Origin of the sequence: Halorubrum rutilum (genome assembly GCF_042665015.1) — an archaeon.
In the GTDB taxonomy this organism is placed as follows: Archaea; Halobacteriota; Halobacteria; order Halobacteriales; family Haloferacaceae; genus Halorubrum; species Halorubrum rutilum.
The window spans coordinates 1-46685 of the sequence record NZ_JBHTBL010000004.1 but is presented as its reverse complement, the minus strand read 5'-3'; the positions used below and the strand labels follow the sequence as shown (position 1 = coordinate 46685).

Here is a 46685-nt window from a genome sequence, read left to right as displayed (position 1 = left end):
GAGGTCGGCGGCGACGGCTGGGGGACCGCCGACCGCGGCGGGATCGCGGTCGGCGCGGTCGACGAGGCGAGCGAGAACGGACGCGGGAACGAGACCGACGGCGACGTCACGGGCGCGCTCGCCGCGCTCAGGGAGGCGCTATGAGCGGGGACGAGCCGCGGACCGACGCCGGCGAGTCCGCCGGCGGAGCCCGAGGCGACGAGACGCGGGGCGACGGGGCGACCCGGACGGCGACCGTCCGGACGACCCACGCCGACGCCGCCCTCGTCGCCGCCGCGCTCGCGCCGGACGAGACCGACTCGATGGCCACCCGCGTCGACGGCGACGCGATCGAGTGCGCGATCGAGCGGCCCACCACCGGCGGGCTGCGGGCGACCGCGGACGACCACGTCGTGAACCTGCGCGTCGCGGACAGACTCGTCGAGCGCGCGAGGGCGCACCTCGCGGCCGACGGCGGAGCGCGCCGCTCCGACACCAACGGCGACACAGACACTAACACATGAGCGAACGATCCGTATCCAAGAGCAGAGAACAGAAGCGCTGGTACACCGTGCTGGCGCCCGAACAGTTCGACCGGCAGGAGCTCGGCGAGACGCTCGCCGAGGAGCCCGACCAGGTCGTCGGCCGCACGATCACGACGACGCTGGGCGAGCTGACCGGCGACTCCGGCGCGAACAACACGAAGCTGACCTTCAAGATCACCGACGTCGGCAGCGACACGGCGTACACCGAGTTCATCACGTACGAGCTCACGCGGGACTACCTGCGCTCGCTCGTCCGCCGCGGCGCCTCGAAGGTCGAGGCGTCGATCACGGTGCTGACGACGGACGACTACCGCATCCGCGTTCAGCCCGTCGCGCTGACGACGAAGAAGGCCGACCGCTCCCAGGAGAAGGCGATCCGCCGCGTCATGATCGACAAGGTCCACGCGGCCGCCGAGGAGCGCACCTTCGAGGCGTTCGTCGACGCCATCGTCGAGGGGAACCTCTCCTCGGCGATCTACGGCGAGGCGAAGCTGATCTACCCGCTGCGCCGCGTCGAGGTCCAGAAGCTGACCCTCGAAGCGCGGCCGCGCGAGGTCGCCGCCGAGGAGGAGGCCGCCGTCGACGTCGACGCCGACGAAGTGGCCGTCGACGACGAGTAACGTCTCGCGACGCGCCGACGCGACTTCTCCGTTTATCAGCCGCGGAGCGGCGGCGCCGACGTGAACGCCCGTGAGCGAGAGCGGCGGCGACGATCTCGCTCATAAATAGAGATCGTGATAAGACGGTTCGTAATGCAGTGGCGCGTGCCTGCGAGGCCGTATCGCGGCCGAGCAGCACGCGCGAGGGACGCGGTGAGCGCTCGCAGAGCGCGAACCGCGAGGCTGGGGAGGTGTGAGGCTGCGGTTGCGGTGCGGTCGGGTGGGACTCAAAGGGGCAGTCGCGAGGACGCCGCAGGCGACGCAAGCACCGAAACGAGGGACCGAACGAAGTGAGCGACCGAGTGAGGCGCGCAGCGGGCGTGCGGCGTCCTCGCGACTGGGGCTTTGGAGGTGTTCACCGCCGATCCGCCGTGGACCAGTTATAAACGGCCACTCACTCCATCGATCGCGTCAACTGCTTTCGATACGGCTCGAACCCCTGTGTCTCGTAGAACGCCATCGCTCGCTCGTTGTTGACGCCGAGTCGAATCTCCGTACACTCGGCTGCGCCCGCGCTATTTAAAAAGGATCCCGTGGCGTGCGGGTCGTCCGCATCCCCCGATATCCGGGAGACGAAAGCTTGAAACGCCGCTCGCCCGACCGCACGAGTATGGAACTGCGGGTCATCGAGAAGACCGACACGGAACTCCGCATCGAGATCGCCGGCGAGGACCACACGTTCATGAACGTGCTGAAGGGCGTCCTCCTGGAGACCGACGGCGTCGCGGCCGCGACCTACGACATGAATCCCGAGCAGTCCGGCGGCCAGACGGAGCCGGTGCTGACGGTGAAGTCGGAGTCCGACGACCCGCTCGACCTGCTCGCCGACGCCGCCGGGGCGATCACCGACCGGACCGACGCGCTGCGCGACGCCGTGCGGGCGGCCTGAGGGGACGCCGCGACGCCGTTCCATGCTCTTTCGGCTCGTCTGTTCCGCTCCGCGAGCCGCTACCCCGCCGATCGAGGGGCATACCTAAGTGTCGACTCCAGAAACGAGGAGGCATGCCACCGAGCGTACTCATGCTGGGATGGGGGTACCCGCCGAACATCACCGGCGGGCTCGACGTCCACGTCGGCGAACTGTTCTCCGGGCTCCGCGACGACCTCGGGGTGGAGGCCACCCTCGTGTTGCCCGCGGAGTTCGCCCCGGACGACGAGCCGGGCCTCGAACCGGTCGAGACCGGCGACGGCGACATCGCCGCCCGCATCGAGCGCCTCAGCGACCGGTTCGCGGAGCTGGCGCCCGACCACGACGTGATCCACACGCACGACTGGTTCGGCTACGCTCCGGGGCGGCAGGCCGCGCGCGCCTCGGACGCGACGTGGGTCTCGTCGTTCCACTCGCTCGCGAGCGACCGCAACATCGACCCGCCGAGCCGCGAGGTCGAGACCGAACGCCGGCTCGCGAACGCCGCCGACACGAACATCGCCGTCAGCGAGATCGTCCGCGGCGACATCAGGGAGCTGTACGACGCCGACTCCCGCGTCGTCTACAACGGGTTCTCGACGCCGACGTTCTCCGGCAAGGACGTCCGCGAGGACCTCGGCATCGACGGCGAGATGCTGTTCTTCGTCGGGAGACACACGGACCAGAAGGGAATCTCGCACCTGCTGTACGCGGTGAAGAAGCTCCGCGGGCGCGACGTGACGCTCGTCGTCGGCGGGTCGGGCCACCAGACCGAGCAGCTGAAGCGGTTCACCGAGCTGCTCGGCATCGAGGACCGGGTCGAGTTCGTCGGCTACGTCCCCGAGGCGGAGCTCGGCGACTACTACGCCGCGTCGGACGCGTTCGTCTCCCCCTCGTACGCGGAGCCGTTCGGGATCACGATCACGGAGGCGCTGGAGGCGGGGACGCAGGTCGTCGCGACGCCCTCGGGCGTCGCCGAGGTGCTGCCCGACGGCTGTCTCGTGGAGGTCGAGACGGACTCGGAGTCGATCGTCGACGGGCTCATCGAGGCGCTCGACCGCGAGGAGCCGCCGCAGTACGAGCGCCGCGAGTGGCTGGACGTGGCGGAGGACACGCTGGCGGTGTACGAGGAGGTCGCGTAGGGCGCGCCGGCGGTGTCCGAGAACTCAGCGGGAGACGCGCCGGCGGTGTCCGAGGACGTGAGGGAGGGCGGGCGCTCGGACCGGTTCGATCGCTATTCCGCCGCCTCCTCGTCGCCGCGGTACACGTCGAACTCGGTCGCCGTCTCCGGGTGGGTGATCCGGAACCCCTCGGCCGTCTCGATCACGCCGCGCGTGCTCCCGGTCTCCCCGCCGTACGGGCTCTCCTCGCCGTCGATCCCGCCCCCGCCCTGATACGGCGAGGTGTACGGCGACCCCGAGACGGGCTCGTCGAACCCCTCCGGCGGGAGGTAGATCCGCTCGCCGCCCGCGGAGCGGACGACGACCGCGACGTCGCGGGTGCCGGTCACGTCGATGACGGTTCGCTCCCCCGTGACGCGCGCGTCGATATCGATCTCGTCCATGCCCCACGTTGCGGACGGGGGCGATTTAGCAGTACCGGCGTCGACGCCCGGTCGCCGTCCCGAGCGGCCGGCCCTCGCGTCGGGGTCGCGCCGGGGTCGCGCCGGGACCGCTCCCCGGGTGGTGAATCCTTTTGTGCGGTCGCGTCGAAGTCGACTCCGATGGACGTCAACAGCCATGCCGAGGAGCTCGCCTCCGACCTCGGCGTCGACAAAGAGGAGGTCAAAGCCGACTTGGAGAACCTACTGGAGTACAGCGTCCCGATCGACGAGGCGAAACAGAGCGTCCGCCGGAAGCACGGCGGCGGTGGCGGCGGCTCGACGCCGACGCCGGACGCCGTCGACGTCGGCGAGATCACCACCGACCACGACGGCGTGACGGTGACGGTCAAAGTCCTCACGCAGGGAACGCGGACGATCCGGTACCAGGGCGACGACCTCACGATCCGCGAGGGGGAGGTCGCCGACGAGACGGGCGTCATCTCCTACACCGCCTGGCAGGACTTCGGGTTCGAGCCCGGCGACTCGCTGACGATCGGCAACGCCGGCGTCCGCGAGTGGGAGGGCGCGCCGGAGCTCAACCTCAACGACTCCACCACCGTCGCCATCGCGGACGATCCGGTCGAAGTCGATCGCGAGGTCGGCGGCGACCGCGACCTCGTCGACATCGCGGCCGGCGACCGCGGACGCAACGTCGAGGTCCGCGTGCTGGAGGTCGACGAGAAGACGATCTCCGGGCGCGACGGCGAGACGGAGATCCTGGAGGGGGTCGTCGGCGACGCGACCGCGAAGCTCCCGTTCACCGACTGGCAGCCCCGCCCGGAGCTGGAGCCGGGCGCCGACCTCCGGATCGAGGACGTGTACGTCCGCGAGTTCCGCGGCGTCCCCTCGATCAACCTCACCGAGTTCTCGGCGGTCACCCCCCTCCCCGACCCCGTCGAGGTCGCCGAGGACGCCCCCCGCCTCTCGGTCGGCGAGGCGGTCGCCTCCGGCGGCATGTTCGACGTCGAGGTCGTCGGCAACGTCCTCGAAATTCGGGACGGCTCCGGGCTCATCGAGCGCTGTCCCGACTGCGGCCGCGTCGTCCAGAACGGGCAGTGCCGGAGCCACGGCGACGTCGACGGCGAGGACGACCTGCGGGTGAAGGCGATCCTGGACGACGGCACCGACACCGTCACCGTCGTCCTCGACGACGAGCTCACCGCCGAGGTGTACGGCGGCGGGCTCGACGACGCGCTCGCCGCGGCGAAAGAGGCGATGGACAAGGAGGTCGTCGCCGAGTCGATCGCCGACTCGCTGGTCGGGCGCGCCTACCGCGTCCGCGGGAGCCTCTCGGTCGACGACTACGGGGCCAACCTCGACGCGAGCGAGTTCGAGCTCGCGGACGACGACCCGGCCGAGCGCGCCCGCGTCGCGCTCGCGGAGGTGGGCGAATGAGCGACGACGGGCCGGGCGCCCGCGAGGTCGCCCACCGGGTGTTCGCCGCCGAGTTCGACGGCGCCACCCTCTCGTACTCCGAGAGCGACGAGGAGCGCGCGCCGAACTACGTCGTCACGCCGACCGGCGCGCGCGTGAACCGGCTGTTCGTCGCGGGCGTGCTCACCGAGGTCGAGCGCGTCAACGACGAGACGCGCCGCGGGCGGGTCGTCGACCCCTCCGGCGCGTTCGTCACATACGCCGGCCAGTACCAGCCCGAGGCGCAGGCGTTCCTCGAACGCGCCGACCCGCCGGCGTTCGTCGCGCTCACGGGGAAGGCGCGCACCTTCGAGCCGGAGGACTCCGACCGGGTGTTCACCTCGGTCCGCCCCGAGAGCCTCAACGAGGTCGACGCCGACACCCGGGACCGCTGGGTCGTCTCCGCCGCGGAAGCGACGCTCGACCGCCTCGCCGTCTTCGCGGCGGCGCTCGATTCGGACCTCCGCGGCGACGAGCTCCGCGCGGCCCTCGAATCCGGCGGCGCGCCCGCGTCGCTCGCGGCGGGGATCCCGAAGGCGATCGAGCACTACGACACCTCGACCGCGTACGTCGAGGCGGTCCGGCGGCTCGCCGTCGACGCGCTGGAGCTGATCGCCGGCGACCGCGACGAGGTCCGTCCGCTCGACCTCGCGCCGGACGCCGGGGGCGACGCGACCGTCGGCGCGCTCCCGGGGACCGACGTGACGATCGAGGCGCCGACGGGGGCCGCGGCGCCGTCGGGAGCCGGCGGACCGGCGACCGAGGTCGGAGCGGGTGACGAGACCGGGACGGCCGACGAAATCGGGACGGCCGACGAGACCGAAACGATCGACGAGACCGGGACGGCCGCCGACGAGGGGGAGGTCGAATCGACCGCGACGGTCGGCGCGGGCGGCGACTCCGAGTCGGCCGAGTCGAGCGGGACGACGGGCGTCGGCGAGGGCGACCCCGACGAGGTCGGGACCGAGGCGGCCGGCGGCGCGGCCGACGCGACGGCGGGCGACACGGTCGAGGACGCGGCCGACGCCGCCGATAGCGACGACGCCGCGGAGCCCGCGACCGACGCGGGAGGCGGCGGCCTCGGTGACTTCGAGACCGGCGACGACCTCGACGCGGGAGGGTCGGTCGGCGGCGGGACCGACGCCGAGGCCTCGGCCGATCCGGACGCCGCCGACCCCGCGGGCGACGAGATGTACGAGCTCGACGAGGCGGAGCGCGAGGAGATCGAGTCCGAGTTCGGCACCGACTTCGCCACCGGCTCCGAGGTCGGCGAGCCCGGGGAGGCCGACATCGACGTGCCGGATCCGGAGGAGCTGCAGGAGACGCCCGAGGACGCCGCGGCGACCGACGTCGACGCCGAGCCGGTCGGAGCGACCGACGACGACGCGACCGGCGACGCGGCCGGAGGCGACGAGGCGGTCGCGACCGCCGAGTCGGACGCCGGGGGCGAGGCCGCCGAGTCGGAGGAAGGCGACGGGGCCGCCGAAGCGGTCGACCTCGAAGACGCGGTCGTCGACGCCATGGACGCGCTCGACGACGGCGACGGGGCCGACCGCGAGGCGGTCGTCGAGCGCGTGGTCGACGAGCACGGCGCCGCCGCCGACGCGGTCGAGGACGCGATCCGAGACGCGCTGATGAGCGGGAAGTGCTACGAGCCCGGCGACGGCGTGCTCAAGCCGATCTGATGGCGCGCGCGGAGTCGGCCGCGGTCGAGCCGGTCGTCGGCGAGCCGGCCGCCGTCGCGGATCTCGGCCGGGAGCGCGCGCTGCTCGTCGCCGACGTCCACGCCGGCGTCGAGGTCGGGCTGCGCTACGAGCGCGGCGTCGAGCTCGACGACCGGGCCGACGAGCGCCGCGAGCGGCTCTGCGCCCTGATCGCCGAGACCGACGCCGACCGGCTCGTCGTCCTCGGCGACCTCGCGCACCGGATCGCGGCGCCGGAGGGCGAGGAGCGCGAGGAACTGGAGGCGCTCGTCCGCGCGGTGACCGACCGCGTCCCGATGACGCTCGTCGAGGGCAACCACGACGCGGGCGTCGCCGAGGCGTTCGCCGACGACCTGGACGTGATCGGGGCCGGCGGCGGGCTCCTCGACGGGGCTGCCGACGGCGGCGACGAACCGGCTCGGAGCCGGACCGGTCGCGTCGCGGTCCTCCACGGCCACACGTGGCCGGACCCGGCGCTCCTCGACGCCGACGTGGTGTGCATGGGCCACGAGCACCCCCAGGTCCGGCTGGAGGACGCGGTCGGCGGCTCGCGCGTCGAGCGCGCGTGGCTCCGCGGCGAACTCGACCCGGACGCGTTCGTTGAGGGCGGTCTCGGCGCGGACGGGGATGTCTCCGCAGATCCCCCCGAACTCGTCGTCTTCCCGGCGTTCAACGAGCGTTCCGGGGGAACGTGGGCGAACGTCGACGGGCAGTCGTTCCTCGCGCCGTTCCTCCCCGACGCGCTCCCGGCGGGCGACGCGTACCTCCTGGACGGGACGCGGCTCGGCGACTTCCGGCGGATCTGAGGGCGGTTCGGATCGGGTGGCTCCCGCTCCCTCGGCGCCGGGAGCGTTTTCTCTCGGGAGACGGAACGGGGGCCATGGTCACCGAGCGCTCGCCCACCGAGATCGACGAGGCGGGGCGGCACTGGCTCCGAGTGAAGGACGTGACGGGGTTCCCGCGGGAGGCCCGCGACGGCTACTTCCCGAGGCACGGCGTGACGCGGCCCGCGGCGACGACGGAGGCGGACCTCCCGGCGGTCGAGCGGGACGGGGAGGGATCGCTCCCGGCCGACGCCGAGCGGGTCGCCGACGTCGACCGGTTCGCCCTCGAAACGACGTACCTGAGCGGGAAGTGGCTCGTCGAGCGCCCCTCAGAAGCGGTCGACGAGCTCTGGGACGCGGTGGTCGACGACGTCGCGGCCGAGCGGTTCTGGGACGCGACGGTCACGACCCGGGCCGGGTGCAAGGCGTTCGGCGAGGCGGACCACGCCGTGCTCGTGTTCACGCCGAACTACTTCGACCGAGCGGACGTCGACCGGGTTCGGCGTCGGCTCAGGGAGGTCCACGGCGTGACCGAGGCGATCCGGTACCGGCCGGACGCCTACACGCTCGACGGAGTCCACGAGGAGCGGCTCGGCGGGCTCACCGACTCGTCGGCGGCGCGGTTCCGGGCCTGAGACCGACCGAGGCGGTCACCGGATTACCCGTCGAGGGAGCGATCGGGCTACTCGACCGGCCGGAACCGGAAGCCGTCCCACTCCTGGCTCTCCGGCTCGCGGATCCCCGCGCCCGGCTCGCGGAGCTCGTCGGCGTAGACGGGTTCGACGCGGTCGCCGATGGCGACGTCGATGTCGCCCGCGTCGTCGGCGCCCTCGCCGTCGGCGTTCGCCTCGCGCGGCGCGACCTGCCCGAGCGCGCGGACCGGCGGCCCGTCGTACTCCTCGCCCATGTCGAACTCGACGATCGCGAGCGTGTTCGGCTCGCGGACGCCGGGCGGCGTCGCCGTCGACGTCGTCCACGTGACTACCCGGGCCTCGTGCTCGCTGAGGTCGACCGTCCCGACGCGTTCGGCGCCGTTCGGGCCCACGGTGTGGGGCGGGTAGGTGACCGTTCCGTCCGCGTACTCCGCCGCCTCGAAGGTCGGTCCGTCGCCCGCTTCCGCCTCGTCGCTTCCGGCCGCGCCGTCGCCGTCGGTCGCTTCGTTGTCGCTCATTGGCTTCCCTCCAGAATCGTCGTGGTCACGCAGTTCCCGAACCCGCCGACGTTGCAGGCGAGGCCAGTTTCGGCCTCGACCTGTCGCGGGCCGGCGTCGCCGGTGACCTGCTCGAATATCTCGTACACCTGCGCGACGCCGCTGGCGCCGAGCGGGTGGCCCTTCGACTTGAGCCCGCCGGAGGTGTTGATCGGGAGGTCGCCGTCGCGGTCGGTGACGCCCTCCTCGACCGCCTTCCACCCCTCGCCCTTCTCGAAGAAGCCGAGGTCCTCGCTCTGGAGGAACTCCAGGATGGTGAACATGTCGTGGAGCTCCGCGACATCGACGTCGTCCGGGCCGATCCCGGCCATCTCGTAGGCGATATCGGAGGAGTCGACGACGCCGCCCATCGTCGTCGGGTCCGCGCGCTCGTGGACGACGTGGGTGTCGGTCGCGCCGCCGATTCCGGATATCACCGCGTACTCGCCCTCGGGGACGTACTCCTCGGCGACGGACTCGGGGCAGAACACGAGCGCCGCGGAGCCGTCCGTGATCGGACAGAAGTCGTACAGTCGGAGGGGGTCGGCGACGATCGGCGAGTCGAGCACCGTGTCGAGGTCGACCTCCTTCCGGAACTGCGCGTGGGGGTTGTCGACGCCGTTCCGGTGGTTCTTCACCGCGACCTTCCCGAGGCTCTCGCGCGGCGCGTCGTACTCGTCGAGGTAGAGCCGGGCGGTGAGCCCCGCGAAGGAGGGGAGCGTGACGCCGTGCTTGTACTCGACCGGATGCGTGAGCGACGCGATCACGTCGGTCGCCTCCGACGTCGTCCGGTGGGTCATCTTCTCGCCGCCGACGAGCATCGTCAGGTCGCTCGCGCCGGAGGCGACCGACTGCCACGCGGCGTACACGCCCGCGCCGCCGGAGGAGGAGGTCTGGTCGATCCGAGCGGTGTACGCCGGGGTGGCCGCCAGGTCGTGGGCGAGCGCGTTCGGGACGCCGGTCTGGCCCTCGAACTCGCCGCTCGCCATGTTCGAGACGTACAGGTGGTCGAGGTCGTCGCCGTCGACGCCGGCGTCGTCGAGCGCGGCCGCGCCCGCCTCCGCCAGCAGCTCCCGCACCCAGGCGTCGCGCTGCCCGAACCGGGTCATCGACGCGCCGACGATCGCTACGCGTTCCATACGCGTCGGTCCGCGGCGTCGGCCTAAAACGTACCTCTCCGCGGTCGGGGCGATGGCCGGGCGAGGCGACGGCGGGTCGAGTCGACGGCGGGACGGGCGCCCGCCGTCAGTCGGCCGCGGCGGGGGCGTCGTCGGCGGCCGCGGCGGGCGCGTCGTCGCGGCTCGCGGACGCGGCCGACACCACGTCGGTGAACGCCTGTCGACGTGCGTAGAAGAAGTAGACGTACGGCACCTTCGCCAGCACGTCGAGGAAGGCGTACGTCAGCGCCGCGCCGACCGCGCCGGTGAAGCCGATGCCCGACGGGGCCATCAGCCAGACGAACGGGTACGCCAGCCACAACAGCCCGACGTGGTTTTTGAGCAGGCTGAACAGTCCCCGCTGCATCGGGTCGTCCGGGACCGACCGCGGGAACACCACGTACAGGTACCCGAACAGCGAGAGGTGGAAGCCCGCGGAGACGGCGAACAACGCCCACTTGAGCGACTCGTCGGCCACGACGGCCCCGGCACCGAACGCGATCATCAGCGCGTCGGCGACCATCACCCCGGCGATGGCGCGCCGGGAAGCCCCGGCGACGTAGCCGATGAAGCCGACCAGAAGCGGCGTGGTGACGAGCCAATCGGCGTAGCGCAGCCCGACCAGTTCGGTCCCGTTGATCGTCACCGTGCCGACCCCGAGCGCCATACCGGCGTAGGCGACCCCGGCGAACCCCGGGATGACCGCCAGCGCGGCCAGTCTGGCGCGGTCCCGCGAATCGGTCAGCGTCGCGTACAGCACCGCGGTGATCCCGACACCGACGAGGAATCCGAGCGCCGCGAGCCAGTAGGCGGCGGTGACGGCGGCCGTCATCGCGCACCCCCGTCAGTCGTCGCCCGCGAGCGCGGGGTCCCGGAGTCGACGGGCAGAGCGTCCGACGCCGGCCCGTCCCCCTCGACGGTGAACGCCGCGACCCGGTCTTGGAGCGTCGTCACGGCGTCGGTCTGGAACTCGCGCAGCGAGTCGGACACGTCCTCGACGACCGACTGTCCCTCCCGTACCTCCGCCGCGGCCTCCTCCGCGGTCTCCGCGGTCTCGGTGCTGAGCTCGGTGATCTCGTCGACCGAGCCGGCGGTGTCCTGTACCGTGTCGGCCTGGTCGGCGGTCGTCCGCCGGATCTCGGCCAGCGAGCTGCTGATCTCGTCGACCGAGTCGGCGATCGCCTCGATGTCGGAGAGTGTCGACTCGACGGTGTCGGTCCCGCTCTGAACGCGCTCCTGGGTCGACCGGATCGACACCGTCACCGCCTCGGTCTGGTCGGCGATGTCGTCTATCATCTGGTCGATCTCGTTCGCGCGTGATTGCGTCTCCTCCGCGAGGCCCTTCACCTCCTCGGCGACCACGCTGAACCCGTCGCCGGAGCCGTCCGCCCGGGCCGCCTCGATGGAGGCGTTAAGCGCGAGCATGTTCGTCTGTTCCGCGATCTCGCCGATGATGTCGACGATCTCCGTGATCTCGTCCATCCCCTCTTCGAGCCGTTCGACCCGGTCAACGGCGCGTTCAGCCTCGGATTCGACCTCGGCCATCTCCTCTAACGCGCGCTGCGAGGAGTCGCGGGCGTCGTCGCTCGTCTCCGCCACCGTCTCGCTCCGGTCCGACAGGTCGTCGACGGTCGCCGCGATCTCCTCGGCGGACGCGCTGACGGTCTCGATGTCGGCCGCGATCGACTCGAGCTCCGCGCGCTGGTCCTTCGCCTGGCCGCGGATCGTCGCCGCGCTCCCCGTCGCGCCGGCGACGCGCTGTTCGACCTCGTTACTCATCTCGGCCATCTCGCCCGCGTCCGTCTCGATCCGGTCGGCCACCGCGGCCACCGTCTCGACGGTGTCCTGCAGGTCGTCCATCATCCGGTTAAACGACTCGCCGACGGTCGCCATCGCCTCGTTCTCGTCGTCGACGTCGACGCGCTGCGTGAGGTCGCCGGTGGCCGCCCGCTCCATCACGTCGCCGTATCGCTCCGCGGTGGTGCGGTACCGCTCGGCCATCTCCGTCGCCTCGGTCCGCGCGGCCTCGGCCTCCTCCTGCGCGCGTTCCGTCTCCACCAGCCGCGACTTCAGCGAGACCCGCATCTCCTCGATCGACTCCGCGAGCCGACCGAACTCGTCGGTCCGGGTGGAGCGCACCTCGCTGTCGATGTCGCCCTCGGCGACGCGACGCGTCTGGACACCGATCTCGGTGACGCTGGCGATCGTCTCGGCCGCGTTGATCGACCCCAGCGTCAGGAGGCCGGCGACGGCCGCGACGATGGTCGCGTTCACCTCGCCGGTCACCAGCCCGACGGCGACGACGAACCCGCCCGTCGCCACGTATCCGAGGCCCAGCTTGAGACCGTAACTGCGTTTGACTCCTGTCACGCCCATACCCCGCGCTTCCACGGACCGGTAAATAAGTCACGTACCCAAACGAATCAATTCTGATAACTGAACGCGGACCGTCGCCGAACTCGGGCCTCGGAGAGGCCGGCGATCGACCCCGTCACTCCGCGCGCCGGCCGGCGTGGCCGGGGTAGTCGCGCTCGAAGCGCGACCCGATCTCGTCGCGGTCGAGCCGGATCACGACCGGGCGGCCGTGCGGGCAGGCGTAGGGGTTCTCGCAGGCGTCGAGCCGGTCGAGCAGGTCGACGACCCGGCCCTCAGTCAGCGAGGTGTTCCCCGTTATCGAGGGGTAACACGCGAGGTCCGCGAGCAGCTCGTCGACGACGTCCGTCACCGGCTCGTCGCCCGCGGCCGCGTCGCCCGCGAACGCCGAGAGGGCGTCGCGGAGGAGGTCCGGGTCGAGCGCGGCGTCGAAGACGGCCGGCACCGACTCGACGGCCACCTCGCGCTCGCCCGCGCGCTCGGCGCGGAACCCGATCGCGGCGAGGTCGTCGTCGAAGTCGTCGAACAGCGCCGCCTCCCGCGCGGTGAGCTCGACCCGGACCGGCTCCGCGAGCGCCTGCGCGTCGGCGCCGTCGGCGAAGGCGTCCCGCAGCCGCTCGTAGTTCACCCGCTCGTCGGCCGCGTGCTGGTCGATCAGCACGAGCCCGTCCGGCGCCTCCGCGACGACGTACGTCTCGTGAAGCTGGCCGAGCACCCGAAGCGGCGGGAGCGACTCGTAGGCCCGCTCCGCGGCGTCGGTGGTGTCGCCGGCGAGAGTCCGCTGGGCGGTCGGGGCCGAGCGCGGCTCGGTCGGCGGGTCCCGTCGGTCGTCCGGCGCGTCGGAGGCGTCGTCCGTCCCGGAGGCGGCGTCGTCGCCGCCAGCGAACCGGTCGAGTCCGTCAGCCTCCCCGGCGACCGCCTCGGTGGCGTCAACGCCACCGTCCCTCCCGTTCTCCCCTCCGTCGTCCGGATCCGACTGCCAGCTCCGCGGCGAGGGGCGGTCGGCGGAGTCGGCGGAATCGGTCGGCCCGCTGAACCCGTCCGAGTCGGGAGCGGAGTCGCCGGCGTCGATATCGCCCGCCGAGCCCGCGTCGCCGACCGCCCACGCGTCGTCGTCGGTCGGGTCCAGTTCGGCGGCGCCGGTCGGGGTCTCGTCTGGAGTCTCCGCGCCGCCGCCGTCGGCGCCGCCGCTCTCGCCGTCGCGGTCGCCGAGCGCCGCGCGCTCGTGGTCGGTCCCGGCGCCGCCGACGGCCTCGGTCTCGCGGCTCTCGGGGTCGATCTCGGTCTGGTCCGGCGCCGACTGCCCGCGCGGCGCGGTCGAGCGGATCAGCCCGTGGTCGAGCAGCGCCGCCTCGACCGCCTCCTCGATCGCGGCGCGCACGGCCGGCTCCTCGTCGAACCGGACCTCCAGCTTGCGCGGGTGGACGTTCACGTCGACGTCGCCCGGCGGGACCTCGACGAACAGCACCGCGAAGGGGTAGCGGTCGGGGGCGAGCTGGCCGCCGTACGCCTCCAGCACCGCCTCGCGGAGCGCGCTCGCGGTGACGTACCGGTCGTTGACGTAGGTGGCGAGATACTCGCGGGTCGAGCGCGTCGTCTCCGGGTGCGAGACGAGGCCGGTGACGCGGCGGACGGGCGGGTCGACGTCCGAGTCGCTCGGCTCCCACTCCACGTCCACCATCGCCTCCGCGACCTCGCGGCCGTAGACGGCGAGGACCGCGGACCGGAGGTCGCCGTTCCCCTCGGTCGCGAACGTCTCGCGGCCGTCGTGCTCCAGCGACACCGCGACGTCGGGGTTCGCGAGCGCGTAGCCCGTGACGACCGTGTTGATCCGGTCGAACTCGGTCGCAGTCCGTTTGAGGAACTTCTTGCGAGCGGGGGTGTTGTAGAAGAGGTCCTCGACCTCGACGGTCGTCCCCGCGGGACAGCCCGCGGGTCGGACCTCGCCGACCTCGCCGCCCTCGACCGTGATCTCGGCGCCCGCGTCGGCGCCGGGGGGACGAGATCGGACGGTGAGCCGCGAGACCGCGCCGACGGTGTACAGCGCCTCGCCGCGGAAGCCGAGGGTGCCGACGCCGTGATCGAGGTCCTCGATGTCGCCGATCTTCGAGGTGGCGTGCTCGGCGACCGCCGCCTCCAGTTGGTCGGCCGGGATCCCCACGCCGTCGTCGCGGACGCGGACCCCCTCGGTGCCGCCGGCCTCGACCGAGACGGCGACGCGGCTCGCGCCGGCGTCGAGGCTGTTCTCGATCAGCTCCTTGACGACGCTCGCCGGGCGCTCGACGACCTCGCCGGCCGCGATGCGCTGGACGGTGCGCTCGTCCAACCGCTCGATGTTCGGCGGCTCCATTGCTTACATCCGGTCGGACGAGCGCGCACTTGAAGCCGTTGTCGCCGAGGGCGACCTAGGACGGACGATGTATGAGAGTGACTGTTTATAAACCGAACTGCGGTGGCGCGTGCCTCCGAGGCCGCCTCGCGGCCGAGGAGCACGCGCGAGGTCGCCGGCGCTACGCGCCGGCTGCCAGAGGGACCTCCCGTCCCTCGCTGGACGCGGTGAGCGCTCGGAGAGCGCGAACCGCGAGGCTGGGGAGGTGTGAGGTGCGGTCGCGGTGCGGGGCGGGGTGGGGTTCAAAGGGGCAGTCGCGAGGACGAAGCACGGCGCGGTAAGCACTGCAGGGAGCGAGCGGAGCGAGCGACCGAAGCGCGCAGCGAGCCGCGCGAGTCCTCGCGACTGGGGCTTTGGAGGAGTCCACGGTCGATCTGCCGTCATTCGTTTATAAACGATCAGCGTGGTACAATGTGACCGAGTATCGGTCTACTCGGTCCGAGTCGGGTCGTGCATGTCCGGTCCGGACGACCGAACGGCGTCGAGGAGCTTCGTGACGGTCATGACCGCGAACAGGCTCGCCGCGGCGAGGAAGAACGTCGGGACGGCGACCCTGACGAGAAGCGTAATGTCGAGGAGGTCGCCCGCGGGCGCGGCGAGCAGCGCGACCACCGTGAGTCCGAGCAGCCAGTTCCGTAAGCGCGTGGTCATGCGATGAACTGATGGAGGGAAGCCGGAGAGATGTCCGGCAGTCGGCGTCGTCTCCGACGGGTTCGGTCGAGGCGTACGTCCGATCAGGTAATTCGGGGAATAATAAGGCTGTGGTGACCGGGTCGCCGGACGCTCAGTCGTCGGCGGTCGGCGTCGGCGCCTCGCCGCCGAGCCGCTCGCGGTCGTGCGGCGCCTCCCAGTCGAGGTCCGGGCCGCGCGCGATGATCCCGGAGGGGGTCACGTCCGGATGCGTCGTGTAGTAGTGCTCCTTGATGTGGTCCATGTTCACCGTCTCGGCGACGCCCTCCGTCTGGTAGAGGTCGCGGAGGTACGGCCAGAGGTGCTCGTACTGGTGGATGTACTGCCGGTTGCACATGAAGTGGGTGTGGTACACCTGGTCGAACCGGATCAGCGTGGTGAACATGCAGATGTCGGCCTCGGTGAGGGAGTCGCCCACGAGGTAGCGCCGGTCGGCGAGGTGGTCGTTCCAGCGGTCGAGGGCGTCGAACAGGTCGTCGATCGCCTCGTCGTACGCTTCCTGGGACTTCGCGAAGCCGGCGCGATAGACGCCGTTGTTGACCGGCTCGTAGATCTCGGTGATGACCTCGTCCACGTCCGCGACGGTCGCCTCGTCGTCGACGTCGGGCAGGAGCGAGACGCCGTTGCCGAGGTCGTCGAACGCGGTCGAGAGCATCCGGAGGACCTCGCGCGACTCGTTGTTGACGATCGTCTCCTCCTCGGTGTCCCACAGCACGGGGACGGTCACCCGACAGGTGGCGTCGGGGTCGGCCGCGACGTACAGCTCGCGGAGGTAGTCGCTGCCGTGGAGGTGGTCCGGGGTACAGCCGTCCTTCTCCGGCGTGAACTGCCAGCCGTCCTCGGCGCGGTACGGGTCCACGACCGAGACGCCGATGGCGTCCTCTAAGCCGAGCAGCGACCGCGCGAGCAGGGTGCGGTGCGCCCACGGACAGGCGTAGGAGACGTAGAGGTGGTACCGGCCGGCCTCGGGCTGGAACCGCTCGTCCGGCTCGGCGTCGACATGGTCGGGCACGTCGCTGCCGGCGATCCAGTTCCGGAACGTCGTCTCGCCGCGCTGGAACGAGCCGTCCTCGTCCGTCGCCTCGTACGCGTCGGTCCGCCACTCGCCGTCGACGAGTTGGTTCATACCCGATCCACGGGCTCGACGCCCATAACGTGGGCGGGGACGTGCGTGTCACCCGGCCGGACGAGGCGTGGAGTCGGTACGGAGCGAACGATTGGTTTGTCGGTCGTAGCCACGGGAACGGCATTGACTAGACAGACAGCTTCGAAGTCCCGGCCGCTCGCTCATGATCGGTTGACGCTTGCTCGACGGCAGACCCCTCCAAAGCCCCAGCCGGCGAGGACGGCACACGCTCGCTGCGCTCCTCGGTCGCTCGCCTTGCTCGCTCCCTGCGGTGCTTGCATCGCCTGTGCCGTCCTCGCCGGCTGCCCCTTTGAATCCCACCCTGTACCGCGACCGCACCTCACGCCTCCCCAGCCTCGCCGCTCGCTGCGCTCGCGGCGTCCCTCGCGGGGTCCTCACGGCCGCCGTCGGCGGCCGCTCGGAGGCGCGCCGCCGCGTTACAGTGTTGCAGATACATAGCTCGTATCGTCGGCGCCGGTGGCTTTTCGAGTCCCGCCGCAGACCCCTGACGTATGTCCGACCGAAACGCGGGTGCGACGACCGTCGCGGTCGTCGGCGGCGGCGCGGTCGGCGTCACCGCGGCCGCCGACCTCGCGGCCCGCGGCGCCGACGTGACGCTCTACGAGCGCGGCTCGCTCGGCGCCGAGAGCTCGGGCCGCGCCGCCGGCGTGCTGTACGACGCGTACGCCGAGGACGTCGACGCCGCGCTGGCCGCCCGCGCGATGGAGCGGTTCCGAGCGTTCGACCGCTCGCTGCCCGGCTTCTCGTTCTCGCCGTGCCCGTACGTGATCGCGGTCCGGAAGGGCGACCCCGACGCCGACGCCGTCCCCGCGATGGTCGACCGGATGCGCTCGCACGGCCGCGACGTCTCCCTCACGGACCCGGACGCGCTCGCCGACCGGTTCCCGATCGCCACCGACGGCCTCGCGGTCGCCGCGGTCGCCGAGAACGCGGGGTGGTGCGATCCCGCGAGCTACGTCGCGGCGACGGGTCGGCGGGCGCGCCGCGAAGGGGTCGCCGTCGAGACCGAGACGGCCGTCTCGCTGCTTGGCGACGACGGCGCCGCCCTCCGGGTCGACGCGGGGGGCGAGAGCGGCACCGAGACCCACGCGTTCGACGCGGTCGTCGTCGCCGCCGGCGCGCACACGGCCGACGTCCTCGCCGGCGCCGGGGTCGAGGTCCCGGTCGTCCCCTACCGCGTGCAGGCGCTGACGACCCGGACCCCCTACGACGGCCCGATGGTCTACGACGCGACCGCGGGCGTCTACCTCCGGCCGCACCCGACCGGGCTGCTGGCCGGCGACGGGACCGAGCCGGTCCCGGCCGACCCGGACGGGTACGACCGCGAGGCCGACGACTGGTTCGTCGACTCCGTCGCCGGAACGCTCCGCGAGCGCGTCGAGGCCGCGAGCGAGACCGACCCGGACCCGGAGCGGGCGTGGGCCGGGCTCTGCACGGCGACGCCCGACGGCGACCCGCTCGTCGGCCCGGTGGATGGCTCGAACGCGCTCTTCGTCGCCGCCGGCTGGCAGGGCCACGGGTTCATGCGCGCGCCGGCGGTCGGCGAGCTCGTCGCGGAGGGCGTGCTGGCGTCGCTCGACGGGACCGGAGCGGACGCTCCCGAGTCGCCGTGGATCGGCGCGTTCGACCCCGACCGGTTCGACGGCGACGAGACCTTCGAGATCGCGGAGGGGATGTCCGTCGAGGGACGGGTCGGGGAGTGAACCGGGAGGGGAGCGGGTCGGAATCGGCTCTCGTCGGCGTCAGCGCTCGTCGGCGTCGCCTTCCTCGACGACCGCGACGTCGCGCGCGTCGTCGTCCTTCGGGATCTCCACCTGCAGCGTTCCGTTGCGCGTCAGCGTCGCGTTCGCGCCCTCCGGCGTGACGTTCGCGTCGCGTGGGAGGTCGGCGGTTCCGGAGAGCGAGACGCCGCGACCGGGGAACAGCATCTCGTAGCCGTCGTAGAAGTCGCGGAACCGGTCGAGCTCGACCTCGACGGTGTGGTCGAGGAACGTCACGTTCAGGTCCTCGCCGCGGACGCCCGGGGCGTCGAAGACGACGAGGTAGGCGTCGTCGCTCTCGAGGAGGTCGTACGAGAGCGGCCGACGCTCCTGCATCTTGCTCCACCCGCGGCCGGCCCGTTCGAGGACGCGGCGGACGACCGATCGACCCGTCTCGACGAATCCGCTCACGGGCTCACACCTCGATCTCGGCGAGGTCGCTCCCGCCGCAGTAGGGACACGACAGGTCCTCGACCGCGTGGTCGTCGGGCACGTCGTACGTGTAGTGGTTCTCGAACATGTCGAGCTCGCAGTCGTCGCTCTCGCACTTGACCTCCATCGTCGATGGCATATACGAGGCCGTTGTGTCGGCGAGGGCTTAAACGGCGTGGCGGCGGCCGTCCGTGCATGGGGTCCTCAGTGCGGATCATCGGTGCAGACGTCAGCGCCTCCGGCAGCAACGGCTGGAATCACACGTGGATAACCCGCGGAACCGTCGACGAGGGAGCGGTCGCGCTGGAGGAGCCGATCCCCGCCGCCGAACTGTCGGGGAGTCCCAGGAGCCGAAGGGCGACGTACCGCGCCCTTCGGCGCGAGCTCCTGTCGTACGACGGCCCCGTCGTCGCGGGGTTGGATTTCCCGTTCTCACTTCCGGAGGCGATCGTCGTCGAGGACGACTGGCACGAGTTTCTGGAGGCGTTTCCGACTCATTTCTCCGGCCCGGGCGACTTCCAAGAGACCTGTCACGGCAGGTCGCAGCTGCGAACCGATGGGGAGCGGAAGGAGATCAAACGCCGGTGTGACGATCGGTTCGGAGGGCTGTGTGCGTACAATCGGTTCATCTATCGGTTGACCTACTTCGGCGTCCAGGATCTGCTTCGCCCGCTCGTCCTCTCCGAACAGGTCACGGTCTGGCCGTTCGGTAACGAGAGCCGCTCCGCCGAGACCACCCTCGTGGAGACGTATCCGGCTGCGACGCTGCAGCAGCGGTTGGGCGTCGACTCGGAGACGTACAAGGACGAGAACGACGATCCGGAGTTCCGACGCGAAGTCACGGAGTCGATACTCGGCCGCGAGTCCGTCTCGTACGCCGGCGAGACCGACGAGCTGTTCGATCTGATCGGGAGCGATTCCAAGGCCGACGCGTTTGACAGCCTCGTCGCCGCGTTTTCGACGTTTAAATGGCACGTCGACGGCGGAGCGGAACTCCCGGAGGGCGTGCCGGACGTAGAGGGATGGATTCACGCCTAGCGCGAATCCGGTGACCCGCGAACGCGACTCGCCGTGTTTCGTCTCCGATCGCTCCCGGCTCACACCGCCGTTCCCCGGAGCCGCTCCGGGACGACCGCGCGCTCGGCGACTGTGACGACTACGGTGCCGACCGCCACGCCGGCGAGGAAGCCGGGACCGTACGGGTAAGACGGGACCCCGAACGCGAGCGCGACGCCCAGCCCGACGGAGATAGCGAGGATCGCGGCGCCGAAGGCGACGTAGGTCAGCGTCTCGTAGCGTTCCGGTGAGAGGCGGTCGCGGACGAGCCACGCGACCGGTCCGAGGCCGATCGCGGTCGCCGCGGCCCAGCCGGCTGCGAGCCCCCACGGCCGGGGATCGGCACCGAGGAACTGTATCGCGGCGAGCGCGCAGAGCGCGGCGAGCGAGACGGCGTTTCCGACTCGTTGCCAGCGAGAGGGCTCGTCGGCGGCCGAGGGGGGACCGTCGCCCGAGCGCGTCTCACCGGTGGAGGGCGTCTCGGAGGGCATAGTCGGCGCTTCCGCGCGTTCCGTCATAAGCGATCCGACGCCCCCCGACGTTCCGCACGCTTTTCCCGTCTCGGCCGACTACAGTGGCGTAACATGACCGATTCGCCCGCGGCCGGTCGTGGCTCCCTCCCGCCCGATCCGGCCGACCTCTCCGTCACCGTCGTCGACGGCTACGTCGACGAGCCGGCGCACTTCGGCGTGCCGCCGTACATCTCGACGTACCCGCGGTACACGGCCGGCGCGCTCGTCGACGCGGGCGTCCCCGAGTCGCGGATCACCTATCACACGATCGACGAGCTGCGCGACGACCGCTCGAAGCGCGCCGACGTCGCCGACGCCGACCTCATGGTGTACGTCGGCGGGATGACGGTCCCCGGGAAGTACGTCGGCGGGACCCCCGCCGAGCCGGACGAGGTCCGGGAGCTCGGCTGGACCGCGGACGGCGTGACCCTCCTCGGCGGCCCCGTGCGGTTCGGCGTCGGCGAGGAGAACGCGGGCGCGACGGAGACCGAGCGCGACGACCTCGACTACGACTTCGTCGCCATGGGCGACGTGGAGGCGGCCGCGTACGACCTCGTGCGCGAGGGGTTAGAGGGGTTCGGCAACCGGATGCGCGACAACGCCGAGATCGACCGGTGGGCCGAGAAGGGGGCGTTCGTCGTCGAGCAGCACCCGAACCACCCCGACTACCTCATCTGCGAGATGGAGACCTCCCGCGGCTGCGCCTACCGCTGCTCGTTCTGCACCGAGCCGCTGTACGGCGACCCGGCGTTCCGCGAGGCGCGGTCGGTCGTCGACGAGGTGGACGCGCTCTCCGGCCGGGGAGTCAGGCACTTCCGGCTCGGCCGGCAGGCCGACATCCTCGCGTTCGGCGGCGACGGCGAGGCGCCGAACCCCGACGCGCTCCGGGAGCTGTACGGCGGGATCCGCGAGGTCGCGCCCGACCTCCGGACGCTCCACCTCGACAACATGAACCCGGTGACGATCACCGACTACCCCGAGGCCTCCCGCGAGGCGATCCGGGTCATCGCCGCGCACAACACGCCCGGCGACACCGCCGCGTTCGGGCTGGAGTCGGCAGACCCGGTGGTGCAGGAGCAGAACAACCTGCTCGTCACCGCCGAGGAGTGCCTGGAGGCGGTCCGCGTCGTCAACGAGGAGGGCGGCTGGCGGCCGGGCGACGACCCGGAGGCGACGCCCGGCCCCGACGACCGCCTGACCGGTCCCTCGACCGGGCCCGACGCCTCGCCGCGGCTCCCGAAGCTGCTGCCCGGGATCAACCTCGTCCACGGGCTCGCCGGCGAGCGGCCGGAGACGTACGAGCACAACAAGCGGTTCCTCCAGACCGTCTACGACGAGGGGCTCATGCTCCGCCGGATCAACATCCGGCAGGTGATGGCGTTCGCCGGCACGGAGATGGCGGAGACGGGCGCGGACATCGCCCAGGAGCACAAAGACCGGTTCCAGGCGTACAAGCGGGAGGTGCGCGAGACCGTCGACAACCCGATGCTCGACCGGGTCGTCCCGCCGGGGACCGTCCTCCCGGACGTCCACCTGGAGTACCACCAGGACGGGAAGACGTTCGGGCGCCAGCTCAGCACGTACGCCCTCCTCGTCGCCGTCCCCGGCGAGCGCGAGCTCGGCACGGCCATCGACGTGGCGATCACCGACCACGGCTACCGCTCCGTGACGGGCGTCCCGTACCCCCTCGACGTCAACGCGGCGTCGATGGACGAGCTGACGGCGATCCCCGGGATCAACCGGAGCAAGGCCGGCGACGTCGTCGTCGGGCGGCCGTACGGCTCGGTCGGGGAGGTCGACGCCGGCGTGGCCGACCTCTCGCGGTTCGCCGTCGCCGACGACACGGACGTCCCGATCCCCGGCCGCGAGCGCGCCGGGTCCGGGCCCGGTCCGGCCGCGCGGTCGCTGCTCGACCGGCGCGAGGGCTCCTCCGTCGGTCGCGGGGACTGAGGAGATGCCCGCGGCGCCGGACCCGGAGTCGTCGGTCGAGCGCGTGCCGGTCCCCGTCGACACCCGCGCGCCCGGCGGAACGACGAACGCCTACGTCGCGGCGGGACTCCTCGTCGACCCCGCGGCCCGCACCGACGCGCTCGACGCCGCGGTCGGCGTCGACGGGGTGGGTGACGGCGGCCACGAGAGAGGGGACGCCGCCGCGGTCGACGCGATCGCGGTCACCCACGCCCACCCGGACCACGTCGGCGCGGTCGCCGAGTACGCGGAGCTGACCGGGGCGCCCGTCCTCGCGCGCGCCGACCACGTCGAGCGGTTCGCGGAGGCGACCGGCGTCGAGCCGGACGGGACGTTCGAGGGCGGGGAGCCCGTCGGCCCGACCGCCGTCCGCGCGGTCGACACGCCCGGCCACGCACCGGACCACGTCGCCTTCGCGGTCGGACCGACGGGCGGGGACGGGGGCGACGCCGCCGAGCCTCGGGAGCTCCTCTGCGGCGACCTCGCCGTCGCCGAGGGGAGCGTCGTCGTGGGCGCGCCCGAGGGCGACCTCCGCGGGTACCTCGACAGCCTCGAACGCGTCCGCGATGCGGGCTACGACCGGCTCTACCCGGGGCACGGTCCCGCAATCGACGATCCCGAGGCGGTCTGCGACCGACTGATCGATCACCGGCTCGACCGGGAGCGGGCGGTCCTCGCGGCGGTCGAGGAGGGCGCGAGCGACGTGGACGCGGTCGTCGACGCCGCGTACGAGAAGGACCTGACCGGCGTCGCCGACCTCGCGCGGGCGACGGTCGTCGCGCACTTGGAGAAGCTCGCGGCGGAGGGGCGGATCGACGGGTCGTGGAGCGACCCGTCGCCGTAGTTATACGTTGCGCACCGGAATGGGACGGATATGTCGGATGTCGCCGGCGATCCGCCGATGTCCACCCGGCTCCTCGGCCGATACGGGGGGCCGATCGTCGCCGGACTGGGGTTCGTCGTCACGCGGTTCTTCGTCGCGGAGGCGGTCGTGCTCTCTGGCGGACCGCTCGCCGTCGCCGCCACCGTCGGGTCGCTGGTGGTCGGGCTCGCGGTCGCCGTCGCCGGCGTCGCGCTCGGGGTCGGCGCGTTCTCCCCGGCGTACGTCGCCGACGTCAGCCGGGGCTGCCTGTTCGGGACCGGCGCGATGACGGCCGCGCTCGCCGTCACCGTCGCGGCGACCGGCGTGGACATGATCGGAGCGGCGATCGGGACCCAGCTGCTCGTCGCGAACGTCCTCCTCGCCGGCGCCATCGGCGGGATGGTCAACGGCCACCGGAAGGCGTCCCTCCGGCGGCGGCGGGCGGCGATCATGCGCAGCGCGAACCGCGCGCGCTTCATCAACCGGCTCCTCCGTCACGAGGTGTTGAACGCCGCGGCGATCATCGACGGCCACGCCGAGCTGCTCCGGGGCGACGACGCGAACCGCGACCGCTCCGTCGACGCCATTCGCCGCGGCGCCGAGCGGATCGAGTCGACGGTCGACGGCGTCGGAACCATCGCCGACGCCGGGTCGGACGACGCGGTCTCGCTCGCCGCGGCGGTTCGCGCCGGGATCGAGTCGGCCGGCGACGGGGAGACGTCCGATCGGGCGGCGTCGATCGACCTCGTCGCCCCGGCCGACGGCGACGACGCCGGAGGGTCCGCCGACACCGGGGGCGACGAGCCCGCCGAGCCGCTCGCGGTCGAGGCCGACGACCGGCTCTCGGTGGTGTTCGAGCGGCTGATCGAACACGCCGTCGACGTCCGCGGCGCCGAGCGCGTCCGGATCGAGACGACGGCCGGGCGACACGCGGCCGCCGCGGCGGTCGTCGACGACGGGACCCCGCCGTCCGATCGACAGCGCGACGTCCTCGAACGCGGCTCGTTTCCGGAGTACGACGACCCGACGAACGGGTTCGCGCTGCAGGCGGCGTCGCTCCTCGTCGGCGAGTACGACGGGTCGATCCGGGTCGATCGCGGCGACGAGACGCGGATCGCGGTGCGGCTCCCCCGTGCGAGCGTCGACGCGGCGGCGGCCGCGGTCGGCGTGGAGTACCCGGACCTGCGTCGGGCGGTCGTCGCGGGGATCGGCGCGGGCGTCGCCATGGGGGGCCTCTACTGGTCGACGAGCGGCGTCCTCCCGGTGATCGGCGCCCTGTACGGCGTCGAGAACGTCGCGATCGGCTGGATCACGCACCTGTTCCACAGCGTCGTGTTCGCGCTCCTGTTCGTCGCCGTCGCGTCCAGGTCCGACGCCCGGACGCGCCTCGACCGTCCGCTCGGCGCGAGCCTCGCCGGCGTCGGGTGGGGGACGCTGCTCTGGCTGGTCGCCGCCGGGCTGCTCATGCCGGTCTGGCTCCGGGCCGTCGGCGTCCCGGCGACGCTGCCGAACCTCCCGCCGATCGGCCTCTTCGGTCACGTGCTCTGGGGCGCGACGCTCGGCCTCGGATACGTGTCGCTCGGCGGGCGGTTCGACTGATCGGTCGGGGCCGCGGAGACGTGCCCGTCCGGGCTCAGGGCTCCGCCTCCAGCTCGCCGGACAGCGCGCGGAGCGGCGTCTCCGTCACGTCGACGAAGCGACCGCCGACGTCCGCGACGCCGCCGTCGGTGGCGGGGTCGTCGCCGACGTGGATCAGCGTCTCGGGGGCGACGTCGAGCGCCTCGGCGGCGGCCTCGAACGCCTTCGGGTGGGGCTTGCGCCACCCGCAGCCGACGCTGGTCGTGACCGCGTCGAACTCGCCGCGGAGGCCCGCGCGGATCAGCGTCTTGGAGACGAGCTCCGGCACGGCGCAGTTCGAGAGGAGCCCGACCGGCCCCCGCTCGGCCGCGTCGTGCACGGCGTCACGGGCGCCGTCGCGCCGGGCCACGTCCGGGTCGAACGCCGCGACGACGGCGTGTCGGACGACGTTCTCCGCGGCGTCGACGCCGCGGGAGTCGAGGGCGTGCGCGACGTGGGCCGGGAGGGGCACCTCCGCGCCCGCCGGGGCGTCCACGTGTCGCTCGCCGTACGCGACGTGCCAGTCGTCCGGCACCGCGACGCCGCGGGACTCCAGCTCCCGCGCGACGATCTCCGCGGGGTCCGAGGGGTACTCGACGTCGACGAGGGTCCCGAACAGGTCGAAGGTGACTGCCACGATACCCCTCTTTGGGACAAAACGGGATTGAAGCTGTCGGTCGACGAAACGGGGTCGATGCGACGGCGGAGAGGCGGGCGGCCCCGCCTCACATCGCCGGGGCCACGTGGATCGAGTAGAACCGGTAGAGCCCCGTCACCCACGCGCAGAGCCAGAGGAGCATGAAGCCCGCCACGCCGACGCGGAGCCGGGCGCGCCAGTGGCTCATGTCCTCGTGGATCTCGTCGATGTCGACGTCCGGGTCGTCGTAGGCGTCGGCGTTCCGCTTCGCCTGGAAGATCCGGACGATACCGGTGAGCGCGAACGCCAGCAGCGCGTACGCCTGCAGTCCGAGGAACGCGTGGATCACGGCGAGCCCGGAGAGCCGCCGGAAGAGGCGGGGGATCATCCACCCGACGATCGGGACCGTGGTCAGCGCCAGCCCGGTGCCGATATACCAGAGGTGGTGCGTGAGGACGTTCCAGCTCACGGTCTCGGCGTCGATCATGATCCACGCCCCGTACAGCAGGAAGGGGAGACTCGTCGTCACCGAGAGGCCGGCGAGCGCCGCGAAGACCGACTCGTCTACCATCGATCGACGCTTCGGGCCCCGGCGCGTAAAACTCCCCGATCCGCTCGTCGCCGCGGGCGTCCCCCACGTCGAGCGGGGCCCTCGCCGACGCGACCGGGCGGTCGACGTCGCGGCGCGGGCGGCGGACGAAAACAGTTAGCGTCCGGAGTCCGTACGGGCGGACGATGGAGGACACCTCGACGGGTTCGGAGCCGGAGCCGAGACCGGACCGGGAACCGAGCGACTCCGACGGCGGCGAGGCGTCTCCCGGTACCGAGACCCCTTCCGGCGACGACGCGTCTCCCGGTACCGAGACCCCTTCCGGCGCCGAGAGCCCCTCCGACGCCGAGACCCCTTCCGACGGCGATCGGCCCGGAGACGAGACGGAGCCGACCGTCGAGGGCGACGCAGACGACCTCGACGAGCTCAGGCGGCGCGTCGAGGAGGAGTACGACTTCGACGACTTCGGCCCGTCGGACATGGCCCGGATGAGCGCCGACGAGTGGGACGCCGCCTTCGACCCCGACTCGTGGATCACGGGCGACCGGCTGCTCGAACGCGCCGAGGCGGAGCTCAAGTCGCGGATCGCCGGCCGAGAGGTGTTCGGCGTGTTGGAGCGCGTCCGCGCCGACGGCGAGGAGCGGATCCTCGTCTACTCCGACGAGGGGTACGCCATCGTCCGGCCGACCGGGGAGGTGACCGGGCAGGGGACGGTGCTGCGCGACATCGAGCCGGTCGTCGCGCTGGCGGCGATGGAGTCGTACGACGTGCCGGAGCCGCCGGACGACTGGTCGCTCCCGCACCCCGACACCGTCCCCGAGGGGTCCGGCGAGTTCGGCAACCTGATGGTGCAGGTGATCGCGGTCGTGCAGGTGCTCGCCGGCGCGGCGCTGCTCGCGGCCACGTTCCTGACCGACCTCGACACGATCGTGGCGCCGGCGATGGGGATCGTGTTCCTGCTCGTCGGCCTCTTCCTGTTCGTGATGGTGGCGAACGCGCGGCTCTCGGACCGCTTCCGTTCGGAGGAGTACCGCGACCGGCTGCGGGCCCTCCGCGAGGCGAAGGAGCGCCCCGACTTCGTGCCGGTCGAAGGGGGGGTCGTAGAGGAGGAGGAGGTCGACGAGTGAAGCGCCGATATCGCGGGATAGAGGGCCTGTAAACCTCCCCCCGTCGACGGATTCAGTCGGTGGGTTTAAGCGCACGCCGTCCTGAGTGAACCTGTATGAAAAGGCGGGAATTCGTGCGGACGGCCGGCGGTGCGACCGCCGCGGTCGCGGCCGGTGCGGGCGCGACCGGAACGGCCGCCGCACAGGAGCAACAACCGGACTGGCCGAGCGGGGTCACCGGCGGGAACCTCGGGTCGTACCGAGACGCCCGCGGGGAGAGCGAGGTGACCGTGCAGGTCGGCGCGGGCGACAGCGGGCTCGCGTTCGACCCGACCCAGCTGTGGGTCGACACGGGCACCACGATCACGTTCGAGTGGACCGGGAACGGCGGCGCGCACAACGTCGTGACCGTCGACGACGGCGGTCCGGCGAGTCTCAACAGCGGCGACCCGGTCGGCGAGGAGGGGTACACCTACGAGTACGAGGTGACCGAGGAGGACGCCGGCATCACCCACTACCACTGCGTCCCCCACACCGCGACGGGGATGCACGGCGGCATCGCCGTCGGCGGGGACGTCCCGACCGTCGAGGTCGGCGGGGCGTCCGACGGGTGGCCGGAGAACATCGCCAAGGTGGGCGTGCCGCTCCACGCGCACTGGGTCGGGATCGCCGCCATCCTCGGCATCTCGCTCACGTTCGTGTTCACGTTCTACCTGCTGAAGTACGGCGAGTCGGCCCACACCGGCCACGGGGGTGCGCAATGAGCTCCGGCGGCTCCTCGTACGGCGACATCCACCGGTACGAGCCGGCCCGCGAGAGCACCGCCGCGGCGATCGCCATCGTGCTCCTCACCGTCATCGAGGTCGTGTTCGTCGGGCTGTTCGTCTACGGGCTCATGTCCGCCTGGGCCTCGACGGAGTTCGGCAACATGTACACCGGCGCGCTGTTGGCGATGATCTTCATCGACCTCGCGTTCATCCTCCTACTGTACCGCAAGGAGTTCCTCCCGGACGTGATGATCGTGAAGAAGCGCCGCCGCAAGTGGGAGGACCTCTACGTCCGCGAGGAGGACAAGGACGGCAACGAGCTCGACACCGGCGGCGCGATGGAGACGGTCAAGCGGGCGATCTACCCGTACTACAAGAAGTGACACAATGAGCCTCAAGAAACAAGACGACATGGACCACAACGCGTGGCTCAAGAAGCAGGACCTGACGGTCATCGAGACCGCGTTCCTCACCACGCTCATCTGGCTCGACAAGCGGCTCCGCATCGTCGACTACCTCGAACTCCTGGAGACGATGTACTACCGCGCGAACATGCAGATGCCGAAGAGCCACACGGAGCAGTACGACCTCGACAACAAGTTCTGGTACTGGTACCCGCTCTACTCGCTCGGATCGCTGTCGATCATCGCGTACCTGGTCGCGGCGGTCTCCGGCGCGCTGCTCGGCTTCTACTACGCGCCGTCGACCGCCGGCGCCGCCGCGCAGGGCGACCCGACGGCCGCGTACGACTCGCTCGTCATGATCATGACGGACGTCCAGTTCGGCTACATGCTCCGCTCCATCCACCGCTGGGCGGCGCAGTTCATGGTCGCGGCGGTGTTCCTGCACATGCTCCGCGTCTACTTCACCGGCTCCTACAAGGAGCCGCGCGAGGTCAACTGGATCCTCGGGATCGTCCTCATCGGCCTGACGCTCCTGTTCGGCTTCTCCGGGTACGTGCTCCCGTGGAAGCAGCTGTCGTTCTGGGCCGCACAGATCGGCGTCGAGATGGCGCTCGCGACCCCCATCGTGGGCGAGTGGGCGGCGCAGCTCCTGTTCGGCGGCTTCACCCTCGGACAGGCGACGCTCGTGAGAATGTACATCCTGCACGTCTTCGTGCTGCCGTTCGTGGTGACCGGGCTCATCGCGCTCCACGTCGGCATCGTCTGGGTGCAGGGGATCGCCGAGCCGCACTAATCCAATGACCGACGACACCACCCCCATGACGGACGGAGGCACCGACGAGGAGGCGCGCACCGACGGCGGTCCGCCGGCGACCGTGCCGCCGGACGACGAGACGCCGACCTGGACCGAGCGCAAGGAGCACTCCAGCGGGCTCGCTCAGCTCACCTACCAGTACTTCGAGCGCTCCCGCCGCGAGGACGAGGACCTGCGCGCGGAGTCGACGTACGTCGAGCGCGACGTGCTCGGCTTCCCGACGTGGCCCCACGAGACGATCCGGAACCTCGCCATCACGAGCTTCTTCGTCGGGATCATGATCCTCGTCGCGGCGCTGATGCCGGCCCACTTCGGCGAGCCGGCGAACCCCGGCTCGACGCCGGCGATCATCCTGCCGGACTGGTACCTCTACTGGTCGTTCGGGCTGCTGAAGCTCAACCCGCTCAACCCGAGCCTGGCGGTGCTCGGCGGCAACATCGCCATCTCGAACGAGTTCCTCGGGATCCTGGCTCACGGGGTCGTCTTCGGCGTCATCACGCTCGTGCCGTTCCTCAACAAGGGGAGCGCGCGGCGCCCCGTCGAGCAGCCGTTCTGGGCGGCCGTCGGCGTGACCGGGGTCATCCTGGCGTTCACGCTCGCGTGCCTCGCGGTCCAGAACTTCTTCCCGATCTCGCTCGACCTGCTGCTCACGCTGACGTTCATGCTGCCGGTCGCCGGCGGCATCATCACCTACGCGGTGCTGAAGACGATGCGTGAGGGGTACATGTACGACCTGAACCGGCGGTACTACATGCTGCGCCCGCCGAAGTAACGGCCTCGAACGCCCGGTTCCGGTTCTCTTCCGCCGCACCACTACTCGATGTCATCATCCACCGACCGCGACGACGCACAGGCGTTCGACGAGACGGGCGACCCGATCGCCGCCGACGAGCGGGAGGACCCCCGAAGCGAGCCCACCGGTCCCCGCGTCGGCCCGGAGGGCCGCGAGATCGTCGTCCCGTTTCGCCTGTACAAGGCCGTCACCGTCTTCTCGACGCTCGCGGCCGTCGTCGCGTACCTGATCGGGTTCACGCTCGTCGACGCCGCGACGCTGCAGATCAGCTTCGTCCGGACGACGATCGTCTACCTCCTGAACAGCGCCGGCCTCTACCCGTCGAACGACGCGCTCGTCGCCGCGCTGGCGATCACTGGCATCGCGTTCATCGTCGCGGGAACGGCGGTGTACGTGTTGGGGACGCGGTTCCGCGGCCGGGGGATGGGAAAGTCTCAAGACGGCTCCGGCGAATCGTAAGGTAATGGCAGACGAGTTCATGAAGGGGTTCGCCCTGTTCACGCTCGGTGGCCTCGGCTGGCTCACCTTCGGCGGCTGGTACCGGACGCCCTCGTACTACGACGTCGTGCAGCTGGTCAACCCGGCCGAGGGGATCGAGAGCGCCTACGGCCAGGTCGGGCTGGTCGCCGGCGACGCGTTCTTCTGGGTGATGGTGCTCGGCGCGCTCACGTTCTGGGTGCTGATCCCGGCGAGCCGCGAGCTGCGCGACGCCCTCGACGACGACGCCGACGGCGACGCGGCGAACTGATCCGCCCTTTTCCACCTCGTCTCCGACGACCTCCCCCGCGATTCAGCGCGAGCGACGAGCGTCGGCCGACCGTCGATTCGCGACTCGCGACCGCGCTCGGTTCACGGGCGTCGATCACGAGCCGAGTCGCTCAGGCGACGCGCGTGAGAACGGGTCGCGATTAAGGGTGCGTTCCGATGGTATCGGGGGCGAAACCGCGAGAGAACGGAACCGCACGGCGGGCGTCGTCCCCGGCGACGGCCCCGCGGCGCTACGCGATGACGAACTGGTCCCAGAGCCCCGCGACGAGGAACCACAGGGCGTAGTAGGCGGCGAACACTAAGACGAGCAGCGACGCGGCGATCGAGCTCTTCGGGGCCTCGATCGGCATGTCGTTGCGCGCCTCGACGTTGCGCGCCTCCAGTTCGAAGAGGTCGGCGACGAGCATCGTGATCACGAGCACCGAGAGGATCACACCGCTAACCGGGGCGTCGAGCACGAACAGGAAGCTCAACAGGAGCAGTCCGATGTTCGTGACCGCGTGCGGCGTGTACGGTTCGACCTCGTCGCCGGCGGTGCCCTGCTCGACGTGACGGCGGTACGCGAGGTGACGCGTCGCGAGGTTCGCCACCGCCATCGTCAGTATCGCGTACGGCAGCACCGGTCCGACGGCGGACAGCCAGCCGAGGGGAACGAGGAACTGCAGTGGGTCCATGTCGACACATCCGGCGACGAGTTATTAGAGCCTTTCCGATCGCCGCGCACGGCTCGCGCCCGCGAGCGTCACGAGCGCGACCGAGTCGACCGCCTCGATCGCGACCGACCGGTGCGGCGCGACGACCGCCCGCTCCTCGCCGTCGACCACGAGGGCGACCGACTCCGTCTCGCGCTCGACCGAGACCGAGAGCCGCTCCGCGGCGACCCACGCGTCCGTTCTGGTCCGGAACGGGGCGATCGGCGCGACGGAGAGGCCGCCGCCGGGCTCGACCACCGGCCCGCCGGCGGCGTTGGCGTAGCCGTCGCTCCCGAGCGGGGTCGCGACGACGACGCCGTCGGCCCGGAACGCCTCGTCCGCCCCGCCGGCGAGGTCGACGGCGAACTCGGAGATGCGGGCGGGTTCGACGGTGACGAGGGCCGCGTCGAAGGCGGCGCGAAGCGGCGCGCCGTCGCCCGAGTCGACCGCGAGGATCGGGTGGGCGACGCGTCGGACGCCGCCGCGTCGCTCGCGCCGGTCGGGAAGGGGGTCGCCCTCGCCGGAAAGCGCCGCGTCGAGCAGCGCCCGGAGGCGGCGCTCCGCGTCGTCGGCGTCGACGGCGAGCCGGCGCGACCCGACCGGGACCACCGGCGCGTCGGGCGCGCCCGCGAGGGCGTCGCGGAGGGCGTCGTCGCCGACCGCGACGACGGCGTCGGCCGCGGCGCGCTCGACCGATCGGTAGGGGAGGCCCGCGAGCGCGTCGCGGAGCGCCGCCGCCCGCTCGTCGCCGACGACCGCGACGCCCCGCTCCGACGGTTCCATACGCGAGTGGTGCGGCCGGCGCGGGTGAAAACCTCCCGGTTCGCGGCGGGGGTTACTCCCCGAAGGGCCAGTCGCCCGTGAGCCTCATCCCGGTCGCCTTCCCCTCCGCTTCGAGCGCCGCCGCGATCGCGTCCCGGTCCCGCCGCTCGGTCGTCACCGACGCGTCGGCGAGCTCGACGACGAGTTCGGTCAGGAGGATCGCCTGCTCGCGGAGGTTCCGCGGCTCCAGCTTGTCGAGGGTGTCCGCGCCGGTGTGGCCCCAGCCGCGGCCGCGCCCCTCCGTCTCCCCGGAGGCCATGTACCCCGGGATCCCGCGCTCGACGAACGGCCAGTGGTCGCTGTGGGGGACCAGTTCCGCGCCGAGCGAGAGGGGGTGGTCGAAGCGGTCGGCCACGCGCTCCGCGGCCGCCGCGAGCGCGTCGAACCTGTGGTGGTCGAGCTTCAGGGTCCGGCCGAACACGTTGCTGTCGACGTTGACGACGGCCGCGACCCGGTCGGGGTCGAGGCCCTCCGCGTACCGCGAGGAGCCGACGAGGCCGACCTCCTCGGCGCCGAAGGCGACGAAGCGGACCCGCCGGTCGAGCTCGTCCTCGCGGGCGGCGAGCGCGTTCGCGACCTCGACGACCGTGGCCGTCCCGGCCCCGTTGTCCATCGCGCCCTGCGAGACGTCGTGGGCGTCGACGTGCGAGGAGACGACGAGGTGCTCGTCGGTGTCCGGGCCGAGCTCGGCGACGACGTTCCCGCTCGTCGCGTCGGGCGTCTCGCAGTCGACGGCGACGGTCAGCTCGTCGCCCTCGTTCCGGCGGGCGAGCCGCGCGCCGACCTCCTTCGAGACGCCCACCGCGGGGATCTCACCCACCGGCGCGTCCGCGGTGCCGACGCTGCCGGTCGGCGGGAGCGTCCCCTCGACGTGGTTCGCGAAGACGAAGCCGGCGGCGCCGGCCTCGACGGCGCGGTAGTACTTCTCCCGGCGGTGGACGAACCGGTCGACCGAGTCGGGAGTGTCGGAGGAGGCCATGACGACGGTCCCGTCGAGGTCGGCCTCGAAGTCCTCCGGGACGCCGTAGCCCAGGTCGACGAGCTCGCCGGTCGCCTCGCCGCTCGGGCTCCGCGGGAGCGCGATGCAGGCGTTCATGCCGGCCGCGAGCGTCTCGTCGCCGGCGCGGACCGCGCTGTCGCCGCGCTCCCACCCCTGGATCTCGAACTCCTCGATCCGGGCGTTGCGCGCGCCGGCGTCGGCCAGGGCGTCGCGGGTCAGCTCCAGCCCCTCGCGCTCGCCGTCTGAGCCGGCCATGCGGTGGTCGAGGTCGACGAGCGATTCGAGGTGGTCCCAGCCGGCGTCGCTCGTGAAGGTGTCGCCGATCCAGTCGGTCATGGGTGTGGGTGGCCGGGGCGCGGGTCAAGCGTTTCGGTGGCGGCGGACGGGGCCGGCGGTCGGACCGGGAGTCGGTCAGACGGCCGGAACGACCGGGAGCAGGACCGTCGCGGCCTCGGCGGCCGCGAACGTCGAGTCGTACAGGTGGTTCAACAGGAGGTAGGTGACGACGCCGAGCGCGAGCGAGAGGATCCACGCGCTCGCGGCGACCCGGCCGACCCGGCGGTGGGGGGTCTCGTTTCGGAGCTCCCGCTCCGAGTGCGTGAGCCCGAGGACGATCGCGTAGAGGACGACGGGGACGGAGACGACGGAGAGCAGGATGTGGACCGCGAGCATGATCAGGTACGCGGGGTACACCCAGTCCCACAGCGGGACCCAGCCGTACGCGGAGTCGAGGACGAACTCCTTCGTCCCGCCGCCCGCCACCTTCGGGAGGTACATCCCGAGGAACAGGAGGATGAGGCCGAACGAGGTCGTCATCGCGGCCGCGTGCTTCTTCACCTCGTCGTTGCGGATCCAGTACCAGCCGAGCGAGAGCGTGGCGATCGTGACGGTGTTGACCGCGGCGATGGCGTGCGCGAGCAGGTCGACGGTCCCCTGCGTGAGCGTCGGGAACAGCGCCTGGAACTCGGGGACGAGGAAGACGCCGCCGACGGCCCCGTAGCCGACGATCGTGAGGAGCGCGGTGATCGCGCCGGCCCGCTCCTTGGCCCGGTCGCGGACGCTGGCGGTGGACATATCGGAGGGAGGGAACGGAGCGATAAGTCGGCTTCGGGTGCTCCCGGCGGTCGGGACGGGAAGAGCGATCGGGACGGGAGGGCGGGCGGTCGGGACGGGAGGGCGGGCGGTCGCTCGACGCGTCCGCCGACCTACCGGTCGATGACGCCGGTCGCCGTCGCGACCTCGATCGCGGCCTCCTCGTTGATCCCGCCCTGGAGGATCGTGTAGCGGTCGCGGATCTCGTGGGCGGTCGTCAGCGCGGCGATCAGCTCCTCGTCGTCGACGCCGAGCTCGGCCGCGGTCGTCGGGGCGTCGAGCTCCGCGAGCGCGTCGCGGATCGCGCTCCACCGCCCGTTCTCGCCGCTGTGGAGGTACTCCGTCACGACCGAGGCGACGCCGACCTGGTGGCCGTGGAGGGCCTTGCCGGGCGCGATCCGGTCGAGCTGGTGGGAGATGAGGTGCTCCGCGCCGGAGGCGGGCCGCGAGGAGCCCGCGATCGACATCGCGACGCCGGAGGAGACGAGCGCCTTCACGACGACCCACGACGACTCCTCCAGCCCGGGCCGGATCATGTCGGCGTTCTCGACGAGCAGCTCGGCGGTCATCTCCGAGAGCGCGCCCGCGTACTCGCTGTACTCGACGTTCCGCAGGCGGCGGGCGAGCCGCCAGTCCTTCACGGCGGTGTAGTTGGAGATGATGTCGGCACAGCCCGCGGTGGTGAGCCGCCACGGGGCGTTCGCGAGCAGCGCCGTGTCCGCGACGACGGCGAGCGGCGGGTCGGCCGCGACCGAGTGGCGCGTGTCGCCCTCGGGGATCGAGGAGCGCCCGGAGACGATCCCGTCGTGGGAGGCGACGGTGGGGACGGAGACGAAGCCCACGTCGAGGTGGTCGGCGGCCATCTTCGCGATGTCGATCGGCTTCCCGCCGCCCAGGGCGATCAGGTAGCCGGGGTCGATCGCCTCGGCGGTGTCCGTGAGCTCCTCGACCGCGTCGAAGGAGGCCTCGTCGACGACGGCGGTCGCGGGGTCGTCGAACTGCGCGCGCACCCGGTCGCCGGCGATCTCGTTCGGCGTCGGGCTCGTGACGATGAGGGGGCGCCCCGTGAGGTACAGCTCGCCGACCGCGGCCCCGAGGTCGTCGATCACGTCGTGACCGACGAGCACGTTGCGCGGGAGCTTGATCCACGTGGACTTCTCGAACATACGGGTCGGTCGCGCTCGCGAGGCAAAGCCGTTGCCCATGTCGGCCGGGCCCGGGAGGCGCGGGGCCGTCCGCGGACGCGAACGCGCGACCGCCTACGCGGCGAGCGCCGAGAGCGCGGTGGCCGCGTCGTAGAGGAAGAAGACGCCGAAGCCGGCGAGCACGGCCGCCGACGCGACCGCGACGACCGGCGCGAGCGTCTCGGTCCGGCTCTCGGCCGCGACGAGCACCGCGGGGAAGCCGGTGATCCAGGTGAGCACGCCGAGGAAGAAGCCGCCGATCAGCGCCGGCGACCCGGTCGTGACGACGAAGGCGCCGGCGAGGTCGGCGCCGACGACCGGGAGCCGGGCGAGCACGTCGAGCTCCCCCGGACGCAGCAGGCCGACGCCGACGGTGAGCCAGAACAGCACCTGGTACGGGTTCGTCAGCGCGAGCACCAGCGCCTTGCGGAACCCCTTCCCCGCCTCGATCGAGGGCTCGTCGCCGGACGCGGGACGGAACGACGCCCGCGCGCCGCGGGCCGCGCCGACGGCGAAGTACAGCATTAAGACGCCGCCGGCCGCGACCATCGCGGCGCGGAGGAGCGGGAGGGACTCGACGACGGCGACGACGCCGAGGTACGCGAGGACGAAGAAGATCGCGTCGGCGGTCGCCGCGCCGAGCCCCGCGCGGAAGCCGGCGGCCCGACCGCGGAGGACCGACTCCTCGGCGATGACGGCGTTCATCGGACCGGGCGGGGCCGCGAGCGCGAGGCCGAAGACGACCCCGGCGGCGAGCGTCACGAGGAGGTTCACACCGCTCGCAACGACCGGTTTCGTGAAAAAGTCCGCGACGGAGCGGTGAACGTCAGGGCCCGAAAAGCCGCACCGACGGACGGAAGCGGGGAGCGGTGCGGGAACGAGGGCGACCGAGGGGGCCGAACGCTCAGTCCGCGTCCTCGACGCGGATCGACCGGGCGATCGCCGCCGGCAGGCTCTGCTCGCCGGTCGGGGTCGTCACGGTCACCATGCCGAAGGGGGCGACGTCGACGACCTCGACCGCGGTCCCCGGCGTGATCCCGGCGTCGGCGAGGTAGTCGAGCTCGTCCTCGTCGCGGTCGGACACCCGCGTCACGACGACGCGGTCCCCCTCGTCGCGGTCGGAGAGGCGCGGCCCGCTCCCCTCGTCGACGGGTTCGAGGTCGGCCCCGGGGATGGGGTCGCCGTGGGGGTCGACGGCGGGGTCGCCGAGCGCCTCCGCGACGCGGCGCTCGAACTCCTCGGAGATGTGGTGTTCGAGGGCGTCGGCCTCGTCGTGGACCTCGCTCCAGTCGTAGTCGAGCCGGTCGGCGAGGAACGCCTCCAGCAGCCGGTGGTGGCGGACGACCTCCAGCGCGACCGCCTCCCCCTCCGCCGTGAGCTCCGCGCCCTGGTACGGCTCGCGCTCGACGAGCCCGCGCTCCTCCAGCTTCCCGAGCATGTCCGTGACGGACGGGGAGCTCTTGTCGAGGTACTCCGCGACGGCGGACGTCGAGACGGGGGGGCCCTGCTCCGACTGGAGGACGTAGATCGCCTTCAGGTAGTCCTCCATGACGTCGCTCAGCATTTATAAGCGATCGCGGCCGGCGGCCCAAATACCTACCGGGAGCGGTCGCCGGTCGGAGGGGTTCGACCGGATCGCGGCGGCCGCGGACCGGTCACTCGTCCCGGAGCTCGGCGTCCCGCAGCGCCTCGTTGAGGTCCTCGCGGACGCGCTCGCCCGTCTCGCGGTCCATCGCGGTGGTGACGATCCGGTTCTCCTGCACGCTGGAGCCGTCCCGCAGGAGGAGCCGGACGTTCCCGTTGGTCCCGGCGCGCGTCGCCTTCGCGCGGAGCCCCGTGCGCGAGCCGGTGCCGCCGGCGTCGATGGGGCCGGGAACGATCTTCTTGACGTGGGGGTGCTGCGCGACCGTGCTCACCGCCTTCCGCCCCTTGCGGTCGCCGATGAGCGTCGAGTGGGAGCCGCCGATCTTCTCGCGCGGCGGGGTCTCGACTACCTCCAGCGCGCGGTCGCCGCGCCGGTCGAGCACCCAGGAGACGACGGGGCTCGCGCGCTCGCGACCGTCGTCGGACCCCTCGTCGACGCTCGCGTCCGGCACGCGGTAGAACTCGTGGTGGACCTGTGCGCGCGTCTCGCGGAGCGGCTCGCGCGCGCCGGCGGCGTAGACGGTGTCGGGGCGCTTGCGGCGGATCTCGTCGGCGACCCGGCCCGCGAAGTTGCGGAGCTGGACCTCGGTGAGCCGCTCGTCGCTCTCGGGTCGCGTCGTCACCGTCGTCTCGCCGACGACCGCGTCCTCGTCGAGCATCGTCAGCCTGGCGCGGTCCTCGGCGAACTCGGCGACGACGGCGTCGGCGTTGGCGGTGTTACAGGTGAGACAGTAGTCCCCGGGCTTGCGGAGGGGGGTGCCACACCGCCGGCAGTTCATACCGGACGGAGGCGCGTGGCGGATAAAAGCGCGTCCGTTCGTCCCGGCTCGGAGCCCCCCTTCCCCCTCCTCCGGGCCACGGAGGCAACCCATATTAGTGGGGGCCGGCCTGAGGTGAGGTATGGACACCGACGGACCCGACGACGATCCCCCGGGCGAGCGGGGGCCGCAGGTTCCGGACGGCGACGCCATCGAGGACCGGGTGGCGCGGCTGTTCCGCAGCGGCCGGACGAACGCCCTGGTCGCGTGGGCGATGGCGGCGGTGCTCGCCGGTGCCTTCGTCGAGAGCCTGCTCGGGGGCGACCTCCTCCCGATGGCCCTCGTCGCCGCGATCGGAGCCGTCGTGGTCGCGCCGGCGGTCGCGGCGCGGGACCCGCGGGTGATGCTCCCGTGGGAGGTGCTCGGGCTCGCGCTGTTACCGGTGCTCGTGCGCGTGCTCTTCGGAGGCGAGCTCGGGACGTTCGCGACGTACCTCGCGATCGCCGCGTTCGCGCTGATCGTCACCGTCGAGCTCCACATGTTCACCGCGCTCCGGGTCACCCACTGGTTCGCGGTGCTGTTCGTCGTGCTGACGACGATGGCGACGGCGGCCGCCTGGACCGTGCTCCGGTGGAACGCCGACCGGCTGCTCGGGACCGGCTTCCTGACGACGAACGAGGCGCTGATGATCGAGTGGATCTACGTGACGCTGGCCGGGCTCGCGGCCGGCGTCCTCTTCGACGCGTACTTCCGGCGGCGCGGGGCGCGGCTCCGCCGGCGGATCTGGCGGGTGGTGCGGCGATGAGCGTCCGCGGGGCCTTCCGCGCTCGGCCGTCGCTGCGGACCCAGCGGCGGCTCACCAGGGCGATGCAGCTCCTCCTCGCCGGCATCGTCGTCTACGGGGCCGCCTTCGGGCAGCCGAAGGCGATCACCAACGGGGGGCTCGGGCTGCTCGTCACGTTCGTCCCGGCCGCGCTCGAACGGAACTACGACATCCCGCTCGACCCGTGGCTCGGGGTGTGGATCACGTCGGCGGTGCTGTTGCACACGCTCGGGTCGGCCTGGTTCTACGCGCAGATCGGGTGGTGGGACCACCTCACGCACGCGCTGTCGGCCTCGCTGGTCGCGGGCGCCGGCTACACGACGCTGCGCGCCGTCGACCTCCACAGCGACGCGATCCGGATCCCGCCGCGGTTCGCGTTCGCCTTCATCCTCGTGGTGGTGCTCGCGTTCGGGGTCGTCTGGGAGCTGTTCGAGTTCGGGCTCGACATCGTCGCCGACGAGACGGGGATCGAGATGCCGCTCGCGCAGTTCGGGCTCGACGACACCGTGGCCGACCTGATGTACAACTCGGTCGGCGCGCTGGTCGTGGCGCTGTTCGGCCAGGCGCACCTCACCGGCGTCGCGGAGCGCGTCCGCGACGGGCTGTTCGGACCGACCGAGGAGTGATCGGGGCCGGGCGGGGATCCGGACGGGCTAACGCGGGCACGCCGCGACGGACCTAGCGCAGGCACGCCGCGACGACCCGCAGCGCGGCCTCGCCGCGGACCTCGTTCGCGAGGAGCGGGACGCGCTTCACGTCGCGGCCGCGGAACAGCTCGGCCGCCCGCCGGAGCGCCCCCTGCTGGACCTCCCAGCGCCGCGCGCAGAACTCGCAGGTGTCGGGGTTCGGCTCGACGATCCACGCCGGGTCGACGTCGGCCACGTCGCCCACGCCCTCCATCACCCGGTTGACGACGAGCGTGTTCACCGGAATCGAGAACTCGTCGAGGCGGGCGACCAGCCGCTCGGACTCGACGACGCTCATCTCCTCGGGGATCGTCACGACGCGGAAGTCGGTCTGTCCGGGGTCGCGGAGCACGGCCCGGAGGCGCTCGATCCGCTCCTGCAGCTCGTCGAGGTCGGCCGTGGGGTCAGGGCCGTCGTCCCCACCGCCGAACATCCCCTTGAGCCCGTCCATCATCCCGGAGAAGCGGTTGCGGAGCTTCATCACGCGGCCGATCATCGAGTCCATGATCTCCGGGAGCTGGAGCAGCCGGAGCGTGTGCCCGGTCGGCGCGGTGTCGACGATCACCCGGTCGAAGCGCGGGTCGTCGAGGTATTCGAGCAGCTGTCGCATCGCGGCCGCCTCGTCGGCGCCGGGCATCGTCCCGCCGAGGAGGGATCCGAGGCCCTCTTCGGCGCTCTCGTCACCGGGGGCGGCCTCGCCGCCCATCATCCCGCCCATCGCGTCGCCCATCTCCCCCATCCCGCCCAAGGGGTCGCCGTCGGCGCCGAACATCCCCTCCTCCATCGCGTCGTCGGGGTCGATCTCGGCGGCGTAGAGGGGCATCTCCTCGCGGATGCGCGTCGGCTCGGCCGGGATGTCGGTCTCGTAGGTGTCCGAGAGGGAGTGCGCTGGGTCCGTCGAGACGACGAGCGTGCGGACCCCGCCCGCCGCCGAGGAGAGCCCGGTCGCGGCCGCCATCGTCGTCTTGCCGACCCCGCCCTTCCCGCCGTAGAGGACGTACTCGGGCGCGTCGACGCCCTCCGGGAGGGCCGTGGCGTCCGTCTCGGCCGGGAGGTCGGCTTCGGAATCGGTCTCGGGGTCGTCGCTCTCGGGCTCCTCGACGCGATCCACGGGTTCGACGTCGATGTCGTCCATACCGGGTCGTGCGTGCGGCGCGTACGTGTACCCGTCGGTACGGAGAGGGTGCGGCGTGGGATGTTGAGTTTGCCACTGAGGTATCCGGGACGATATCGGTCGGGCTGAGAACATCGTCGCAGCTTCTGTCGTATTTATAAATAGAGGGGAGTGGATCCCGGTGAACACCGCCAAAGCCCCAGTCGCGAGGACTCGCGCGGCTTGCTGTGCTCCTCGCTCGGTCGCTATCGCTCCCTCACTGCGGTGCTTGCCGCGCCGTGCTTCGTCCTCGCGACTGCCCCTTTGAGTCCCACCCCGCACGGCACCGCAACCGCACCTCACACCTCCCCAGCCTCGCGGTTCGCGCTCTTCGAGCGCTCACCGCGTCCCTCGCACGCGCTCCTCGCCGCCGAGGACGGCGGCTCGGAGGCGCGCGCCACCGTACCGTAGTCTGTTTATAGGTAGTCGCAGTCCGGCGGTCTTTACGTATCTCGTCTACTCGGTCGCGCCCTCGCGCTCGACGGCCATCCCGAGGTCGGCCATCGCGTCGAAGAAGCCCGGGAACGAGACGTCGACGTGCTCGCCGCCGCGGATCGTCGTGGTGCCCTCGGCGGCGAGCGCGGCCACGGCGAGCGCCATCACGATCCGGTGGTCGGCGCGGCCGTCGACGGTCGCGCCCCGCAGGTCGCTCTCGGAGCCGTGAATCGTGAGCGCGTCGGGCTCCTCGGTCGTCTCGGCGCCCATCGCTTCTAGCTCCTCGGCCATCGCGGCGACGCGGTCGGTCTCCTTGTACCGGACGTGCTCGCAGTTCGTGATCCGGGTGTCGCCGTCGGCGACCGCACCGAGCGCGGCGATGGTGGGAAGGAGGTCGGGGGTGTCCCCCACGTCGACCGCCACGCCCGAGAGGTCGGACCGCCGGACGGCGATGACGCCTTCGTCGCGGTCCCAGTCGATGTCGGCGCCCATGCGCTCCGCGATGTCGACGATCGCGGCGTCGCCCTGCGCGCTCGGGCGAGCGCCCTCGATCCGGACGGCCTCGCCGGGCTCGGCGGCGATCGCCCCGGCGGCGACGAGGTACGAGATGGAGGAGAAGTCGCCGGGGACGGCGTAGCTCCCGCCGGCGGGCGCGTACGACTGACCCCCCTCGACGACGAACCCCGCCGCGCCGGCGGCGCCGTCGAGGGGGGCCCCGTCCTCGCCCACGGGCGTCGCCTCGACCCCGAAGTCGCCGAGCAGTTCGAGCGTGATGTCGACGTACGGCGCCGACTTGAGCTCCGTCGTCAGCTCGACCTCGATCCCCTCGTCGGTGACCGCGCCGGCCATCAGCAGCGCGGTGACGTACTGCGAGGAGACGTCGCCGGGGATGGCGACCTCGCCGCCCGCCAGGGGGCCGGCGATCACGAGCGGCGCCCGCCCGTTGCCGCGGGTCGACTCCGCACGGACCCCGAGGTCGCCGAGGGCCGTCAGGAGCGGGCCCTGCGGACGCGACCGGAGCGACCCGTCGCCCGTCAACACCGTCGCGCCGTCGGCGAGCGCGGCCGCGGCCGTGACCAGCCGCATCGTCGTCCCGGAGTTGGCGCAGTCGATCACGTCGTCCGGGACCGCCGGCCGGCCGCCGAAGCCGTCGACGGCGAGCGCCTCGGCGTCGTCGGGGACGCGCGCGCTCCCGTCGAGGGGTTCGGGGTCGGCGGCTCTGGACTCGGGGGCAGGGGCTCCGGGCTCGGGGCTCGGCCGGACCGCGCCGCCGAAGGCGGTCACGGCGCGGGCGGTCGCCCGCGTGTCCGCGGAGACGAGCGGCGACCGCACGGTCGCGCCGTCGCTGTACCCCGCGGCGAGCAGCGCGCGGTGCGTGTAGCTCTTTGAGGGCGGCGCGCGGGCGGTCCCCCGGACGGTCGAGCCGGTGACGTGGACGTCCATACCGTCCCTGCCGGCCCCGGCGACAAGTCGGTACCGGACGCGGCACGACTCCCGGCTCGGGCACCGGTTCGGGACCGCGGCGCACCCTTTATACCACCGGGAGCGCTAGCGTCGCCCATGCCCCAGTGTGAGATGTGTGGCGCCGACCAGGCCTCGCTGACGACGACGAAGGTCGAAGGCGCCGAGCTGGAGCTGTGTAGCTCGTGTACGGACTTCGGCACCGAGGTCCGCGACGAGTCGACCGGCTCCGGCGGCGGCAAGTACTCCACGAGTTCGAGCACCGGGACGTCGTCCTCGTCGTCCGGCTCGTCGGGCTCGTCGGGCTCCTCGGGGAGCTCGACCCGGCCGCGCGACATGTTCGACGACATGGACGAGATCGCCACGGACTACGACGACCGGATCCGGAACGCCCGCGAGTCCCGCGGGCTCAGCCAGGAGGAGCTCGCCGACCAGCTGAACGAGAAGGCGAGCCTCATCCGCAAGCTCGAACGCGGCGACACCCTCCCCACCGACGAGGTCCAGCGCAAGCTCGAACGCGCGCTCGACGTCTCGCTGGTCGAGGGACAGTCGTCCGACGACGCCGACTGGGAGAGCGGCGACTCGGGGACGATGACGCTCGGCGACGTGGTCAAGCGGAAGGACTGACGCCGCCCGCGCAGTCCCCGATTCTCACCGCGTCGTCGATCCCGGTTCCCGCCGACGTCACTACTCCCGGTTCCCGCCGACGTCGTCCGTCGCCCCGGTCTCGTCGCCGCCGGTCCCGTACCGCTCGGTCAGGTAGTCGATGATGTAGTCGACCGTCTCGGGGTCGTAGCTCCAGAAGCCGAAGAACTCGCCGGGGGCGCGCTCCTCGGCGAGCAGCGCGCACTTCGCGTCGTCGTAGCCGCCGCCGTCGTAGGCGACGAACCACGTCTCGCGGATCTCGGCGGTCTCGCCGACGTGAACGGTGTACTGCTCCACGTCTGGCGGCTCGCCCTCGTTCGCGGCGTACGCGTGGACTTCGAGCCGCTCCTTCCCGCCGAGCAGGGCGTACGTGTCCGCCTCCCCGGTGAGGACGTCGAGGGTCTGGAACCCGGCGTGGAGCTCGCCGTCGCCGACGCGCCACGCGCGGTCCTCGATCTCCCTGGACGCGGCGACCATGTCGTCGCGGGAGTAGGAGGTGAACATCGTCTCGTCGAGGTGATCGAGGATCGGTTCGCCGACCCGACCGCCCCCGGACCCCCCGCCCTCGCCGGCCGGATCACTGGCGGACGCGTCCGTCCCGTCGCCGGCGTCGGGGAGGAGCTCGTCGACCGCGACGGCCGTGACGAACTCGCCGTCGCGCGAGAGGACGGCGTACCCCTCCGGCCCCTCGTCGGTCCGTTCCTCGGCGATCCGGACGCTGCGGTCGGCGAAGTGCGCGCGGAGCTCCTCCGCGACCGCCGGGTCGGCGTTGAAGACGGTCAGCGTGGGCTCGCGGGCCTCCACGCCGGCGATGAGCTCGATGAGGGACATCGTTCGTCCCGACCCACAGTACCGGGGTATAAGGACGTTTCTGCTCCTGCGAACGGATCCCCCAGGGACCGGCGGGGAGGCGTCGCCGGAGCATGAAGCTATTTGCGCCCCCGGCCCCCGAGTGCGGGTATGTTCATCCTGGTGAACCTCAAGGCGTACCCGTGCGACCCGATCGACGTCGCGACCGCCGCCCGCGACGTGGCCGAGGCGTCCGGCGCGCGGATCGCGGTCTCGCCGCAGGCGGCGGACGTCGCCCGCGTGGCCGACACCGGCGTCGAGACCTGGGCCCAGCACGTCTCGCCGAACGCCCACGGCTCGCACACCGGCTCGACGCTCGCCGAGGCCGTCGCCGACAATGGCGCCGAGGGGACGCTGATCAACCACTCCGAGAACCGCCTGAAGCTCGCGGACGTCGACGGCTCCGTGCGCGCCGCCGAGCGCGCCGACCTGGAGACGATCGTCTGCGCGAACAACCCCGCGCAGGTCGGCGCGGCCGCGGCGCTCGGCCCCGACGCGGTCGCCGTCGAACCCCCCGAGCTCATCGGCGGCGACGTCTCCGTCTCGACGGCCGACCCGGGGATCGTCGAGGACGCGGTCGCGGCCGCCGACGCGGTCGACCCCGCGGTCGACGTGTTCTGCGGCGCCGGCGTCTCGACCGGCGAGGACGTCGCCGCCGCGGCCGATCTCGGCGCCTCGGGGATCCTGCTGGCCTCCGGCGTGGCGAAGGCCGACGACCCGCGGGCGGCGCTGGAGGACCTCGTCTCCGGGCTCTGAGCGGGGCGAGCGTCGGCCGAGCCGCGCGGTCGCCGACCGACGGCAGGGCCCGACGGTGACCCGCGCCGGCCGTCGCGAGTTCCTGCGCTTGCGGATCAGTATAAAGACACCGGTGCGACCCGTTCACACGATCGTCGAAACCGCACGACGAGAGCGGGATCGACTGGACGGCGAGATCGCGCCGTCTAGTAACCTTTAACCGACAGAAGCCGCTAACTTTGACTAAGATGGCGAGCAACAAGATCCTCGGTATCGACCTCGGTACCACCAACTCCGCGTTCGCGGTGATGGAGGGCGACGAGCCCGAGATCATCGCGAACGCGGAGGGCGACCGGACGACGCCCTCCGTCGTCGCCTTCGCCGACGACGGCGAGCGGCTCGTCGGAAAGCCGGCGAAGAACCAGGCCGTCCAGAACCCCGACCGCACGATCCAGTCGATCAAGCGGCACATGGGCGAGGAGGACTACACCGTCGAGATCGGCGACGACGAGTACACGCCGGAGCAGGTCTCGGCGATGATCCTCCAGAAGATCAAGCGCGACGCGGAGGAGTACCTCGGCGACGACGTCGAGAAGGCGGTCATCACGGTCCCTGCCTACTTCAACGACAAGCAGCGGCAGGCGACGAAGGACGCCGGCGAGATCGCCGGCTTCGACGTCGAGCGCATCGTCAATGAGCCGACCGCCGCCTCCATGGCGTACGGGCTCGACGACGAGTCCGACCAGACCGTCCTCGTCTACGACCTCGGGGGCGGCACCTTCGACGTGTCCGTCCTCGACCTCGGCGGCGGCGTCTACGAGGTCGTCGCCACGAACGGGGACAACGACCTCGGCGGCGACGACTGGGACGAGGCGCTCATCGACCACCTCGCCGACGAGTTCCAGAACGACCACGGGATCGACCTCCGCGAGGACCGGCAGGCGCTCCAGCGGCTGAAAGACGCCGCCGAGGAGGCGAAGATCGAGCTGTCGAACAAGAAGGAGACCACCGTCAACCTCCCCTTCATCACCGCGACCGACAGCGGTCCGGTCCACCTCGAACAGTCGGTCACCCGCGCGACGTTCGAGAACCTCACCTCGGACCTCATCGAGCGCACCGTCGAGCCGACCGAGCAGGCGCTCTCCGACGCCGGCTACGAGAAGGGCGACATCGACGAGGTCATCCTCGTCGGCGGCTCGACCCGGATGCCGCAGGTCCAGGAGAAGGTCGAGGAGCTCGTCGGCCAGGAGCCGAAGAAGAACGTCAACCCCGACGAGGCGGTCGCGCTCGGCGCGGCGGTCCAGGGCGGCGTGCTCTCCGGCGACGTCGACGACATCGTCCTGCTGGACGTCACCCCCCTCTCGCTCGGGATCGAGGTGAAGGGCGGCCTCTTCGAGCGGCTCATCGAGAAGAACACCACGATCCCGACCGAGGAGTCGAAGGTGTTCACCACGGCCGCGGACAACCAGACCTCCGTCAACGTCCGCGTCTTCCAGGGCGAGCGCGAGATCGCCGAGGAGAACGAGCTGCTCGGCGCCTTCCAGCTCACCGGCATCCCGCCGGCGCCGGCGGGCACCCCGCAGATCGAGGTCTCGTTCAACATCGACGAGAACGGGATCGTCAACGTCGAGGCCGAGGACCAGGGCTCGGGCAACGCCGAGTCGATCACCATCGAGGGCGGCGTCGGCCTCTCCGACGAGGAGATCGAGGAGATGCAGGAGGAGGCCGAGAAGCACGCCGAGGAGGACGAGGCCCGCCGCGAGCGGATCGAGGCCCGCAACGAGGCCGAGACGACGATCCAGCGCGCCGAGACCCTCCTCGAAGAGAACGAGGAGGACCTCGACGAGGGCCTCGTCGGCGACATCGAGGACGCGATCGAGGACGTCGAGGACGTCCTCGAAGACGAGGACGCCGAGACCGACGAGATCGAGTCGGTCACGGAGGCGCTCACCGAGGAGCTCCAGGAGATCGGCAAGCAGATGTACGAGGGACAGGCGGCGCAGCCGCCTCCCGGCGGCTCCGGCGGCGGCGGCCTCGTCGGCATGGGCGGCGCGGCCGGCCCCGGCGGCGCGGCCGGCCCCG

Annotated in this window: 49 protein-coding genes and 1 pseudogene; 26 read left to right on the top strand and 24 right to left on the bottom strand. The window is 71.9% G+C overall.

Translation table 11 applies throughout. The features are described 5' to 3' along the window. The 5 genes and pseudogenes from ACFQMF_RS04465 to ACFQMF_RS04445 all read left to right on the top strand — a co-directional run. A pseudogene (locus tag ACFQMF_RS04465) lies at positions 1-144 on the top strand (exonuclease RecJ); the annotation flags it as partial. Then, the gene (locus ACFQMF_RS04460; protein ID WP_256408753.1) at positions 141-503 is read left to right on the top strand and encodes a KEOPS complex subunit Pcc1; all 363 of its coding nucleotides are present in this window, start codon (positions 141-143) and stop codon (positions 501-503) included. The pseudogene ACFQMF_RS04465 and the gene ACFQMF_RS04460, both read left to right, overlap by 4 nt. Further along, positions 500-1144: a 30S ribosomal protein S3ae gene (locus ACFQMF_RS04455; protein WP_256408754.1), complete on the top strand. Its 645-nt coding sequence runs from the start codon at positions 500-502 to the stop codon at positions 1142-1144. The genes ACFQMF_RS04460 and ACFQMF_RS04455 overlap by 4 nt, the downstream gene beginning before the upstream one ends. A 649-nt stretch (positions 1145-1793) precedes the next feature. After that, positions 1794-2072, top strand: a complete 279-nt coding sequence (locus tag ACFQMF_RS04450) for a DNA-directed RNA polymerase subunit L (protein WP_256408755.1) — start codon at positions 1794-1796, stop codon at positions 2070-2072. Positions 2073-2203: 131 nt separating this feature from the next. After that, complete coding sequence (locus ACFQMF_RS04445) at positions 2204-3232, top strand: glycosyltransferase family 4 protein (RefSeq protein ID WP_256408911.1); 1029 nt, start codon at positions 2204-2206, stop codon at positions 3230-3232. Positions 3233-3324: 92 nt separating this feature from the next. Here ACFQMF_RS04445 and ACFQMF_RS04440 read toward each other — a convergent pair whose 3' ends face one another. Beyond that, a complete protein-coding gene (locus ACFQMF_RS04440; RefSeq protein ID WP_256408756.1) occupies positions 3325-3654 on the bottom strand; it encodes a DUF7510 family protein in 330 nt (109 codons plus the stop codon). 159 nt (positions 3655-3813) lie between these two features. Here ACFQMF_RS04440 and ACFQMF_RS04435 point away from each other — a divergent pair, with 159 nt between their 5' ends. From ACFQMF_RS04435 to ACFQMF_RS04420, 4 genes are all read left to right on the top strand, one after another. Then, positions 3814-5088 (top strand): Single-stranded DNA binding protein, encoded by a 1275-nt coding sequence (locus tag ACFQMF_RS04435; RefSeq protein WP_256408757.1) that lies wholly within the window; start codon positions 3814-3816, stop codon positions 5086-5088. Then, positions 5085-6791: a hypothetical protein gene (locus tag ACFQMF_RS04430; protein WP_256408758.1), complete on the top strand. Its 1707-nt coding sequence runs from the start codon at positions 5085-5087 to the stop codon at positions 6789-6791. The genes ACFQMF_RS04435 and ACFQMF_RS04430 overlap by 4 nt, the downstream gene beginning before the upstream one ends. Continuing rightward, positions 6791-7615: a metallophosphoesterase gene (locus ACFQMF_RS04425; protein WP_256408759.1), complete on the top strand. Its 825-nt coding sequence runs from the start codon at positions 6791-6793 to the stop codon at positions 7613-7615. Before ACFQMF_RS04430 ends, ACFQMF_RS04425 begins: the two co-directional genes overlap by 1 nt. Positions 7616-7689: 74 nt before the next feature. Beyond that, entirely contained in the window at positions 7690-8268 is a 579-nt protein-coding gene (locus ACFQMF_RS04420; protein WP_256408760.1) for a putative phosphothreonine lyase domain-containing protein, read from the top strand. A gap of 47 nt (positions 8269-8315) precedes the next feature. On the opposite strand, the gene ACFQMF_RS04415 is transcribed toward ACFQMF_RS04420, so the two are convergent. From ACFQMF_RS04415 to ACFQMF_RS04385, 7 genes are all read right to left on the bottom strand, one after another. Beyond that, on the bottom strand, positions 8316-8804 hold the full coding sequence (locus ACFQMF_RS04415; protein ID WP_256408761.1) for a PhlB family protein: 489 nt from the start codon (positions 8802-8804) through the stop codon (positions 8316-8318). After that, positions 8801-9961, bottom strand: coding sequence for a thiolase family protein (locus ACFQMF_RS04410; RefSeq protein ID WP_256408762.1), 1161 nt, complete (start codon positions 9959-9961; stop codon positions 8801-8803). The genes ACFQMF_RS04415 and ACFQMF_RS04410 overlap by 4 nt, the downstream gene beginning before the upstream one ends. Before the next feature lie 106 nt (positions 9962-10067). After that, positions 10068-10811: a bacteriorhodopsin gene (locus tag ACFQMF_RS04405; RefSeq protein WP_256408763.1), complete on the bottom strand. Its 744-nt coding sequence runs from the start codon at positions 10809-10811 to the stop codon at positions 10068-10070. After that, complete coding sequence (locus tag ACFQMF_RS04400; protein ID WP_256408764.1) at positions 10808-12355, bottom strand: methyl-accepting chemotaxis protein; 1548 nt, start codon at positions 12353-12355, stop codon at positions 10808-10810. The genes ACFQMF_RS04405 and ACFQMF_RS04400 overlap by 4 nt, the downstream gene beginning before the upstream one ends. A gap of 115 nt (positions 12356-12470) precedes the next feature. Then, positions 12471-14702 carry a DNA mismatch repair endonuclease MutL gene (gene mutL / locus ACFQMF_RS04395; RefSeq protein ID WP_256408765.1) on the bottom strand — a complete coding sequence of 744 codons (2232 nt, stop codon included), beginning with the start codon at positions 14700-14702 and terminating at the stop codon, positions 12471-12473. Between the two features lie 468 nt (positions 14703-15170). Beyond that, the gene (locus ACFQMF_RS04390) at positions 15171-15392 is read right to left on the bottom strand and encodes a hypothetical protein (RefSeq protein ID WP_256408766.1); all 222 of its coding nucleotides are present in this window, start codon (positions 15390-15392) and stop codon (positions 15171-15173) included. Positions 15393-15525: 133 nt separating this feature from the next. Continuing rightward, positions 15526-16557, bottom strand: coding sequence for a glutathione S-transferase family protein (locus ACFQMF_RS04385; RefSeq protein WP_256408767.1), 1032 nt, complete (start codon positions 16555-16557; stop codon positions 15526-15528). Between the two features lie 512 nt (positions 16558-17069). Between ACFQMF_RS04385 and ACFQMF_RS04380 the strand changes: the two genes are divergently transcribed. Next, positions 17070-18281 carry an NAD(P)/FAD-dependent oxidoreductase gene (locus ACFQMF_RS04380; protein WP_256408768.1) on the top strand — a complete coding sequence of 404 codons (1212 nt, stop codon included), beginning with the start codon at positions 17070-17072 and terminating at the stop codon, positions 18279-18281. A gap of 39 nt (positions 18282-18320) precedes the next feature. Here the strand turns inward: ACFQMF_RS04380 and ACFQMF_RS04375 are convergent, their stop codons facing one another. Next, positions 18321-18749, bottom strand: a complete 429-nt coding sequence (locus ACFQMF_RS04375; RefSeq protein ID WP_256408769.1) for an Hsp20/alpha crystallin family protein — start codon at positions 18747-18749, stop codon at positions 18321-18323. A 4-nt stretch (positions 18750-18753) separates the two neighbouring features. Then, the gene (locus ACFQMF_RS04370; RefSeq protein ID WP_008004573.1) at positions 18754-18909 is read right to left on the bottom strand and encodes a DUF7559 family protein; all 156 of its coding nucleotides are present in this window, start codon (positions 18907-18909) and stop codon (positions 18754-18756) included. Between the two features lie 56 nt (positions 18910-18965). Here ACFQMF_RS04370 and ACFQMF_RS04365 point away from each other — a divergent pair, with 56 nt between their 5' ends. Further along, the gene (locus ACFQMF_RS04365; protein ID WP_256408771.1) at positions 18966-19808 is read left to right on the top strand and encodes a hypothetical protein; all 843 of its coding nucleotides are present in this window, start codon (positions 18966-18968) and stop codon (positions 19806-19808) included. A 59-nt stretch (positions 19809-19867) separates the two neighbouring features. Here ACFQMF_RS04365 and ACFQMF_RS04360 read toward each other — a convergent pair whose 3' ends face one another. Beyond that, entirely contained in the window at positions 19868-20317 is a 450-nt protein-coding gene (locus tag ACFQMF_RS04360; protein ID WP_256408772.1) for a hypothetical protein, read from the bottom strand. Positions 20318-20410: 93 nt separating this feature from the next. Between ACFQMF_RS04360 and ACFQMF_RS04355 the strand changes: the two genes are divergently transcribed. From ACFQMF_RS04355 to ACFQMF_RS04345, 3 genes are read left to right on the top strand one after another with little or no spacing between them, the layout of a single operon-like run. Further along, positions 20411-22288 (top strand): radical SAM protein, encoded by a 1878-nt coding sequence (locus ACFQMF_RS04355; RefSeq protein ID WP_256408773.1) that lies wholly within the window; start codon positions 20411-20413, stop codon positions 22286-22288. 4 nt (positions 22289-22292) lie between these two features. Further along, entirely contained in the window at positions 22293-23150 is an 858-nt protein-coding gene (locus tag ACFQMF_RS04350; protein ID WP_256408774.1) for an MBL fold metallo-hydrolase, read from the top strand. Positions 23151-23180: 30 nt separating this feature from the next. Continuing rightward, on the top strand, positions 23181-24767 hold the full coding sequence (locus tag ACFQMF_RS04345; protein WP_379791617.1) for a hypothetical protein: 1587 nt from the start codon (positions 23181-23183) through the stop codon (positions 24765-24767). Between the two features lie 34 nt (positions 24768-24801). On the opposite strand, the gene ACFQMF_RS04340 is transcribed toward ACFQMF_RS04345, so the two are convergent. Then, a complete protein-coding gene (locus ACFQMF_RS04340) occupies positions 24802-25422 on the bottom strand; it encodes an HAD family hydrolase (protein ID WP_256408776.1) in 621 nt (206 codons plus the stop codon). A gap of 88 nt (positions 25423-25510) precedes the next feature. Then, positions 25511-25993, bottom strand: a complete 483-nt coding sequence (locus ACFQMF_RS04335; protein WP_256408777.1) for a DUF7321 family protein — start codon at positions 25991-25993, stop codon at positions 25511-25513. 164 nt (positions 25994-26157) lie between these two features. On the opposite strand from ACFQMF_RS04335, the gene ACFQMF_RS04330 reads away from it, so the two are divergent. From ACFQMF_RS04330 to ACFQMF_RS04300, 7 genes are all read left to right on the top strand, one after another. Continuing rightward, positions 26158-27099: a DUF7319 domain-containing protein gene (locus ACFQMF_RS04330; protein ID WP_256408778.1), complete on the top strand. Its 942-nt coding sequence runs from the start codon at positions 26158-26160 to the stop codon at positions 27097-27099. A 95-nt stretch (positions 27100-27194) separates the two neighbouring features. Further along, entirely contained in the window at positions 27195-27842 is a 648-nt protein-coding gene (locus ACFQMF_RS04325) for a halocyanin domain-containing protein (RefSeq protein ID WP_256408779.1), read from the top strand. Continuing rightward, entirely contained in the window at positions 27839-28228 is a 390-nt protein-coding gene (locus ACFQMF_RS04320) for a DUF7318 family protein (protein WP_256408780.1), read from the top strand. The genes ACFQMF_RS04325 and ACFQMF_RS04320 overlap by 4 nt, the downstream gene beginning before the upstream one ends. Positions 28229-28232: 4 nt before the next feature. Next, the gene (locus ACFQMF_RS04315) at positions 28233-29042 is read left to right on the top strand and encodes a cytochrome b (protein ID WP_092563348.1); all 810 of its coding nucleotides are present in this window, start codon (positions 28233-28235) and stop codon (positions 29040-29042) included. A gap of 4 nt (positions 29043-29046) precedes the next feature. Continuing rightward, the gene (locus ACFQMF_RS04310) at positions 29047-29835 is read left to right on the top strand and encodes a cytochrome b family protein (protein ID WP_092563346.1); all 789 of its coding nucleotides are present in this window, start codon (positions 29047-29049) and stop codon (positions 29833-29835) included. Positions 29836-29883: 48 nt separating this feature from the next. Then, the gene (locus tag ACFQMF_RS04305) at positions 29884-30315 is read left to right on the top strand and encodes a DUF7315 family membrane protein (RefSeq protein WP_256408781.1); all 432 of its coding nucleotides are present in this window, start codon (positions 29884-29886) and stop codon (positions 30313-30315) included. 4 nt (positions 30316-30319) lie between these two features. After that, complete coding sequence (locus ACFQMF_RS04300; protein WP_256408782.1) at positions 30320-30604, top strand: DUF7314 family protein; 285 nt, start codon at positions 30320-30322, stop codon at positions 30602-30604. A 250-nt stretch (positions 30605-30854) separates the two neighbouring features. On the opposite strand, the gene ACFQMF_RS04295 is transcribed toward ACFQMF_RS04300, so the two are convergent. The 8 genes from ACFQMF_RS04295 to ACFQMF_RS04260 form a co-directional block, all read right to left on the bottom strand. After that, on the bottom strand, positions 30855-31298 hold the full coding sequence (locus tag ACFQMF_RS04295) for a DUF7313 family protein (RefSeq protein ID WP_256408783.1): 444 nt from the start codon (positions 31296-31298) through the stop codon (positions 30855-30857). Between the two features lie 24 nt (positions 31299-31322). Further along, positions 31323-32099, bottom strand: a complete 777-nt coding sequence (locus tag ACFQMF_RS04290; protein WP_256408784.1) for an NAD(+)/NADH kinase — start codon at positions 32097-32099, stop codon at positions 31323-31325. A 52-nt stretch (positions 32100-32151) separates the two neighbouring features. Continuing rightward, positions 32152-33474: a M20/M25/M40 family metallo-hydrolase gene (locus tag ACFQMF_RS04285; protein ID WP_256408785.1), complete on the bottom strand. Its 1323-nt coding sequence runs from the start codon at positions 33472-33474 to the stop codon at positions 32152-32154. A 75-nt stretch (positions 33475-33549) separates the two neighbouring features. Next, on the bottom strand, positions 33550-34212 hold the full coding sequence (locus tag ACFQMF_RS04280; protein WP_256408786.1) for a DUF420 domain-containing protein: 663 nt from the start codon (positions 34210-34212) through the stop codon (positions 33550-33552). Positions 34213-34343: 131 nt separating this feature from the next. After that, positions 34344-35396: an NAD(P)-dependent glycerol-1-phosphate dehydrogenase gene (locus ACFQMF_RS04275; RefSeq protein ID WP_256408787.1), complete on the bottom strand. Its 1053-nt coding sequence runs from the start codon at positions 35394-35396 to the stop codon at positions 34344-34346. Positions 35397-35489: 93 nt separating this feature from the next. Next, a complete protein-coding gene (locus ACFQMF_RS04270) occupies positions 35490-36188 on the bottom strand; it encodes a LysE family translocator (protein WP_256408788.1) in 699 nt (232 codons plus the stop codon). A gap of 130 nt (positions 36189-36318) precedes the next feature. Next, entirely contained in the window at positions 36319-36978 is a 660-nt protein-coding gene (locus ACFQMF_RS04265; RefSeq protein WP_256408789.1) for a metal-dependent transcriptional regulator, read from the bottom strand. A gap of 91 nt (positions 36979-37069) precedes the next feature. Next, positions 37070-37837: a DUF2103 domain-containing protein gene (locus tag ACFQMF_RS04260; protein ID WP_256408790.1), complete on the bottom strand. Its 768-nt coding sequence runs from the start codon at positions 37835-37837 to the stop codon at positions 37070-37072. Between the two features lie 121 nt (positions 37838-37958). Between ACFQMF_RS04260 and ACFQMF_RS04255 the strand changes: the two genes are divergently transcribed. Together ACFQMF_RS04255 and ACFQMF_RS04250 are read left to right on the top strand one after the other, a co-directional pair. After that, positions 37959-38621, top strand: coding sequence for a hypothetical protein (locus tag ACFQMF_RS04255; protein WP_256408791.1), 663 nt, complete (start codon positions 37959-37961; stop codon positions 38619-38621). Next, entirely contained in the window at positions 38618-39265 is a 648-nt protein-coding gene (locus ACFQMF_RS04250; RefSeq protein ID WP_256408792.1) for a DUF2238 domain-containing protein, read from the top strand. Before ACFQMF_RS04255 ends, ACFQMF_RS04250 begins: the two co-directional genes overlap by 4 nt. Before the next feature lie 52 nt (positions 39266-39317). Here the strand turns inward: ACFQMF_RS04250 and ACFQMF_RS04245 are convergent, their stop codons facing one another. Then, positions 39318-40460 carry an ArsA family ATPase gene (locus tag ACFQMF_RS04245; protein ID WP_256408793.1) on the bottom strand — a complete coding sequence of 381 codons (1143 nt, stop codon included), beginning with the start codon at positions 40458-40460 and terminating at the stop codon, positions 39318-39320. A 474-nt stretch (positions 40461-40934) separates the two neighbouring features. Further along, a complete protein-coding gene (gene aroA / locus ACFQMF_RS04240) occupies positions 40935-42356 on the bottom strand; it encodes a 3-phosphoshikimate 1-carboxyvinyltransferase (RefSeq protein WP_256408794.1) in 1422 nt (473 codons plus the stop codon). 117 nt (positions 42357-42473) lie between these two features. On the opposite strand from aroA, the gene ACFQMF_RS04235 reads away from it, so the two are divergent. Beyond that, entirely contained in the window at positions 42474-43001 is a 528-nt protein-coding gene (locus ACFQMF_RS04235) for a multiprotein bridging factor aMBF1 (RefSeq protein WP_256408795.1), read from the top strand. A 60-nt stretch (positions 43002-43061) separates the two neighbouring features. Here the strand turns inward: ACFQMF_RS04235 and ACFQMF_RS04230 are convergent, their stop codons facing one another. Next, entirely contained in the window at positions 43062-43850 is a 789-nt protein-coding gene (locus tag ACFQMF_RS04230; RefSeq protein WP_256408796.1) for a DICT sensory domain-containing protein, read from the bottom strand. Positions 43851-43979: 129 nt separating this feature from the next. Between ACFQMF_RS04230 and tpiA the strand changes: the two genes are divergently transcribed. Then, entirely contained in the window at positions 43980-44624 is a 645-nt protein-coding gene (gene tpiA, locus ACFQMF_RS04225; RefSeq protein WP_256408797.1) for a triose-phosphate isomerase, read from the top strand. 227 nt (positions 44625-44851) lie between these two features. After that, on the top strand, positions 44852-46685 hold a 1834-nt coding region (gene dnaK, locus ACFQMF_RS04220; RefSeq protein WP_379791609.1), incomplete at its 3' end, for a molecular chaperone DnaK.

Excerpts from the sequence above, each read along its gene's own strand:
- ACFQMF_RS04325 (WP_256408779.1), top strand. The coding sequence starts at position 27,195 with ATGAAAAGGCGGGAATTCGTGCGGACGGCCGGCGGTGCGACCGCCGCG.
- ACFQMF_RS04330 (WP_256408778.1), top strand. The coding sequence starts at position 26,158 with ATGGAGGACACCTCGACGGGTTCGGAGCCGGAGCCGAGACCGGACCGG.
- aroA (WP_256408794.1), bottom strand. The coding sequence starts at position 42,356 with ATGGACGTCCACGTCACCGGCTCGACCGTCCGGGGGACCGCCCGCGCG.
- ACFQMF_RS04260 (WP_256408790.1), bottom strand. The coding sequence starts at position 37,837 with ATGAACTGCCGGCGGTGTGGCACCCCCCTCCGCAAGCCCGGGGACTAC.
- ACFQMF_RS04355 (WP_256408773.1), top strand. The coding sequence starts at position 20,411 with ATGACCGATTCGCCCGCGGCCGGTCGTGGCTCCCTCCCGCCCGATCCG.
- ACFQMF_RS04290 (WP_256408784.1), bottom strand. The coding sequence starts at position 32,099 with ATGGAACCGTCGGAGCGGGGCGTCGCGGTCGTCGGCGACGAGCGGGCG.
- ACFQMF_RS04455 (WP_256408754.1), top strand. The coding sequence starts at position 500 with ATGAGCGAACGATCCGTATCCAAGAGCAGAGAACAGAAGCGCTGGTAC.
- ACFQMF_RS04415 (WP_256408761.1), bottom strand. The coding sequence starts at position 8,804 with ATGAGCGACAACGAAGCGACCGACGGCGACGGCGCGGCCGGAAGCGAC.
- ACFQMF_RS04380 (WP_256408768.1), top strand. The coding sequence starts at position 17,070 with ATGTCCGACCGAAACGCGGGTGCGACGACCGTCGCGGTCGTCGGCGGC.
- ACFQMF_RS04305 (WP_256408781.1), top strand. The coding sequence starts at position 29,884 with ATGTCATCATCCACCGACCGCGACGACGCACAGGCGTTCGACGAGACG.
- mutL (WP_256408765.1), bottom strand. The coding sequence starts at position 14,702 with ATGGAGCCGCCGAACATCGAGCGGTTGGACGAGCGCACCGTCCAGCGC.
- ACFQMF_RS04300 (WP_256408782.1), top strand. The coding sequence starts at position 30,320 with ATGGCAGACGAGTTCATGAAGGGGTTCGCCCTGTTCACGCTCGGTGGC.
- ACFQMF_RS04390 (WP_256408766.1), bottom strand. The coding sequence starts at position 15,392 with ATGACCACGCGCTTACGGAACTGGCTGCTCGGACTCACGGTGGTCGCG.
- ACFQMF_RS04235 (WP_256408795.1), top strand. The coding sequence starts at position 42,474 with ATGCCCCAGTGTGAGATGTGTGGCGCCGACCAGGCCTCGCTGACGACG.
- ACFQMF_RS04365 (WP_256408771.1), top strand. The coding sequence starts at position 18,966 with ATGGGGTCCTCAGTGCGGATCATCGGTGCAGACGTCAGCGCCTCCGGC.
- ACFQMF_RS04420 (WP_256408760.1), top strand. The coding sequence starts at position 7,690 with ATGGTCACCGAGCGCTCGCCCACCGAGATCGACGAGGCGGGGCGGCAC.
- ACFQMF_RS04345 (WP_379791617.1), top strand. The coding sequence starts at position 23,181 with ATGTCGGATGTCGCCGGCGATCCGCCGATGTCCACCCGGCTCCTCGGC.
- ACFQMF_RS04250 (WP_256408792.1), top strand. The coding sequence starts at position 38,618 with ATGAGCGTCCGCGGGGCCTTCCGCGCTCGGCCGTCGCTGCGGACCCAG.
- ACFQMF_RS04370 (WP_008004573.1), bottom strand. The coding sequence starts at position 18,909 with ATGCCATCGACGATGGAGGTCAAGTGCGAGAGCGACGACTGCGAGCTC.
- ACFQMF_RS04310 (WP_092563346.1), top strand. The coding sequence starts at position 29,047 with ATGACCGACGACACCACCCCCATGACGGACGGAGGCACCGACGAGGAG.
- ACFQMF_RS04265 (WP_256408789.1), bottom strand. The coding sequence starts at position 36,978 with ATGCTGAGCGACGTCATGGAGGACTACCTGAAGGCGATCTACGTCCTC.
- ACFQMF_RS04425 (WP_256408759.1), top strand. The coding sequence starts at position 6,791 with ATGGCGCGCGCGGAGTCGGCCGCGGTCGAGCCGGTCGTCGGCGAGCCG.
- ACFQMF_RS04460 (WP_256408753.1), top strand. The coding sequence starts at position 141 with ATGAGCGGGGACGAGCCGCGGACCGACGCCGGCGAGTCCGCCGGCGGA.
- ACFQMF_RS04245 (WP_256408793.1), bottom strand. The coding sequence starts at position 40,460 with ATGGACGACATCGACGTCGAACCCGTGGATCGCGTCGAGGAGCCCGAG.
- ACFQMF_RS04400 (WP_256408764.1), bottom strand. The coding sequence starts at position 12,355 with ATGGGCGTGACAGGAGTCAAACGCAGTTACGGTCTCAAGCTGGGCCTC.
- ACFQMF_RS04360 (WP_256408772.1), bottom strand. The coding sequence starts at position 20,317 with ATGCCCTCCGAGACGCCCTCCACCGGTGAGACGCGCTCGGGCGACGGT.
- ACFQMF_RS04315 (WP_092563348.1), top strand. The coding sequence starts at position 28,233 with ATGAGCCTCAAGAAACAAGACGACATGGACCACAACGCGTGGCTCAAG.
- ACFQMF_RS04405 (WP_256408763.1), bottom strand. The coding sequence starts at position 10,811 with ATGACGGCCGCCGTCACCGCCGCCTACTGGCTCGCGGCGCTCGGATTC.
- ACFQMF_RS04335 (WP_256408777.1), bottom strand. The coding sequence starts at position 25,993 with ATGGTAGACGAGTCGGTCTTCGCGGCGCTCGCCGGCCTCTCGGTGACG.
- ACFQMF_RS04385 (WP_256408767.1), bottom strand. The coding sequence starts at position 16,557 with ATGAACCAACTCGTCGACGGCGAGTGGCGGACCGACGCGTACGAGGCG.
- ACFQMF_RS04275 (WP_256408787.1), bottom strand. The coding sequence starts at position 35,396 with ATGTTCGAGAAGTCCACGTGGATCAAGCTCCCGCGCAACGTGCTCGTC.
- ACFQMF_RS04440 (WP_256408756.1), bottom strand. The coding sequence starts at position 3,654 with ATGGACGAGATCGATATCGACGCGCGCGTCACGGGGGAGCGAACCGTC.
- ACFQMF_RS04445 (WP_256408911.1), top strand. The coding sequence starts at position 2,204 with ATGCTGGGATGGGGGTACCCGCCGAACATCACCGGCGGGCTCGACGTC.
- ACFQMF_RS04435 (WP_256408757.1), top strand. The coding sequence starts at position 3,814 with ATGGACGTCAACAGCCATGCCGAGGAGCTCGCCTCCGACCTCGGCGTC.
- ACFQMF_RS04230 (WP_256408796.1), bottom strand. The coding sequence starts at position 43,850 with ATGTCCCTCATCGAGCTCATCGCCGGCGTGGAGGCCCGCGAGCCCACG.
- ACFQMF_RS04320 (WP_256408780.1), top strand. The coding sequence starts at position 27,839 with ATGAGCTCCGGCGGCTCCTCGTACGGCGACATCCACCGGTACGAGCCG.
- ACFQMF_RS04295 (WP_256408783.1), bottom strand. The coding sequence starts at position 31,298 with ATGGACCCACTGCAGTTCCTCGTTCCCCTCGGCTGGCTGTCCGCCGTC.
- ACFQMF_RS04450 (WP_256408755.1), top strand. The coding sequence starts at position 1,794 with ATGGAACTGCGGGTCATCGAGAAGACCGACACGGAACTCCGCATCGAG.
- ACFQMF_RS04285 (WP_256408785.1), bottom strand. The coding sequence starts at position 33,474 with ATGACCGACTGGATCGGCGACACCTTCACGAGCGACGCCGGCTGGGAC.
- ACFQMF_RS04410 (WP_256408762.1), bottom strand. The coding sequence starts at position 9,961 with ATGGAACGCGTAGCGATCGTCGGCGCGTCGATGACCCGGTTCGGGCAG.
- ACFQMF_RS04430 (WP_256408758.1), top strand. The coding sequence starts at position 5,085 with ATGAGCGACGACGGGCCGGGCGCCCGCGAGGTCGCCCACCGGGTGTTC.
- ACFQMF_RS04280 (WP_256408786.1), bottom strand. The coding sequence starts at position 34,212 with ATGTCCACCGCCAGCGTCCGCGACCGGGCCAAGGAGCGGGCCGGCGCG.
- ACFQMF_RS04255 (WP_256408791.1), top strand. The coding sequence starts at position 37,959 with ATGGACACCGACGGACCCGACGACGATCCCCCGGGCGAGCGGGGGCCG.
- ACFQMF_RS04350 (WP_256408774.1), top strand. The coding sequence starts at position 22,293 with ATGCCCGCGGCGCCGGACCCGGAGTCGTCGGTCGAGCGCGTGCCGGTC.
- tpiA (WP_256408797.1), top strand. The coding sequence starts at position 43,980 with ATGTTCATCCTGGTGAACCTCAAGGCGTACCCGTGCGACCCGATCGAC.